The 57,671-nt window shown below is 42.1% G+C and carries 49 protein-coding genes, 3 pseudogenes and 1 other annotated feature (2 of these 53 only partly in view); of the genes and pseudogenes, 34 read left to right on the forward strand and 18 right to left on the reverse strand.

Annotated elements, in window-relative coordinates; genetic code table 11:
• Nucleotides 1–62, forward strand: partial view of a protein CreA gene (creA, locus tag PluTT01m_RS02865; protein ID WP_011144943.1) — the end only. The gene continues 424 nt to the left of window position 1, outside the view; 62 of the gene's 486 nt are visible here — the last part of the coding sequence; its start codon lies off the left edge, out of view; the stop codon is at nt 60–62.
• A 63-nt stretch (nt 63–125) separates the two neighbouring features.
• Here the strand turns inward: creA and arcA are convergent, their stop codons facing one another.
• Nucleotides 126–842, reverse strand: a complete 717-nt coding sequence (gene arcA / locus PluTT01m_RS02870) for a two-component system response regulator ArcA (RefSeq protein WP_011144944.1) — start codon at nt 840–842, stop codon at nt 126–128.
• A 658-nt stretch (nt 843–1,500) separates the two neighbouring features.
• Here arcA and thrL point away from each other — a divergent pair.
• The 4 genes from thrL (at nt 1,501) to thrC (ending at nt 6,346) form a co-directional block, all read left to right on the forward strand.
• Complete coding sequence (thrL, locus tag PluTT01m_RS28175; RefSeq protein WP_109791942.1) at nt 1,501–1,569, forward strand: thr operon leader peptide; 69 nt, start codon at nt 1,501–1,503, stop codon at nt 1,567–1,569.
• Nucleotides 1,508–1,627 (forward strand) — a sequence feature (Thr leader region). (Overlaps the previous gene by 62 nt.)
• A gap of 25 nt (nt 1,628–1,652) precedes the next feature.
• The gene (gene thrA / locus PluTT01m_RS02880; protein WP_011144945.1) at nt 1,653–4,112 is read left to right on the forward strand and encodes a bifunctional aspartate kinase/homoserine dehydrogenase I; all 2,460 of its coding nucleotides are present in this window, start codon (nt 1,653–1,655) and stop codon (nt 4,110–4,112) included.
• 2 nt (nt 4,113–4,114) lie between these two features.
• Nucleotides 4,115–5,044: a homoserine kinase gene (gene thrB, locus PluTT01m_RS02885; RefSeq protein WP_011144946.1), complete on the forward strand. Its 930-nt coding sequence runs from the start codon at nt 4,115–4,117 to the stop codon at nt 5,042–5,044.
• 3 nt (nt 5,045–5,047) lie between these two features.
• Complete coding sequence (thrC, locus tag PluTT01m_RS02890) at nt 5,048–6,346, forward strand: threonine synthase (protein ID WP_011144947.1); 1,299 nt, start codon at nt 5,048–5,050, stop codon at nt 6,344–6,346.
• A gap of 50 nt (nt 6,347–6,396) precedes the next feature.
• Here thrC and yaaA read toward each other — a convergent pair whose 3' ends face one another.
• Nucleotides 6,397–7,173 (reverse strand): peroxide stress protein YaaA, encoded by a 777-nt coding sequence (yaaA, locus tag PluTT01m_RS02895; protein WP_011144948.1) that lies wholly within the window; start codon nt 7,171–7,173, stop codon nt 6,397–6,399.
• Nucleotides 7,174–7,673: 500 nt separating this feature from the next.
• Between yaaA and PluTT01m_RS02900 the strand changes: the two genes are divergently transcribed.
• The 11 genes from PluTT01m_RS02900 (at nt 7,674) to galM (ending at nt 20,455) form a co-directional block, all read left to right on the forward strand.
• Nucleotides 7,674–8,885, forward strand: coding sequence for an MFS transporter (locus PluTT01m_RS02900; protein WP_011144949.1), 1,212 nt, complete (start codon nt 7,674–7,676; stop codon nt 8,883–8,885).
• Between the two features lie 723 nt (nt 8,886–9,608).
• Nucleotides 9,609–10,562 (forward strand): transaldolase, encoded by a 954-nt coding sequence (gene tal / locus PluTT01m_RS02905; protein ID WP_011144950.1) that lies wholly within the window; start codon nt 9,609–9,611, stop codon nt 10,560–10,562.
• 81 nt (nt 10,563–10,643) lie between these two features.
• Nucleotides 10,644–11,219 carry a molybdopterin adenylyltransferase gene (gene mog, locus PluTT01m_RS02910; RefSeq protein WP_011144951.1) on the forward strand — a complete coding sequence of 192 codons (576 nt, stop codon included), beginning with the start codon at nt 10,644–10,646 and terminating at the stop codon, nt 11,217–11,219.
• A gap of 137 nt (nt 11,220–11,356) precedes the next feature.
• A complete protein-coding gene (locus tag PluTT01m_RS02915; protein ID WP_011144952.1) occupies nt 11,357–11,917 on the forward strand; it encodes a chorismate mutase in 561 nt (186 codons plus the stop codon).
• 435 nt (nt 11,918–12,352) lie between these two features.
• Nucleotides 12,353–13,459 (forward strand): AAA family ATPase, encoded by a 1,107-nt coding sequence (locus PluTT01m_RS02920; RefSeq protein WP_011144953.1) that lies wholly within the window; start codon nt 12,353–12,355, stop codon nt 13,457–13,459.
• A 5-nt stretch (nt 13,460–13,464) separates the two neighbouring features.
• Nucleotides 13,465–14,406 carry a hypothetical protein gene (locus tag PluTT01m_RS02925; protein WP_041379904.1) on the forward strand — a complete coding sequence of 314 codons (942 nt, stop codon included), beginning with the start codon at nt 13,465–13,467 and terminating at the stop codon, nt 14,404–14,406.
• On the forward strand, nt 14,394–15,278 hold the full coding sequence (locus tag PluTT01m_RS02930) for an IS982-like element ISPlu6 family transposase (protein ID WP_011144786.1): 885 nt from the start codon (nt 14,394–14,396) through the stop codon (nt 15,276–15,278). Before PluTT01m_RS02925 ends, PluTT01m_RS02930 begins: the two co-directional genes overlap by 13 nt.
• Before the next feature lie 26 nt (nt 15,279–15,304).
• Nucleotides 15,305–16,696: a S8 family serine peptidase gene (locus PluTT01m_RS02935; RefSeq protein WP_192880128.1), complete on the forward strand. Its 1,392-nt coding sequence runs from the start codon at nt 15,305–15,307 to the stop codon at nt 16,694–16,696.
• 408 nt (nt 16,697–17,104) lie between these two features.
• A complete protein-coding gene (locus PluTT01m_RS02940) occupies nt 17,105–18,178 on the forward strand; it encodes a UDP-glucose--hexose-1-phosphate uridylyltransferase (RefSeq protein ID WP_011144954.1) in 1,074 nt (357 codons plus the stop codon).
• 22 nt (nt 18,179–18,200) lie between these two features.
• On the forward strand, nt 18,201–19,361 hold the full coding sequence (gene galK / locus PluTT01m_RS02945) for a galactokinase (RefSeq protein WP_041380563.1): 1,161 nt from the start codon (nt 18,201–18,203) through the stop codon (nt 19,359–19,361).
• Complete coding sequence (galM, locus tag PluTT01m_RS02950) at nt 19,355–20,455, forward strand: galactose-1-epimerase (protein ID WP_370445583.1); 1,101 nt, start codon at nt 19,355–19,357, stop codon at nt 20,453–20,455. The genes galK and galM overlap by 7 nt, the downstream gene beginning before the upstream one ends.
• A 77-nt stretch (nt 20,456–20,532) precedes the next feature.
• On the opposite strand, the gene satP is transcribed toward galM, so the two are convergent.
• A complete protein-coding gene (satP, locus tag PluTT01m_RS02955) occupies nt 20,533–21,102 on the reverse strand; it encodes an acetate uptake transporter (RefSeq protein WP_011144957.1) in 570 nt (189 codons plus the stop codon).
• A gap of 429 nt (nt 21,103–21,531) precedes the next feature.
• Between satP and dnaK the strand changes: the two genes are divergently transcribed.
• Complete coding sequence (gene dnaK, locus PluTT01m_RS02965; RefSeq protein WP_011144958.1) at nt 21,532–23,442, forward strand: molecular chaperone DnaK; 1,911 nt, start codon at nt 21,532–21,534, stop codon at nt 23,440–23,442.
• Nucleotides 23,443–23,555: 113 nt separating this feature from the next.
• Complete coding sequence (gene dnaJ / locus PluTT01m_RS02970) at nt 23,556–24,674, forward strand: molecular chaperone DnaJ (RefSeq protein ID WP_011144959.1); 1,119 nt, start codon at nt 23,556–23,558, stop codon at nt 24,672–24,674.
• A 96-nt stretch (nt 24,675–24,770) separates the two neighbouring features.
• Here dnaJ and PluTT01m_RS02975 read toward each other — a convergent pair whose 3' ends face one another.
• The 3 genes from PluTT01m_RS02975 to PluTT01m_RS02985 all read right to left on the reverse strand — a co-directional run bounded on the left by PluTT01m_RS02975 (nt 24,771) and on the right by PluTT01m_RS02985 (nt 28,998).
• The gene (locus PluTT01m_RS02975; protein ID WP_082302855.1) at nt 24,771–26,075 is read right to left on the reverse strand and encodes a carbohydrate porin; all 1,305 of its coding nucleotides are present in this window, start codon (nt 26,073–26,075) and stop codon (nt 24,771–24,773) included.
• A complete protein-coding gene (ascB, locus tag PluTT01m_RS02980) occupies nt 26,059–27,480 on the reverse strand; it encodes a 6-phospho-beta-glucosidase (RefSeq protein WP_011144961.1) in 1,422 nt (473 codons plus the stop codon). The genes PluTT01m_RS02975 and ascB overlap by 17 nt, the downstream gene beginning before the upstream one ends.
• A 75-nt stretch (nt 27,481–27,555) precedes the next feature.
• Entirely contained in the window at nt 27,556–28,998 is a 1,443-nt protein-coding gene (locus PluTT01m_RS02985; protein WP_011144962.1) for a PTS transporter subunit EIIC, read from the reverse strand.
• 527 nt (nt 28,999–29,525) lie between these two features.
• Here PluTT01m_RS02985 and PluTT01m_RS02990 point away from each other — a divergent pair.
• The 6 genes from PluTT01m_RS02990 (at nt 29,526) to nhaR (ending at nt 35,921) form a co-directional block, all read left to right on the forward strand.
• Nucleotides 29,526–30,425 carry a PRD domain-containing protein gene (locus PluTT01m_RS02990; RefSeq protein WP_228956730.1) on the forward strand — a complete coding sequence of 300 codons (900 nt, stop codon included), beginning with the start codon at nt 29,526–29,528 and terminating at the stop codon, nt 30,423–30,425.
• Nucleotides 30,426–30,654: 229 nt separating this feature from the next.
• Entirely contained in the window at nt 30,655–32,502 is a 1,848-nt protein-coding gene (locus PluTT01m_RS02995) for a beta-glucoside-specific PTS transporter subunit IIABC (RefSeq protein ID WP_011144964.1), read from the forward strand.
• A 357-nt stretch (nt 32,503–32,859) separates the two neighbouring features.
• Complete coding sequence (locus tag PluTT01m_RS27080; protein ID WP_011144965.1) at nt 32,860–33,021, forward strand: hypothetical protein; 162 nt, start codon at nt 32,860–32,862, stop codon at nt 33,019–33,021.
• Nucleotides 33,022–33,059: 38 nt separating this feature from the next.
• Nucleotides 33,060–33,368 (forward strand): hypothetical protein, encoded by a 309-nt coding sequence (locus PluTT01m_RS27205; protein WP_192880127.1) that lies wholly within the window; start codon nt 33,060–33,062, stop codon nt 33,366–33,368.
• Between the two features lie 248 nt (nt 33,369–33,616).
• Nucleotides 33,617–34,783: a Na+/H+ antiporter NhaA gene (gene nhaA / locus PluTT01m_RS03005; protein ID WP_011144966.1), complete on the forward strand. Its 1,167-nt coding sequence runs from the start codon at nt 33,617–33,619 to the stop codon at nt 34,781–34,783.
• Nucleotides 34,784–35,006: 223 nt separating this feature from the next.
• On the forward strand, nt 35,007–35,921 hold the full coding sequence (gene nhaR / locus PluTT01m_RS03010; protein WP_011144967.1) for a transcriptional activator NhaR: 915 nt from the start codon (nt 35,007–35,009) through the stop codon (nt 35,919–35,921).
• A gap of 70 nt (nt 35,922–35,991) precedes the next feature.
• On the opposite strand, the gene rpsT is transcribed toward nhaR, so the two are convergent.
• A complete protein-coding gene (gene rpsT / locus PluTT01m_RS03015; protein WP_011144968.1) occupies nt 35,992–36,255 on the reverse strand; it encodes a 30S ribosomal protein S20 in 264 nt (87 codons plus the stop codon).
• Between the two features lie 350 nt (nt 36,256–36,605).
• Between rpsT and ribF the strand changes: the two genes are divergently transcribed.
• From ribF to ispH, 5 genes are read left to right on the forward strand one after another with little or no spacing between them, the layout of a single operon-like run.
• The gene (ribF, locus tag PluTT01m_RS03020; protein WP_011144969.1) at nt 36,606–37,550 is read left to right on the forward strand and encodes a bifunctional riboflavin kinase/FAD synthetase; all 945 of its coding nucleotides are present in this window, start codon (nt 36,606–36,608) and stop codon (nt 37,548–37,550) included.
• A 24-nt stretch (nt 37,551–37,574) separates the two neighbouring features.
• Nucleotides 37,575–40,388 carry an isoleucine--tRNA ligase gene (ileS, locus tag PluTT01m_RS03025; protein ID WP_011144970.1) on the forward strand — a complete coding sequence of 938 codons (2,814 nt, stop codon included), beginning with the start codon at nt 37,575–37,577 and terminating at the stop codon, nt 40,386–40,388.
• Nucleotides 40,388–40,891, forward strand: a complete 504-nt coding sequence (gene lspA, locus PluTT01m_RS03030; protein ID WP_011144971.1) for a signal peptidase II — start codon at nt 40,388–40,390, stop codon at nt 40,889–40,891. Before ileS ends, lspA begins: the two co-directional genes overlap by 1 nt.
• A gap of 5 nt (nt 40,892–40,896) precedes the next feature.
• Nucleotides 40,897–41,367, forward strand: coding sequence for an FKBP-type peptidyl-prolyl cis-trans isomerase (gene fkpB / locus PluTT01m_RS03035; protein ID WP_011144972.1), 471 nt, complete (start codon nt 40,897–40,899; stop codon nt 41,365–41,367).
• The gene (gene ispH, locus PluTT01m_RS03040; protein ID WP_011144973.1) at nt 41,348–42,301 is read left to right on the forward strand and encodes a 4-hydroxy-3-methylbut-2-enyl diphosphate reductase; all 954 of its coding nucleotides are present in this window, start codon (nt 41,348–41,350) and stop codon (nt 42,299–42,301) included. Before fkpB ends, ispH begins: the two co-directional genes overlap by 20 nt.
• A gap of 12 nt (nt 42,302–42,313) precedes the next feature.
• Here ispH and PluTT01m_RS03045 read toward each other — a convergent pair.
• Nucleotides 42,314–42,487: pseudogene (locus PluTT01m_RS03045) on the reverse strand (IS982 family transposase); the annotation flags it as partial.
• A 118-nt stretch (nt 42,488–42,605) separates the two neighbouring features.
• On the opposite strand from PluTT01m_RS03045, the pseudogene PluTT01m_RS03050 reads away from it, so the two are divergent.
• Nucleotides 42,606–42,786 (forward strand): annotated as a pseudogene (locus PluTT01m_RS03050) (helix-turn-helix transcriptional regulator).
• A 128-nt stretch (nt 42,787–42,914) separates the two neighbouring features.
• Here the strand turns inward: PluTT01m_RS03050 and PluTT01m_RS03055 are convergent.
• From PluTT01m_RS03055 to PluTT01m_RS03075, 5 genes and pseudogenes are all read right to left on the reverse strand, one after another.
• Nucleotides 42,915–43,946, reverse strand: a complete 1,032-nt coding sequence (locus PluTT01m_RS03055; RefSeq protein WP_011144974.1) for a DEAD/DEAH box helicase — start codon at nt 43,944–43,946, stop codon at nt 42,915–42,917.
• On the reverse strand, nt 43,931–45,499 hold the full coding sequence (locus PluTT01m_RS03060) for an ATP-dependent nuclease (RefSeq protein WP_011144975.1): 1,569 nt from the start codon (nt 45,497–45,499) through the stop codon (nt 43,931–43,933). Before PluTT01m_RS03060 ends, PluTT01m_RS03055 begins: the two co-directional genes overlap by 16 nt.
• 54 nt (nt 45,500–45,553) lie before the next feature.
• Nucleotides 45,554–46,549 (reverse strand): DUF4928 family protein, encoded by a 996-nt coding sequence (locus PluTT01m_RS03065; RefSeq protein ID WP_011144976.1) that lies wholly within the window; start codon nt 46,547–46,549, stop codon nt 45,554–45,556.
• A complete protein-coding gene (locus PluTT01m_RS03070; RefSeq protein ID WP_011144977.1) occupies nt 46,542–47,681 on the reverse strand; it encodes a DNA cytosine methyltransferase in 1,140 nt (379 codons plus the stop codon). The genes PluTT01m_RS03065 and PluTT01m_RS03070 overlap by 8 nt, the downstream gene beginning before the upstream one ends.
• Nucleotides 47,682–47,895: 214 nt before the next feature.
• Nucleotides 47,896–48,133 (reverse strand): annotated as a pseudogene (locus PluTT01m_RS03075) (transposase); the annotation flags it as partial.
• Nucleotides 48,134–48,451: 318 nt separating this feature from the next.
• On the opposite strand from PluTT01m_RS03075, the gene dapB reads away from it, so the two are divergent.
• The 3 genes from dapB to carB all read left to right on the forward strand — a co-directional run bounded on the left by dapB (nt 48,452) and on the right by carB (nt 54,112).
• Complete coding sequence (dapB, locus tag PluTT01m_RS03080; protein WP_011144979.1) at nt 48,452–49,273, forward strand: 4-hydroxy-tetrahydrodipicolinate reductase; 822 nt, start codon at nt 48,452–48,454, stop codon at nt 49,271–49,273.
• A gap of 435 nt (nt 49,274–49,708) precedes the next feature.
• A complete protein-coding gene (gene carA / locus PluTT01m_RS03085) occupies nt 49,709–50,872 on the forward strand; it encodes a glutamine-hydrolyzing carbamoyl-phosphate synthase small subunit (RefSeq protein WP_011144980.1) in 1,164 nt (387 codons plus the stop codon).
• 15 nt (nt 50,873–50,887) lie between these two features.
• Nucleotides 50,888–54,112, forward strand: coding sequence for a carbamoyl-phosphate synthase large subunit (gene carB / locus PluTT01m_RS03090; RefSeq protein ID WP_011144981.1), 3,225 nt, complete (start codon nt 50,888–50,890; stop codon nt 54,110–54,112).
• Between the two features lie 96 nt (nt 54,113–54,208).
• Here carB and PluTT01m_RS03095 read toward each other — a convergent pair whose 3' ends face one another.
• Nucleotides 54,209–54,823, reverse strand: a complete 615-nt coding sequence (locus PluTT01m_RS03095) for a LysE family translocator (RefSeq protein WP_011144982.1) — start codon at nt 54,821–54,823, stop codon at nt 54,209–54,211.
• Between the two features lie 179 nt (nt 54,824–55,002).
• On the opposite strand from PluTT01m_RS03095, the gene folA reads away from it, so the two are divergent.
• Nucleotides 55,003–55,488 (forward strand): type 3 dihydrofolate reductase, encoded by a 486-nt coding sequence (folA, locus tag PluTT01m_RS03100; RefSeq protein WP_011144983.1) that lies wholly within the window; start codon nt 55,003–55,005, stop codon nt 55,486–55,488.
• Nucleotides 55,489–55,531: 43 nt separating this feature from the next.
• Here folA and apaH read toward each other — a convergent pair whose 3' ends face one another.
• The 4 genes in view from apaH to pdxA are tightly spaced (at most 12 nt apart) and all read right to left on the reverse strand, a layout consistent with a single transcriptional unit that may run on beyond the window.
• Nucleotides 55,532–56,359 (reverse strand): bis(5'-nucleosyl)-tetraphosphatase (symmetrical) ApaH, encoded by an 828-nt coding sequence (apaH, locus tag PluTT01m_RS03105; RefSeq protein WP_011144984.1) that lies wholly within the window; start codon nt 56,357–56,359, stop codon nt 55,532–55,534.
• Between the two features lie 2 nt (nt 56,360–56,361).
• Nucleotides 56,362–56,739 (reverse strand): Co2+/Mg2+ efflux protein ApaG, encoded by a 378-nt coding sequence (gene apaG, locus PluTT01m_RS03110; RefSeq protein ID WP_011144985.1) that lies wholly within the window; start codon nt 56,737–56,739, stop codon nt 56,362–56,364.
• Between the two features lie 12 nt (nt 56,740–56,751).
• A complete protein-coding gene (rsmA, locus tag PluTT01m_RS03115) occupies nt 56,752–57,570 on the reverse strand; it encodes a 16S rRNA (adenine(1518)-N(6)/adenine(1519)-N(6))-dimethyltransferase RsmA (RefSeq protein ID WP_011144986.1) in 819 nt (272 codons plus the stop codon).
• On the reverse strand, nt 57,563–57,671 hold the 3' portion of the coding sequence (gene pdxA / locus PluTT01m_RS03120) for a 4-hydroxythreonine-4-phosphate dehydrogenase PdxA (RefSeq protein ID WP_011144987.1). It continues 911 nt past the right edge of the window; only the last 109 of its 1,020 coding nucleotides appear in the window; its start codon lies beyond the right edge, outside the window; the stop codon is at nt 57,563–57,565. The genes rsmA and pdxA overlap by 8 nt, the downstream gene beginning before the upstream one ends.

Below are 57,671 nucleotides of genomic sequence, written 5' to 3' on the forward strand. Positions count from 1 at the left end.
GTTCACCGAAGAATGCGATCAGTGCTGTACCCATTATGCCGTGGAAGCCGGTGGAAAATTGAGGGGCAGGATGGGTTCCTACAGGGATATCCCATCCTGTCATTGTTAGAGACCGATAGTTCAGGTTATGCTTCCAAATCACCACAGAAACGATAGCCTTCACCGTGAATGGTGGCGATAATTTCCATCGTATCTGGCGTCGATTCAAAATGTTTACGGATACGACGAATCGTTACATCAACAGTACGGTCGTGAGGTTTCAATTCACGACCTGTCATCTTTTTCAGTAAATCTGCGCGTGTTTGGATTTTGCCTGGATTTTCACAGAAATGAAGCATGGCGCGGAACTCGCTGCGTGGCAATTTATACGGCTCACCAGCCGGGCTTATCAGAGAACGGCTATTGATATCTAATTCCCAACCGTTGAATTTATAACTCTCAACTTGGCGACGTTCCTCGCTGACATTACTCAGATTCATGGTACGAGAAAGCAGGTTGCGGGCGCGAATAGTCAATTCACGCGGATTAAATGGTTTGGTGATGTAATCATCTGCACCGATTTCCAAGCCAAGGATTTTGTCTACTTCGTTATCACGGCCAGTCAGGAACATCAAAGCAACATTTGCTTGCTCTCGCAGTTCGCGGGCAAGTAACAAGCCATTTTTGCCTGGAAGGTTAATATCCATAATCACCAGGTTAATGTCGTTGTTTGACAGAATATGGTGCATTTCTGAACCATCAGTGGCTTCATAAACTATGTACCCTTCAGCTTCGAAAATGCTTTTTAGGGTATTGCGAGTGACAATTTCGTCTTCAACAATCAAAATGTGCGGGGTTTGCATGGTTGCTACCTAGAATCGCTTAAAAATAAATCAGAATGATTCAAACTACTCTTATCTCAGGATATTTACTGGTTATTATTTGTCATCACTGAAATTATAGCCCAAATCAGTAATAACATTTTATTGATATGTTTTACACTGAAAGTAAAAGTTGCTTTTCCTTTGGTGGGTATATACCCAAAAAACTGGTTAAACAGTGTTATGTTAGTCCATTAACAGCAATATAACAGCTTGCAATGCATTTACCATCTAAAAAAACTACCTTTTATTGACGTACATCAAAATTGATTGTAGCACGTTAATATTATTTATATTGGTTATTTTATACCTTGTATTCTGTCATGCAAATGACAAATTTTTGTTAACGCATAGAGTGGTTTTGTACGAAAAATAATCCCCCATGAGCTGGGCGGTGAACAAAAATAACTGATTTTTACGAAAAGATAAAATATATTGTTAATTTTGTTAAAAATGGATTTAACAACTAAAAGATTGGGTTCAGTAAGAAATATTTGTTTGTCTTGATGACCATGAAATGAATTATTCCAATGTTAAAAATATCAAAAGCGTAAGGTTATTTAGAGAAAATGTTTGACTTTGCGCACAAATTCATTTAACCAATATAGGGTCGAACCCATTAAATAACAGACAGGAACCTATGCGAATTATCAGCCTGAAAACCACAATGATTACCACCACCGGGACCACAGGTTGCGGGGCGGGCTGACGCATATATAAAACAGAGAAAAAAGCCCGCATCCAAATCAGATGCGGGCTTTTTTTTGGCGCGGAATCAGGAGAAAAATGTTAATGCGAGTACTTAAATTTGGAGGAACTTCGGTCGCTAATTACCAGCGGGTGTTGAGCGTTGCCGACATTGCAGAGAAAAAATTTTCTCAAGGCGGGGTCGCGTTGGTGCTTTCTGCTCCGGCAAAAATTACCAATCATTTAGTGGCTATGATTGAAAAAACGGTCGCCGGGCAAGAGATCATTACCCATATGCACGATGCTGAGCAGATCTTTGTTGATTTATTACAGGGGATGGCACGGGCGCAACCCGGTTTTGCTTATGAACGGTTAAAAATGATGGTTGAGCAAGAATTTGCTCAATTGAAACAGGTTCTGCATGGTATTTCGTTACTGGGCCAATGCCCGGACAGCATTAACGCTTCCCTGATTTGTCGTGGGGAAAAACTCTCTATCGCTATCATGGAGTCTGTATTGCAGGCACGTGGTCACAAGGTCACGGTGATTGATCCGGTAGAAAATTTGTTGGCACAAGGTCATTACCTTGAATCTACGGTAGATATCAACGAGTCTACTAAGCGCATTGCTTCTCTGAATATTCCAGATGACCATATTGTCCTGATGGCTGGATTTACGGCTGGAAATGATAAAGGGGAGCTCGTTGTCTTGGGGCGTAATGGTTCTGACTATTCTGCTGCGGTTTTGGCGGCTTGCTTGCGGGCGACATGTTGTGAAATCTGGACTGATGTGGATGGTGTTTATACTTGTGATCCCAGAGTTGTGCCGGATGCACGGTTATTAAAAGGCATGTCCTATCAGGAAGCGATGGAGCTCTCTTATTTTGGTGCCAAGGTATTGCATCCACGGACCATTGCGCCAATTGCTCAATTTCAGATCCCTTGCTTGATTAAAAATACCGCCAATCCAGATGCGCCGGGAACACTGATCGGCGATGGGCAAAAAGATGAAAGTACGCCGGTAAAAGGGATAACCAACCTGAGCAATATGGCAATGATTAACGTATCAGGTCCAGGTATGAAAGGGATGGTGGGGATGGCGGCAAGGGTATTTGCTGTCATGTCCCGCAAAGGGATCTCTGTTGTGCTGATTACTCAGTCATCTTCAGAATACAGTATCAGCTTCTGTGTCCCTCAACGTGAATTGGAACGCGCGCGTCAGGCGCTGAGTGAAGAATTCTATCTTGAGCTGAAAGAGGGGGTGCTTGATCCTTTGGATGTGATGGAAAATCTTTCCATTATCTCGGTTGTTGGCGATGGTATGCGTACCCTGCGTGGCATCTCTGCCCGTTTCTTCTCTGCATTGGCGCGCGGTAATATCAATATTGTTGCCATCGCACAGGGATCTTCTGAACGTTCTATCTCTGCGGTTATCGATAATGAAGTGGCAACAACAGCCGTTCGTTTGTGCCATCAGATGTTATTTAATACCGATCAAGTGATCGAAGTTTTTGTTGTCGGCGTTGGTGGCGTAGGCAGTGTTTTGATTGAGCAGATCCGTCGTCAACAAACATGGTTGAAGCAAAAGCACATTGATTTACGGGTATGTGGTATTGCTAATTCACGGGCCATGTTGACGGACATGAGAGGTATTTGCCTTGATAATTGGCCGCAGTGTTTATCAGAGGCCAAAGAACCTTTTAGTTTGAGCCGCCTGATCCGTTTGGAGAAAGAGTACCATTTGCTGAACCCGGTGATAGTGGATTGTACCTCTAATCAGCAAATTGCTGATCAATACGCTAGTTTCCTGAGAGATGGTTTCAATGTGGTTACGCCGAATAAAAAAGCCAATACTTCGTCGATGGCTTATTATCATCAGATCCGTAAGGCGGCAGAGAAATCTAAACGTAAATTTCTGTATGACACTAACGTAGGCGCTGGTCTGCCTGTTATTGAGAACTTACAAAACTTGCTAAATGCGGGTGATGAATTGGTTCAGTTCAATGGCATTCTTTCCGGTTCTCTCTCCTTTATTTTCGGTATGCTGGATGAAGGAATGTCACTATCTCAGGCGACGTTACTGGCAAAAGAGAAGGGTTATACCGAACCCGATCCGCGTGATGATCTATCTGGTGTGGATGTTGCTCGTAAGCTGTTGATCCTCGCCCGAGAATCAGGTTATGAACTTGAATTGGATGATATTGATGTGGAGCCTGTACTGCCAGCTTCCTTTGATAACCGAGGGGATGTGGATGCTTTCCTTGAACGTTTACCCGCTCTTGATCAGGTTTTCAGCCAGCGTGTGGCAGAAGCGAAAGAACAAGAGAAAGTGTTGCGCTATATTGGCGTGATTGAAGATGGCTGTTGTAGAGTGAAAATCGCGGCAGTAGACAGCAATGATCCGCTTTATAAAGTCAAAAATGGCGAAAATGCATTGGCATTCTACACGCGTTACTATCAGCCGATACCGCTGGTACTGCGGGGATACGGAGCAGGTAATGATGTCACTGCCGCAGGTGTTTTCGCCGATATGCTGCGTACTTTGTCCTGGAAACAGGGAGTTTAATTGTGATTAAAGTCTATGCGCCTGCATCTATTGGTAATGTCAGTGTTGGGTTTGATGTACTGGGAGCGGCGGTCTCTCCAGTTAATGGTGCTTTATTAGGTGACTGCGTTACTGTTCGGGCAGCGAAGAGTTTCAGTTTGCGTAATGAAGGGCAGTTTGTGGGGAAGTTACCTGAGAAGCTGGAGCACAACATTGTTTATCAATGCTGGCAATTATTCTGCCAGCATTTGGGCAAACAATTACCAGTGGAAATGACGCTGGAAAAAAATATGCCAATTGGTTCTGGCCTTGGCTCCAGCGCTTGTTCTGTTGTTGCAGGTTTGATGGCACTGAACGAGTTTGCAGGTCTCCCATTTAATGAAAGCCAATTACTGGCAATGATGGGGGAACTGGAAGGACGTATTTCCGGCAGTATTCACTATGATAATGTCGCTCCATGCTATCTCGGCGGTTTGCAACTGATTATGGAACAAGGAGATATTATCTGTCAGCCAGTACCTTCGTTTGATGAGTGGTTATGGGTGATGGCCTATCCGGGCATCAAAGTTTCTACCGCAGAAGCCAGAGCAATTTTACCTGTAAAATATTCGAAGCAGGATGTTATCGATCATGGACGTTTTCTTGCCGGGTTTATTCATGCCTGTCATACACGGCAACCGGCGCTGGCCGCCAGATTGATGAAAGATGTGGTTGCTGAACCGTATCGTACCCAACTGTTACCGGGTTTTGCCAATGCGCGTGAAACAGCAAAACGGGTAGGGGCATTGGCGTGTGGTATTTCTGGTTCTGGCCCGACATTGTTTTCCATTTGTAATGATATAGCGACCGCAGAGGAAATAGCTGAGTGGCTGCAACAGCATTATGTTCAGAATGATGAAGGTTTTGTACACATTTGCCGTCTGGATCTCGCAGGCGCACGACAAATAGGGTAACTAATGAAACTGTATAACTTGAAAGACAACAGCGAGCAGGTGAGTTTTGCACAAGCAGTCAAACAGGGATTAGGCAAACAGCAAGGGCTTTTCTTTCCGCAAGATTTACCCGAATTCAGTCGTGAAGAAATTGACCACCTATTGAAACTGGATTTTGTCACCCGCAGCGGTTGCATTCTCTCCGCGTTTATTGGCGATGAAATTCCGCCAGAACAACTGGCAACACGAATTAAGAACGCTTTTACTTTTCCGGCACCTGTTACCAACGTGGAAAATGATGTTGCAACATTGGAATTATTCCACGGCCCGACTCTGGCATTTAAGGATTTTGGTGGCCGTTTTATGGCGCAAATATTGGCACAAGTTGCTGGTGAACAGCCAGTAACTATCCTGACTGCGACTTCCGGCGATACAGGAGCAGCAGTAGCGCACGCCTTTTATGGGCTAAATAATGTACAGGTGGTGATCCTCTATCCACAGGGCAAAATCAGCCCGTTACAGGAGAAATTGTTCTGTACATTGGGTGGTAATATTCACACGGTGGCGATTGATGGCGATTTCGATGATTGCCAGGCGTTGGTTAAACAGGCGTTTGATGATCAGGAGTTGAAACAGGCTCTGTATCTCAATTCAGCTAACTCAATTAACATCAGCCGCTTGTTGGCACAAATTTGCTATTACTTTGAAGCGGTTGCTCAGCTACCGGAAGATCAGCGTGAACAACTGGTTATTTCTGTACCGAGTGGGAATTTTGGTGATTTAACCGCGGGTTTATTGGCAAAATCGATGGGATTGCCGGTAAAACGCTTTATCGCTGCCACGAATGTTAACGATACAGTTCCTCGTTATCTAGAGGATGGAAAATGGTTGCCTCATCAGACCGTTGCCACGCTTTCCAACGCAATGGATGTGAGCCAGCCAAACAACTGGCCACGTATTGAAGAACTGTTCCACCGTAAATCCTGGCCATTGAGCGAATTGGGATATGGTGTAGTCAATGATGACGTGACTAAAGAAACGATTAAGGAACTGGCTAAACACGGTTATATCTCTGAACCTCATGCCGCGGTGGCTTATCGTGTCTTGCGTGATCAATTACAAGAAGGTGAATACGGATTATTTCTTGGTACGGCGCATCCAGCGAAATTTAAAGAGAGTGTGGAGCAGATTCTGGGTGAGGAATTACCCTTGCCCAAAGCTTTGGCTGAACGGGCTGATCTGGAGTTGCTATCCCATTACTTACCGGCAGATTTTGCTAAGTTGCGAGCTTTCTTGATGGAAAGAGCACCCAAGTCATTATGAAAGTGGGCGCCGCACAGATCATGCGGCGTTTATTAATTGGTAGTAAGGTCTTAATGTTGTTCAGGGCGCTTAAATACCAGCTCATTTCCTTTGGATAACGATTCATCAAAGGCGTAGCCATCCAAATTAAACTCCACCAGACGGTCAATTTGCGTTAACTGATTCTGAATAATAAACTGGCTCATTAGCCCACGGGCTTTTTTCGCGTAGAAGCTAATAATCTTATATTTACCGTTTTTCTCATCGAGAAATACCGGTTTAATAATTTTACCGGCTAACTTTTTCGTATTCACGGATTTGAAATATTCATCGGAAGCCAAATTAACCAACACATTATCACCTTGTTGTTCCAGCGCCTCATTGAGTTTTTCTGTGATCAGGTCTCCCCAAAAAGCGTAGAGATCTTTACCGCGTTTATTTTCCAGTTTGATCCCCATTTCCAACCGGTAAGGTTGCATCAGATCTAACGGACGGAGTACACCATAAAGGCCAGATAAGATACGCAGATGATTCTGAGCAAAATCAAAATCCTTATTGGAGAAAGATTCAGCCTGCATACCGGTATAAACATCACCTTTAAATGCCAGGATAGCCTGACGGGCATTTAAAGGTGTGAAATCAGCATGCCATTCGCCAAAACGGGCGGCATTCAAGCCGGCAAGTTTATCGCTGATACCCATCAAACTCGCAATTTGGGCAGGCGTCAGTTCGCGACAAATACGGATTAACCGCTTTGATTGGTCGAGTAATTCTGGTTGGCTATATTCCTCCGTGGCAAGCGGGCTTTCATAATCAAGAGTTTTTGCAGGTGAAATAGTAATAAGCATAATATCGTCCCGGTTGTTCAGATGAGGATACTTTAACAGAAGATAGGATAATAAAGAATTAATCACGACGATAGCGGAAACTGTGTGCGTGATATCTGTAGGGTAACAAGCTGATAATTTTGCACTCCATTTTATTGATCGATACTGCACTTAGCGTTAAAAATATTTAAATAATTTATACCCGTCATCTTTCAAGCTGCCTCTTTGTTGGCTGCACTCACTCACCCCGGTCACATAGTTATCTATGCTCCCGGGGATTCGCTCCCTTGCCGTCGCGATGCATCTTGAAATCCATAGGGTATATATAAATTAAAATAAAGTTTTTTGGCTTATTAAAATATTAATTTTTGTGAGTTTGATCGATTTTTCTTGGATTGTAATATAGTAATTATGCTAAAAGTGAGAAAGTGTACAATATTACCAGTTTCTTATTTGATTGAAGTCGGGGAAATACCATTAATGAAATCGATTGGATAAATAAAATATAAGTGAGATAAGGTATGGAGAATAAAAATAGGCTATTATCCTCTGATATAATATCTATCTTTGGTACAGGAATAAGTGAAATAGCGCTTCTTTCGCTTGTATATTCAATTACCAAGTCGGAGATAGATACGTCTTTAATGGTATCTGTAAGGTTAACAGCGAGTATATTAGTTTTTGTGGTTATTGGCGGGCTAACTGCTCGGTTTAGTATGCGGGCTATTTGTATTTCTTCGGATTTCTTCCGGGCAGTAACAATATTTCTTGCTGTATTTGTCAATAATATATATTTATTATTTTTCATATCTTTTCTTCTATCATTTTTTTCAGGTTTGAATATATCGATAAGGTCAGTGGCATACCAGGCATTTGTCAGCTCAGAAGAAAGAGTGGCTTTTATATCAAAGCAACAATTCTATTATGGGTTGCTCTCTATATCTTCTCCATTGATAGCAGGTTTTTTGATAAATATAACATCGATACGTTTTTTATTTATTATTGAATCAATGTGTTTTATTTTATCAATTATATTTCTCTTTTTTATTGGTGAATGGGGAAATAAAATAAAGAAAAATGATGCTGTTATGAAATATGGAGGATTAGAATATATCATCAATAATGATACTCAGAGAAATATATTATTGTTCAGGATAAGTATTTTAACTGCTATGGTGTCATATCAAGTGATTTCAACCTATATAATGACTTCTAGCTATACAACAATTATCTCTTTATTTAATGGATTATATTCATTTTCTTTTTCTGATTTAATTGCTTATTTTTCCTTTTTAGCTTCTGTTTCAATATTATTTGGATCTTATTTTTCTAGCTACTATTTTAATATAAGTAAATTAAAAAAATCTTTCTTTCTTGGCTCTCTATTGATTGCAATTGGGAGTATTCTTTGGGCTATGCCTTTGTCAAGAATTGTTTTGTTATTTTATACTTTGGGAACTATGCTTATTTTTATCGGACTTTCTTTTTTAAGGATATCTCTCTATACATCAGGGCAAGAGCTGACACCAGAAAAATACTTTGCGAGAATAATATCGTCTTCGGATGCAATTGCAAGGAGTTATCAATCAGTCTTTGGTATTATAATAATATGGTTAATCCCTTTGCTAGGAAGTAGTGTGTTGTTTGTCTTTTTTGCAATGTGTTCTTTGAGTTCAGTTTTTGTTGCAAAGAAAATAAGCGCTGATGTTGAGAATAAACTCACATTGAAGTAATTTATGTAGGGAGTAAAGAGGACCTAATTTAGCTATACCCGTCATCTTTCAAGCTGCCTCTTTGTTGGCTGCACTCACTCACCCCGGTCACATAGTTATCTATGCTCCCGGGGATTCGTTCCCTTGCCGTCGCGATGCAACTTGAAATCCATAGGGTATATTAAGAAAATAAGGTGGAAAATGAACATTTCTGCAATTAAGAATAATTTAACGAAGCAATATAGTACCTTAATTCTGTTTCCTGTTGAAGTTATAATTAACTTATTATCTTCTTTTTTTATTTTTATTATAAAAATTCCTTATTGTAATGTTGAAACCTATCTTGAGTGTGATTAATGATCTAAGTCTGTTTTTTATGACTAAAAATCAGGCTTATGTTCTATCAATAATATATAGATCATAATTTTGATCCCTATTTAGCAAACGATAGATTTTTATATTATCTTAACAACTCGGATTCAGATGTGATTATATTTGATGAGTTTGATTGCAGGAAATTAATAAATAGAATTGATAAAAATAAGAAAATAATCGTTGTCTCACACATGGAAACTATTGGTTCAATATTGAACATTAGAGAAGTGATATGAAAAGATTGGCTACAGAGTGAGTGACTGCGCGTGATCGTTTTACCGCCTTGCAGCAAGGTCTTACCGTGTTATTATCAGTGGATGGCTCAATAACAATGCCACAATTTCACGCATAACGATGAGATATGACAAAATGACCGATAAACTAACCTCCCTGCGTAAACTGACAACAGTAGTAGCAGATACCGGGGATATTGCGGCGATGAAGCTTTATCAGCCACAAGATGCGACAACTAACCCATCTCTGATCCTTAACGCTGCACAGATTCCTGAATACCGTAAACTAATTGATGAAGCAATTGCGTGGGCGCGCGAACAGAGCGATTCCCGCGAGCAGCAGATTGTGGATGCTAGTGATAAACTGGCGGTAAATATTGGCTTGGAAATTCTCAAACTGATCCCAGGCCGTATTTCGACAGAAGTTGATGCCCGTTTGTCTTATGACTCCGAACGCAGTGTTGCCAAAGCTAAGCGCTTGATTAAGCTATATAACGAGGCTGGTATCAGCAATGATCGGATTCTGATCAAATTGGCTTCAACTTGGCAGGGTATCCGTGCGGCTGAACAGCTAGAAAAAGAAGGGATTAACTGTAACCTGACACTACTGTTTTCCTTTGCTCAGGCGCGTGCTTGTGCGGAAGCCGGGGTTTATCTGATTTCGCCATTTGTTGGCCGTATCCTTGACTGGTATAAAGCGAACAGCGATCAGAAAGAGTTCGCTCCACACGAAGATCCGGGCGTTATTTCTGTAACTGAAATCTACCAATACTATAAACAACATGGCTATGACACCGTGGTTATGGGAGCAAGTTTCCGTAATTCCGGTGAGATCTTGGAATTGGCGGGTTGCGACCGTTTGACTATTGCGCCTGCGCTGTTGAAAGAGTTGTCTGAAGCTCAGGGTGAAGTTGAACGTAAACTGGGTTATGCCGGTGAAATTAAAGCGCGTCCAGAGCCATTGAATGAAGCTCAGTTCTATTGGGAACATCATCAGGATGCAATGGCAACAGAAAAACTGGCGGATGGTATCCGTAAATTTGCTATTGATCAGGGCAAACTTGAGAAGATGATCTCTGATCTGCTGTAATGATAGGCGATAAACTATTCTTTTAGCGTTAAAGGCGGCATAATTGGCCGCCTTTTTGCTATTTAGTTAATTGAGGTTTATATGAATGAATTGCGCATTGGCTTGGTATCCGTCTCTGATCGTGCATCAAGCGGTGTTTATCAGGACAAAGGGATTCCGGCATTAGAAGAGTGGCTGAAAAGTGCGATTACCACCCCTTTTCAGATAGAGGCTCGTCTGATCCCGGATGAGCAGATCATCATTGAACAAACCTTGTGTGAGCTAGTGGATGAAATCGGCTGTCATCTGGTTTTGACCACTGGTGGAACCGGCCCCGCACGCCGAGATGTGACGCCTGATGCTACATTAGCGGTTGCAGACCGTGAAATGCCGGGTTATGGCGAACAGATGCGTCAGATTAGTTTGCAATTTGTTCCAACGGCAATTTTATCCCGTCAGGTTGGTGTTATCCGCAAGCAGGCGCTGATTTTGAATTTGCCGGGGCAACCAAAAGCAATCGCAGAAACGTTGGAAGGCTTGAAAGACGAAAATGGCAAAGTTCTGGTATCCGGCATTTTTGCCAGTGTGCCGTATTGTATCCAATTGCTAGATGGCCCGTATGTGGAAACCGATGATAAGGTAGTCGCGGCTTTTAGACCGAAAAGTGCTCGTCGTTGAATAATGAGTTGATTGTAGAAAGAATCAAAAAATCGAACTTTTATCTGCCACCTATCGAAAGGTAATTTCAACATTTTAAGCTTATAATTAATTTGGTATGTTGATTAGTTTGTTTGGAATAAATTTCGGGGTGAAAAATGGAACGGCTAAAAAAAGTAAAGATTGGTTTTATTGCTGGTTTGGCATTGGTTATGAGCGCAATGGCACCAACGGTGGCGTTAGCAATGGAGTCAAAGACCACGGTAGCTCAGTTGATTAATCAGCGTCTCTCTTACATGAAAGATGTGGCAGGATACAAGTCTGAAAATCATTTACCTGTTGAAGTTTTGGCTCAAGAAGAGAAGGTTCTTGCTAAATCAATAAGTGAGGCTGAATCTTTCGGGTTAAATGGGGAATCAGTTAGACCATTCGTTATAATCCAAATGAATGCGGCAAAGGCGATTCAATATCGCTATCGAGCTGATTGGTTGTCAGTTCCTGAAAATGGTTGGCAACTGAAGCCGCTAGATGATGTTCGGATTAAAATTAGCGGGTTGAGTACGGAAATCCTCCAACAAATTGCAACCTTGCTCAAAGCCGGAGAAAAAATAAGCGCTTCTGACAAAGAAATGTTTATGAAGAATATTCAACAACACAATTTAAAGGATTCGGATAAACAGCAAATTTTCGCGGCGCTTGAAAAGGTGAAATTAAAATAAATCACAATCCCTCGCTCTTTAGCAAGAAAAGCCGGTCTTTTTGAAGTGAGCCTTTGGAAATGGATTTGCTTTACGGTTTTTCAAGCTACCAGCGGCACATACAGCAACAATCTATTTCGGCATACAGATAACTCTGCCCGATATCACGAGACACTGATAATGTTGTACAGGGCTTGATACCTCTCAGATTAAAGTGGCCTTATAGTTTTTCACTGAACGTCATATGTTAAAAATCCCCTACGGGCGGGCGAACTTGCGCCTTATATCTTATTGATGGTAACTCCTCGAAAGTTAAATTTGACGTATACAGCGTAAAAGCTAGTGTGGTGATAATTTGTTTTTTAGGTTGACAAAATCGACATTATTCATGACATTCATGCATATTGGCATGACAAAAAATCATTTTTGATTGTCATTGTATTTAAGGGGTTGGTTATGAATATCGTTGCTGAGGACATTGTTGCCCTCATAGAAGCGTCTTTGGATGCTAATTATACAGAAGTTAGAAGTGTCAGTAATAGAATAGCTAAATCCATCAGTGCTGATGATATGGATGTTGCCAAAAAAATTAAATCCATAGTAAGACGTAAGGGAGTTCCACTTCGTAGTTCGGGATATAGTGATAGTTTACCTGTTGACCCTAAATCAAGAATGCCTTTAATTGAGGAACACCAGTGGTCAGTGACCCCTATTTTTTTGGGCGAGTCTGAAAATATTACTTTTAATGCTTTTATTGAAAGTGTTAAACATCAAAAAAAGCTAATTGAAAATGGGTTATCAGGAAGATTGGGATTACTATTATCGGGTCCACCGGGTACCGGTAAGACATTGATTGCTGGTCATATTGCTTCTCAACTAAATAGGCCGTTATTCGTTGTCAGATTAGATTCAGTAATATCATCATTATTGGGTGATACAGCTAAGAATTTAAGGCAAATTTTTGATTATGTACCTTCTAGAAACGGCATATTGTTATTAGATGAGGTTGATGCGGTTGCTAAGATACGTGATGATCGGTACGAAATAGGTGAGCTTAAACGTGTTGTGAATACTTTGATACAAGGTTTAGATTCACTGGATGATAGCGCAGTAGTCATTGCGGCAACTAACCACGCAGATCTTTTAGACCCCGCGATTTGGCGACGTTTTCCATATAAAATTCGCTTTGGTATGCCAAACCTTGAAGTTAGGGAGTCTCTTTGGAATCATTTCCTTTTCCAAGACAAGGGTATATCAAAGGAGTTAAAAGCACTATCTATAATATCAGACGGATTAAGTGGAGCAGATATTGAAACTATAGCAATAGCAGCGAGAAGACAGGCAATTTTGACTAATTCGAATATTGATATTGTAGCGGTCATTCAAGCAATAATTGAGGGTGACTCACATAACTCGATTATACCTTACAGAGAAGGGTTAAGTTCGGATAATAAAAAAAGCATCGTTAATTTGCTTTCTGAAACTAAATTGTTTACTCAGGCTGAAATAGGTAGTTTTTTGAAACTAAGTAGACAGACAATTTCAAGCTATCTCAAGGAATAGGAATTATGGCTGAGGGTGTTAGAAGTCCTTTATTAAATCCTGTACTATCTTTTTTAGATAAGCCAGTTCCCAATACAGTGAGTGGTGGTGGGAAAAATTCTAAAGGTATAATTTGGGCGCGATTAGATACTCAAAAAGAGAAGCTATCGAAAGAGCTTAGATGTATTAGCGAAGATGATGGTATTGTTTCCCATTCAGGTAAAATTCATCTATTAGCTAAAATGTTTGATGATTCTCTTGCACCATCTTGGACTCCTGATGATTTATTTGAACCAGATGATTTAACAAGAATAGTTGCTCCGGCTTTTGATGGATACCTAGTCGAAATTTCAGGTTCTAGAATCTCTAGTTTGATTGAGAAAATAGAAAGAGCGAAAAATGGTCGAATTAAAGTCGATATTTCTCGTCTTGAAAGCATTATTGGTTTTGATAAAAACCAAGTATTACGAGGAAGAAAGGAAAAAGCTGTTTTTGAAGCGTTCGATGATGTAGAAAAACAGTTCAACGTTTGGGTTTTACCATTCCATGATAAAAAAGCAAGAGTATCTGTTAAGAAAGAACTTGAAGAGTTTGCTAATCAGAAGATTATTGGTTTTGGTCATTCTAAATTTGATAATGTTTTTAAAAATGAAGAAATACAAAAAAATGGAAATAGATATTTTCCAAGAAAATTGGATGAATATTTAATCGACGGAATATTATCATTTACCACAGTAATAAATAATTTAGAGAATTTTAATAAGTTAATTAGCTCTGGTATTGTTTATAGAATTGAGCCGGTACATCATGTTTCAGCAAAATCAGTGCCACCAGGTAGCGGTAAAGAACCAATACCTAATTTAACCCGAATTCTGGATAAGAAATTGACGAGAAGCCTGTTCCAGGAGCAAAGTTTTGGTGTGCACCAAAAACAGCTCCGAGGGGGGAACAGGCTATGGACAACTTAGTTGAAATTTTCTGTGATGTCGATGATTTTTGCCGTTTTTTCATCCCTCAATGGGAACAATTTTGTCTCGATAGCGGGCATCGTTTACGCCGCCGACAAGGTCATATGTATCCCAGTGAAATCATGACCATTTTGATCCTTTTTCATATGTCGCATTACCGTGATTTTAAACATTTTTATCTAGAACATATTTGGAAATATCACCATAAGGATTTTCCAACCTTGCTTAGCTATCCTCGTTTTGTCAGTGTGGCTCCTTCCGTTTTGGTGCCATTATGCAGCTATCTGACTCAATTAAAAGGGAAACCCACAGGCATTGCTTTTATTGATTCCACCCGTTTGAGTGTCTGCCATAACATTCGCATCCCTCGACATAAGGTCTTTGCGGGGATAGCAAAGCGCGGAAAAAATTCAATGGGCTGGTTTTACGGTTTCAAATTACACCTGGTTGTCAATCATCAGGGTGAAATTCTCGCGCTTAAAGTGACTCCGGGTAATGTGGATGATCGGGAACCTGTTCGTGAATTATCAAAAGAATTAACGGGTTCTCTTTACGGTGACAAAGGTTACCTCAGCCAGGAATTGGCGGACGATTTAGCTAAAACCGATGTCACTTTCATCACGAAAAAACGGCGTAACATGAAAGCGAGTATGCAAGCTGAGTGGGATAAGATAATGTTAAAAAAGCGTTTTATCATTGAAACGATTAATGGGCAATTAAAAACTCTTTCTCAAATAGAGCATTCCCGCCACCGAAGTATAAAAGGCTTTCTGTTGTGCGTTTTAGGTGGATTGATTGCTTACTGCCTTAAATTGAAGAAGCCATCACTGAAAGTTTTCTACTCAGAAGACGATTTTTCAATGACGGATTAAGCAGAATTCGGGTTAATTTATCTAACTTGAAAAATATCCCAACAGTAGTAATTGTTGATGGCGGTTGCTCTGCTGTTTCTTATTTACCTTTTAACGTAATGAGTATTACTCCATTAGTAGATCAACATGATGCAGATTTAAGGCATGGTAATAAGGTTACTTCAGTAATTTGCCAAGGATCTGCGTGGAATAATAATCTCGCTTTACCTGAGTTGGAGTGCAAGTTTATTAGCGTTCAAGCAATTAATAAAAAAGGAGTCTCTATTCAACCAACGACCGAACAATTTATTAACTATCTTAGAGATGTTGCTAATGAGACAAAAGGGGTATCTCAGGTATGGAATCTTTCATTTAATGAGAGTGAGCCATATTATTCGAATGAGGAAATTAGTTATTTAGGGCATGAAGTTAATCGAATTTCCCGTGAATTTAACATATTACCAATTATTTCAATCGGTAATGTAAGCAGATCAAATAATATAAGATTGTGTCCTCCTGCCGACTGTGAATCTGCTTTAACTATAGCGGGACGATGTGCGGATGAAAATGGCATGGCAACTACACCTTGCTCGATGAGCTTGCGAGGGCCTGCTCCGGCAGGGATGAAAAAGCCGGAACTATCTTGGTTTTCAACGTTACGAATGATTGGTGGGGTAATAGATACTGGAACTAGTTATAGTACACCTCTTATTTCATCAATAGCAGCACATGCGTTTAAAAGTCTAAAAGAACCTACTCCTGATTTAGTTAGAGCGTTGTTAATAAATAAAGCTGAGAGGTGTGCACATGATTTGCGTCTAGGTTGGGGATCACCTTGGAAAGAAGGTAATAACCTTCCTTGGTATTGTGATGAAGGGACAGTGACTCTCGCTTGGAATAGTAAAATTCGTGCAGGGTTTGCATATTATTGGAATGATATTCCTCTACCTACTGAAATGTTGGAAGATGGAAAAATTAAAGGAGAAATAATATTAACAGCAATATTAAAACCCTTGGTTTCTGAACTGGGCGGCGAAAATTATTTTGCTACTAGACTACAGTGTTCTTTGCAGAGCATTAGTAACGACGGTAAAGTAAAAAATCTTCTTGGTACTATGAAGGAATCTAAAGAAAAAGAACTTCAGTCTCGCCAAGAGTTAGCTAAATGGAGTCCGATAAGACATCATGGAAAATCTTTTTCAGGAGTGTCCGTTGATAATACGAAGTTAAGACTCTATGCTCGAATTTTTACCCGTGATTTATATCAGTTTGATATGTCATCACACCATGAACTCTCTGAACAAGAGGTATCATTTGTCTTAACTTTTAAAAGTCACGATAAAGATTCTGGTATTTATAACTCAATGAAACAACGTTTAGGACCAAAAGTTGAAGTTGGGATAATTGAGAAAAATATTGATATTGATAATACAATATAAACACATAGTATCCCCTGTATTAGCTGCTTGATACAGGGGCGAATTAGATATTTTTTATCTATCTATTATATCTATGTAAATTAACTGTTATTGACGTGTCAATCCTCGCAGATGAGAGGCTTTTTCGTTTCTATACCCGTCATCTTTCAAGTTGCCTCTTTGTTGGCTGCACTCACTCACCCCGGTCACATAGTTACCTATGCTCCCGGGGATTCGTTCCCTTGCCGTCGCGATCCATCTTGAAATCTTTAGGGTATATATTTAAATTTTTTGTGTAATCGTTGATATTTGCGTGATTGGTATCTCAGATTAGTGTTAATGCCGGTTGTTAAACTGTGTCCAGCCTGAGTGTTAATAAAGATTTCCACAGCCGGTGTTGAAAAGTATAGATTAAGGTAAGAGACTGCCATGCCCCAAATTGCATTCAATCCTATTGAACATCCCCATCGTCGTTATAATCCGTTAACCGGGCAATGGGTTTTGGTCTCTCCTCATCGGGTGAAACGGCCGTGGCATGGGCAGGATGAGCAGCCATTGATAGACAATATTCCGAACTATGATGAGCAATGTTTTCTTTGCCCATCAAATACACGTATTTCCGGTGATAAAAATCCTGCTTATCAAGGAGCCTTTGTTTTTAATAATGATTTTTCGGCTTTAATGCTCGATTCACCTGATTTACCACCATCATGTCATCCACTATTTAAAGCGCAGGGGGTTAGAGGATTAAGTCGCGTGATCTGTTTTTCTCCCGATCACAGTAAGACATTGCCGGAATTGCCGGTTAAACACATTCGTCAATTGATTGATACCTGGAATGAGCACATTGAAATACTGGGTAAGGAATATCTTTGGGTTCAAGTTTTTGAAAATAAGGGTGAAGCAATGGGATGTTCTCAGCCTCATCCACATGGGCAAATCTGGGCGAATAGTTTTCTGCCAAACGAAATTGAACGTAAAGATAAACAACTGCGTGCTTATTACCAAGAACAGAGTTCTAATTTATTGATGGATTATATTCAGGCTGAATTAGCTGATGGTGAGCGGGTTGTGGTCGATACAACCCATTGGTTGGCGGTTGTGCCTTATTGGGCAGCATGGCCCTATGAAACCATGTTGTTACCTAAAGTTCATGTGCGTCGAATGAATGAATTAACGGATCAGCAACGCGATGATTTGGCGGTCGCGCTTAAAAAGCTTACCAGCCGTTATGATAATTTATTTCATAGCGCTTTTCCCTATTCGATGGGTTGGCATTTTGCACCGTTTTTTGAACAAGGCGCTGATATTGAACATTGGCAACTACATGCACTTTTCTATCCGCCATTATTGCGATCGGCTACTGTGCGAAAATTTATGGTGGGTTATGAAATGTTTGCTGAAAAACAACGTGATTTAACGGCAGAGCAAGCCGCTCAGCTTTTGCGTGCTGTGAGCGATATACATTATAAAGAGCAACAATGTTCATTATCGAGTGGCTGATACTATATTTGAGAGTAATGTGATGAAGACTTTAATTAATCGCGTTGAAAATGTTTTTGATTTAGTATTTCATTATATGCCGACACATATTATTCAAGCGCCGGGTCGGGTTAATTTGATTGGAGAGCATACGGATTACAATGATGGCTTTGTATTGCCCTGTGCTATTAATTACCAAATTGTGGTTGCGGCGGCGAAACGAGAGGGTAATATTATCCGCGTTGTTTCGGTTGACTACGGCAATCAATTAGATGAATTTGATATTAGCCAACCTATTACATTTCACGAAAGTAAAATGTGGGCCAATTATATTCGCGGTGTTGTAAAGTGTCTGCTCAGTCGTGGCTATATATTTAACGGGGCAGATATTGTGGTAGCGGGTAATGTGCCACAAGGGGCGGGATTAAGTTCATCGGCGGCACTGGAAACAGTTATTGGTCAAACAATTAAAAACCTTTACCACCTAGTCATTAGCCAAACAGAAATTGCCTTAAATGGGCAGCAAGCTGAAAATGAATTTGTCGGTTGTCATTGTGGCATTATGGATCAATTAATTTCCGCGCAAGGTAAGAAAGAGCATGCATTATTAATTGATTGTCGTCATTTAACCGCGCAAGCTGTATCTATGCCGAAAGATATTGCAGTCATGATTATTAATTCAAATAAAAAACGGGAATTGGTTGGCAGTGAATATAATATCCGTCGGGCTCAATGCGAACAAGCAGCGGCATTATTTGGGGTTAAGGCTTTGCGAGATGTGGCATTAGATGAATTTGAAAAACGTAATGTTGAGCTTGATAGCATAGTGGCTAGACGTGCACGTCATGTAATCACAGAAAATGAACGTACACTTCTGGCAGCAAAAGCGTTGGCAGAGAGTGATATGCCATTAATCGCGGAACTTATGGCGCAATCACATCAGTCAATGCGCGATGATTTTGAAATTACCGTGCCTGAAATCGATACCTTGGTTGATATTGTGCAGCAAGCCATTGGTAAACAAGGAGGAGTGAGAATGACCGGCGGTGGGTTTGGTGGTTGTGTGGTGGCTTTAGTGCCACAAACTTTGGTTGATGTGGTTAAGGCAGCGGTAGAGCAACACTATTTTGCGTTGACAGGTCTGAAAGAGACTATTTATGTATGTCAGGCTTCGGAAGGTGCAGATTTGGTTGAAACATGGTAGGCAATAAAATGATAGATGCTTACTTTGAATTATTGAACGCTTCAATGACACAAGATATTGCTAGGGATGGAAAAAAAGCAAATCTTGTCTGCCTTTCCAATGCCTCGGGTTTTTCTATTGTGTTGATGGACATTGGTGCATCTTGGTTAAGTTGCCGTGTGCCCTTAAGTGGAGAGAAAAGAGAGGTTTTACTGGGTATTGCCACCTTAAAAGATTTTTATAAACAGACCAGTTACTTAGGTGCTACCGTAGGACGATACGCCAATCGGATTGCAAATGGATGTTTTAATCTTGATGGTAAAACTTATCAATTACAGGTAAATCAGGCAGGAAATTGTTTGCACGGTGGGATTGAGGGTTTTGATAAGCGGCGTTGGACAATCACTGCAAGAGATGCTTATTCAGTGAGTTTTACATTACAGTCACCGGATGGTGATCAAGGTTTTCCTGGTAATGTCGTTGTGACCGTTCGTTACGTATTAACCAATGATAATCACGTAATCGTGGATTATTTAGCCCATACAGATGCTGCGACGCCCATTAATTTGACTAATCACGCTTATTTTAATTTATTGGGGGCGGATGCTGGGAAAACATGTTTATCGCATCATCTAGAAGTGAAAAGTGACGGCTATTTACCGATTGATGAAAATGGTATTCCATTGGGCCAACTGGCTTTGGTTGATAATACGGGTTTTGATTTTCGAACACCTAAAGCAATTAACAGTCACTTTATGCTGGATAAACAGCAGCAAATTGTAAATGGATATGATCATTCATTCTGGTTGCAAGCAACCCGTTTGGACACGGATTATGCAATCTCAGTCACCTCCCCTGATGAAGCAATCACAATGAAAATATTCACCACAAAACCGGCTGTGCAGTTTTACTCGGGAAATTGGCTAGGTGGAACGCCTAACCGTGATGGTGGGCGATATGAGAACTATGCGGGAATGGCATTTGAGCCACAATTTTTGCCGGATTCTCCCAACCATCCTGAATGGGAGCAAGAGAGCTGTATACTTCGTCCTAACCAACGCTATAAGCACCGTACTTGCTATCAATTCGAAATCCATAATGCTTATACACATTGAAAAAAATAGGATAGCAATACACTCATAACGGACTGGAAGAGGGGAAAAATTTTTACCTTCTTCCAACCCACGGTTTATTACGGTTTTATCTCGCCAATGGGCAGAATAGTGCGGCCATACTGCTCATTCAGCACTTCCGCCATTGCCAGATAAAATGCGCTGGCACCACAAATTATCCCTTCATAGCCGGCAATCGTCAGAAGAGTGGTATTGCCAGTAAAGTTGCCAATCGCTAACAGAGCGAACAACAGTGTCAGGCCACCAAAGATAAACTGTAGTACGCGGTTAGCCTTGAAGGTGCCAAAGAACATAAACAGAGTAAACACCCCCCACAGGCCAAGATATACCGCTAAATATTGGCTGCTGGTGGCTTCTGCCAGTCCCATTTTGGGCAGAAATAATAACCCAACCAGACTGAGCCAAAACAACCCATAAGAGGTGAAAGCCGTTGCGGCAAAGGTATTGCCTTTCTTATATTCAAAAAGCCCTGCCAATACTTGAGCCAGGCCGCCGTAGAAAATGCCCATACTCAGGATAACGGATGCTAGTGGAAAGAAACCTGCGTTATGCAGATTCAGAAGAATGGTTGTCATGCCGAAGCCCATTAAACCTAAGGGGCCGGGGTTAGCCAATTGATTCGCGTTCATAAGTCCTCTGAAAGAAAGTCATATACCCGTCATCTTTCAAGTTGCCTCTTTGTTGGCTGCACTCACTCACCCCGGTCACATAGTTTTCTATGCTCCCGGGGATTCGCTCCCTTGCCGTCGCGATGCATCTTGAAATCCATAGGGTATAAATAGCAAAGGGGGCGAATCATAATGATCTGTCAGCAAGGAAACAATGACCTTTGAAATAATAAAAAGGTTTTTTTTCGCATCCCCCCTTGATGATAGTTTTAACGACCCCATCTTATAATCAACCGCAGTTGCTAATCGCTGCCCTAATACAGTCAGTGTATATAAGCAAGGGTGAGGAATCGCGTAGAGGCATAAAAATAGGTGCCATTGAAAAGCAGAGAGTTATCCTCATATTGGTTAGCAACTTGATTGATTACGAATTTCTTTGGAGGCGTTTAGATGGGTAAAATTATTGGTATCGACCTGGGAACTACCAACTCTTGTGTAGCTATTATGGATGGCACGACAGCTCGTGTGCTGGAAAACAGCGAAGGTGATCGCACAACGCCTTCCATCATTGCTTATACCCAGGATGGAGAGACTCTGGTTGGTCAACCGGCTAAACGTCAGGCTGTTACTAACCCGCAAAATACATTGTTTGCTATTAAGCGTCTGATCGGCCGTCGTTTCCAAGACGAAGAAGCGCAACGCGATGTCGCTATCATGCCATACAAAATTATTGCGGCAGATAATGGCGACGCATGGCTGGAAGTGAAAGACCAGAAGATGGCTCCTCCTCAGGTTTCTGCTGAAGTTTTGAAGAAGATGAAGAAAACGGCAGAAGATTATCTGGGTGAGCCAGTGACTGAAGCGGTAATCACCGTACCTGCCTATTTTAACGATGCTCAGCGTCAAGCAACCAAAGATGCTGGCCGTATCGCAGGTCTGGAAGTAAAACGTATTATCAACGAGCCAACCGCTGCTGCACTGGCTTATGGCTTGGACAGAGAAGTAGGTAACCGTACTATCGCGGTTTATGACCTTGGTGGTGGTACTTTCGATATTTCTATTATCGAAATTGATGAAGTTGACGGCGAAAAAACCTATGAAGTGCTGGCAACCAACGGTGATACTCACTTGGGCGGTGAAGACTTCGACAGCCGTATGATCAACTATCTGGTTGACGAATTTAAGAAAGATCAGGGCATTGATCTGCGTAATGACCCACTGGCAATGCAACGTCTGAAAGAAGCCGCGGAAAAAGCAAAAATTGAGCTCTCTTCTGCACAACAGACCGATGTTAACCTGCCATATATCACCGCAGATGCAACTGGTCCTAAGCACATGAACATCAAAGTGACCCGTGCGAAACTGGAATCACTGGTAGAAGATCTGGTTAAACGTTCTATGGAGCCTGTACGAGTCGCATTGCAAGATGCCGGCCTGTCAGTTTCTGATGTGAACGATGTCATTCTGGTGGGCGGTCAGACCCGTATGCCAATGGTACAGAAAGTGGTTGCTGACTTCTTCGGTAAAGAGCCACGTAAAGATGTGAACCCTGACGAAGCGGTAGCAATGGGTGCTGCGGTACAGGGCGGTGTTCTGGCCGGTGATGTGAAAGATGTCTTGTTGCTGGATGTTACACCACTGTCTCTGGGTATCGAAACAATGGGTGGCGTTATGACTTCCCTCATTGTGAAAAACACCACGATCCCAACCAAACACAGCCAGGTGTTCTCTACGGCGGAAGACAATCAGTCTGCGGTAACTATCCATGTGTTGCAGGGTGAGCGTAAACGTGCCGGTGATAACAAATCTTTGGGCCAGTTCAATTTGGATGGTATTCAGGCAGCACCTCGTGGTATGCCTCAGATTGACGTGACTTTTGACATCGATGCTGACGGTATTCTGCATGTGTCCGCTAAAGACAAAAATAGTGGCCGCGAACAGCAGATCACTATCAAGGCTTCTTCCGGTCTGAATGAGGAAGAAATTCAACGGATGGTTCGTGATGCAGAAGCGAACGCGGAATCTGATCGTAAGTTTGAAGAGTTGGTACAAGTTCGTAACCAGGCAGATCAACTGGTTCACGGCACGCGTAAGCAAGTGGAAGAAGCGGGTGACAAGCTGCCAGCAGAAGATAAAACCGCGATTGAAAGCGCTGTAGCTGAGTTGGAAAAAGTTGCTAAAGGCGAAGATAAAGCGGATATCGAAGCGAAAATTCAGGCTTTGGTTCAGGCTTCCGCTAAGCTGTTGGAAATTGCTCAGCAGCAGGCTCAGGCTGGTGCAACCGCAGATGCTGGTGACAGTGCGAAGAAAGATGACGATGTTGTAGACGCTGAATTCGAAGAAGTTAAAGATAAAAAATAATAGCCCTTAGCGGGCGCGGTGACAGTTAGATGATGATAACTGTTGCTGATTAACCGGCACGGGCGTTGAGGGAACTCTGCGCCCGTGCGCGCATGTTAAGGGTAAAATAAGAGATGGCGAAAAGAGATTATTACGAGGTTTTGGGGGTTTCCAAAACAGCGAGCGAAAAAGAGATTAAAAAAGCCTATAAGCGGCTGGCGATGAAATATCATCCTGATCGTAATCAGGGCGATAAAGAGGCAGAAAGCCAATTCAAAGAAGTTAAAGAAGCTTATGAAATTCTGACGGATGACCAGAAACGGGCTGCTTATGATCAATATGGTCATGCTGCTTTTGAACAAGGCGGCATGGGCGGCGGCGGAGCTGATTTTAGCGATATCTTTGGTGACGTTTTCGGTGATATTTTCGGTGGTGGTCGTCGTCAACAGCGTCCAAGCCGCGGTGCTGATTTGCGTTACAGCATGGAGTTGACGCTGGAAGAAGCGGTTCGTGGTGTGACCAAAGAGATCCGTATCCCGACACTGGAAACTTGTGATATCTGTCATGGTAGCGGCGCTAAAGCAGGAACCAGCCCTGTAACCTGTTCAACCTGTCAAGGTGCTGGTCAGGTTCATATGCGTCAGGGATTTTTCACCGTTCAGCAACCTTGCCCACACTGTCATGGCCGTGGTCAGATTATCAAAGATTCTTGCCATAAATGTCATGGTCATGGGCGAGTTGAAAGATACAAAACCCTGTCTGTCAAAATCCCGGCGGGTGTGGATACCGGTGACCGTGTTCGTTTGAGTGGTGAGGGTGAAGCGGGGGCTAAAGGCGCACCCGCAGGTGATTTGTATGTTCAGGTACAGGTGAAATCACACCATATTTTTGAGCGTCAAGAAAGTAATCTCTATTGTGAAGTGCCGGTTAACTTTGCAATGGCGGCACTGGGTGGAGAAATCGAAGTTCCAACTCTCGATGGCCGTGTGAAACTGAAAATACCTGCGGAAACCCAGACAGGTAAAATGTTCCGCATGAAAGGCAAAGGTGTTAAATCTGTCCGCGGTGGTGTTCAGGGTGATTTATTGTGCCGGGTAGTGGTAGAAACGCCGGTTAAATTAAATGAAAGACAGAAAGAATTACTGCGCGAATTGGGTGAATCTTTCGGTGGGGCCGGCGAAGAAACGAATAGCCCACGTTCTAAAAGTTTCTTCGATGGCGTAAAGAAATTTTTTGATGATTTGACCAAGTAAATATCTTCACATAATAGAGCTGGATTGTTAAATAAAGCTCGAATTATGGGTAAAAAGTCCTCGTTTTGGATGAGGACTTTTTGTTTTGGTTAAGAATTATAAACTAAACGTAATTTGTGTGAGCAAATTATAGGCATCATCCTCTTTTGGTGTCACTGATGGGTGATGAGTATACGATAAGCTATTAGTCCAATAGATGCCGTTGTAAACACGATAGCTATACGCTACAGAAGCGGTTGCACTATAACTTTCAGCAAGTTGACCATTGCGAGCAAAATAATTTTTTGCATCGTCGCTGAACTTATTATAGGCCAGACCAAAAGTAACCATATCGTTTGGACGCGAATCAAATGGACCAATGCTGAACAGTGATAATGAAATGTCGGCATTAAACAGGTTACGATCCTTTGGCGCATAGTTGGCTTTACCGTCAATATACCAGCCACGGAAAGGCATTGACGTATCCGGCTTGGTTATTTGGTGGGTAGCGGCGATATAATGAGAGTAAGTGTAATTTTCATACTCTGAATTGTTATAGTTAAAATAAGGGGTTTTATTGAACACCGATCCACCCCGAAGCCAGATCATATTTTCCGTTTCATTGGCATTAACACGATAACCTAATTCGTTGATGACTAAGGTTCCTGCACTGGGAAGTTTCCAGCGCAGACCATAGGTATTATATTTTGAATCGGTTTTTAAACCTTCTGAGCTTTGACTTCTGGCAACGCCAATGTGGTCATACCAACGTTTATTTTCCGATAAAAACCGAATATCTATTGATGGGCTTGGTTTGCTAATGGTTAGTCCAGCTTGGGACAACATCACACTGGTTGGCCCTAGCGCTGATGATGCTGTACTGCTACCCAAAAATAAGCCATAAAAATGGGAGAGTAGTGTCGTATAGCCATAATTTAATATGACTCGATCATTCAATAAGGGTTGATTAATGGAAAAGGCTGAGACAAAAGGATGTCCATCTTGACCATTATTTTTGAAGTTATTATAAGCATAGGTTAAACCTAAACGCAGTTGTGCTTTATCAGTGAAACCAATCCGTGATAAATCATAAGTGAGTTCTGTCGCGGCGATATTACCGGTAGTTAAGTGCTGTCCCATATAATTGGGACTAGGCGTATTTTTCCAGCTTCTTGATATATCGTAGGTTAGATTAGTAAGTAGTTGAAAATTTGCATAAAAGCCACGATCTGCCATCTCTTTTCTAAGGCCGCCCCATTCAGGAAATACCGTATCGCATGCAGATGAAACCGAAGGTGTTTCTGGTCCTCTTGGTAAAAGGGTATCATACGAGTGGCAGTTATTTTCCGCTGCTACAGTGACATTGTTATAAAGCAAAATAAGTGGAATCGTGAGTAAAAGAAATTTATTGGTTATTTTCATTTTCTACCTCCGGGGCTTGAAGGGTATTACCGTGACTGCTGATCACCGCTTTATACCAATTAAAACTTTTTTTACGCCGCCGTTCTAATGTTCCATTGCCTTGGTCATCACGATCAACATAAATAAACCCATACCGTTTTGACATTTCTGCGGTAGAAGCGCTGACCAAATCTATTGGCCCCCATGAGGTATATCCTAATAACTGAACTCCATCTTCAATGGCTTCCCGTATCTGAAATAAATGATCGTTAAGATATTTAATACGATAATCATCAATAATAGAGCCATCGTTTTGAATAACATCTCTGGCGCCCAAACCGTTTTCTACAATAAACAGGGGTTTTTGGTAACGGTCATATAGCATATTGAGAAGATAGCGAATGCCTTTAGGATCGATTTGCCATCCCCATTCTGAGCTGGACAGATAAGGATTTTTCACCGGATTAATGATATTCCCCGAGGTCTTGATAATCTCAAGGTTTGTTGTTGCGCAGCTACTCATGTAGTAACTGAAAGAGAGGAAATCAACCGTTTCTTTGAGTGCTATTTTATCTTCATCTGTGATATCAAGTGTGATATTTTTTTCTTTAAATAGACGGGGCATATAAGATGGATAATATCCACGAGCTTGTACATCAAAGAAGAATAGCCATTCACGATTCTTTTTCAATGATTCTAATATATCATCGGGATGACAAGTTAATGGGTAATAAGGGGCCGCTGCCACCATATTACCTATTTTTGCATCAGGAATAATTTCATGGCAGGCTTTAACTGCGTTGGCACTGGCAACTAATTGATAATGTAGTGCCTGATAAATATCTTGAATTTTACTGTTTTCTGGTAATCCTGCACCTGTAAAACAGGAGAATAAAGACATATTAATTTCATTGAATGTCAGCCAATATTTTACTTTATGCTGGTAACGTTCAAAAACAGTTCTGGCATAATGGTCAAAAAATGCAATTGTTTTCCGATTTCCCCAACCACCATATTTTTTTACTAAGCCATAAGGCATTTCAAAATGAGAAAGCGTAATGAGTGGTTGAATATTATATTTTATCATTTCGTCAAACAGGCGATCATAAAAAGCCAGGCCGTTTTCGTTCGGTATTTCTTCATCTCCCTCAGGGAATATACGTGTCCAGGCGATGGAGGTTCTCAGGCATTTAAATCCCATTTCAGCAAATAGCGCAATATCCTCAGGATAACGATGATAAAAATCGATACCAATATCCTTAATATGAAAATCACCTAAATTGCGTTCTATGCTGTGACCAATGACGCCGTGGGGTTGCATATCTGAGGTTGATAACCCTTTTCCATCTATTTGATGGGCTCCTTCAACCTGATTTGCCGCCAGCGCTCCTCCCCAAAGGAAGTTATTTGGAAATTGTTTTTTCATGATTTTCCTCTTGTTAATTGCTCGTTAAACTTGGAAGATATCCTCTTAATATGATTCTTCCTCTCAGAGTTTAAATTAATTTTTTGTACCGGATGTTATTGGTGAAACTTTTACTTCTGATGGTAAACCGAATAAATAGGTTGCGATACAAGAAAAGATAAATGAACCTAACGAACCTAATATGACACTCCAGAAAGCACTATCTATGCCGGTGGGAGAAATAAATGAGGTGAACGCAAAGATACCCATGCCGCCAACGTTATATGCTGTTCCTGAATAGAAGCCGACAATTGCTCCGCCAAGCGCCCCACCAATACAACCGATAATAAATGGGCGTTTTAGTGGTAATGTCACACCGTAAATAGCAGGTTCAGTGATGCCAAAGAGACTTGATATCAGTGCAGTACCTGATAATGTTTTCATATTCTTATCACGTGTACGTAAAAATACCCCCAGAGTTGCACCTGCTTGACCAAATATTGCTGGCTGGAGCAGTGGGGAGAGCATATCTTTTTTCTGGGTCATCATGTTATTGATCATTATTGGGATAAGTCCCCAATGCAGACCGAAAATAACACAAACTTGCCACAATGCGCCCATCAGGAGTCCGGCAATGACCGGGTTTAATTGATAGAAGAAGAGATATCCGGCAGCCAGGCCATTACTAAGCTCTGTTGCTACAGGGCCAATAACTAGAAAAGTTAAAGGAACGGTAATTAACAGGCACAGGAAAGGTGTGGCAAACAGTTTGACGGAGGAATGAAACCAGCTATTAAACTTCTTTTCCAGCAAGCAGCTAAACCATGCTGATAAGATAATGGGAATAACGGTTGAGCTATAATTAATGAAAGAGATAGGAATGCCAAGGAAATTGAGGTGAACAGCAGGAGTCGTTTGCGAAAGTTTAAATGCCTCGGTCATGGTGGGATAGGTTAAGGCGGCTCCGATCACCATAGTAATAAAAGGGTTGCCTCCGAACCGTTTACCTGCGGTATATCCTAATAAAATAGGCATGAAATAGAGCATGGCATCGCCGGTAGCGTATAAAATTTTATAGGTCCCGCTGTCTATGCTCATCCAATTGAACACGTCGGATAAAGCGAGAATACCTTTAATTAATCCGGCGGCGACCAATACACCTAATAGCGGGGTAAAAATACTGGAAATGATATCAATGGTGACATCAAGAATACGTTTTAAACCTTTTGCATTATCTTGTTTTATCCCTTGCGGTGACGTTACACTTTGTTTAACTTCGGTTTTTTCTGTATTATCTTGTAAGTATCTATTAATATCGTCGTAAACATCCCCTACGTGACTACCGATGACGACCTGATATTGCCCACCACTCTCTACTACGGTAATAATTCCCTTAGTCTGTTTGAGTAATTCGCTATTGGCCAGACTGCTATCTTTAAGTTTAAATCGTAAACGAGTAGCGCAATGGACCAGGCTAGATATATTCTCTTTCCCACCTATTGCGCTGACTATTTTCTTTGCCAGACTTTCGTATCTCATTAGACTTCCCCTTCATTTAATACGCTGAAAACAGCGAAAGACCGAATTTAAGGCAAAAAAAAACCTAACCCATCATCTATAATCGCCCTGGAATAAGGGGATCGTGACGTGATGGATTAGGTTTTGCCCGACGCCAGTCGCAACTAAGTCGGTAACAAGCCTATATCAGTTGGTTAAAAGCTAGTTATTCCTTGTGATACTTGCAAGTCATTAAATATAATTTTGGTAAAAATGTGATACTTATCATAAATACCTTGGGTAAGTTGGGTATGTTGCTGTGCCGTTGACTTTGTAAAAATAATGCCTTAGCCTGAAAGATAACATAATGAATATAGTGTACAGGAGTGTTACTGATAAGATCAGGCACAACCAGGTCACAAATATATTTCACCTATTTTATAGGCTTAGGTTGGAGCATATATACCCTAAAGATTTCAAGATGCATCGCGACGGCAAGGGAGTGAATCCCCGGGAGCATAGATAACTATGTGACCGGGGTGAGCGAGTGCAGCCAACAAAGAGGCAACTTGAAAGATGACGGATATAATAGTTTATCCTGTAAGGTATCTCTTTTGTTAACGATAGTAAAACTCATAAATAATAATGTTGTTCTTGCCATTGATGAGAATAATAATGAAGTTATTCTAATGGATAAGGGCATAGGTTTTAATAGAAAAAAAGGCGATAGGCTGAATGTTCAAGATGTTGCGAAAGTTTTCACTGTTGAAAAGAACGATAGAATTAATCAAATTATTGCGACTATTCCAGTCTCAGTTATAGAGCTAACCGAGAAAATTATCGCATTAGGGAAAGATCTTCTTGGCAAATCTCTCAACGATTCATTACTCATTACTTTGTCAGAGCATTTAAACTTTGCATTTGAGCGTGTGAGTAAAGGATATCAGATTGGTAATGTCTTACAATGGGAGATCCCTCATCTTTACCCGTTGGAATATGAAGTCGGTAAACAGGCACTTATCTATATTAATGGCCAGATTGAAAAACCATTACCGCCGATAGAAGCCTCATTGATTGCCTTGCATTTTGTCAATGCTCAATATGAAGGGCAAACGATGGGAGATACATTAAAATTAACGAATTTGATTAATAAAACGGTTAAGCTCATTCACTACTATTTTCATGTTAACCTTGATACAACCTCGGTAAATTACTCTCGTTTTATTACCCATTTGCGCTATTTCCTGATTAGACAAAATAAAAATGAGCATTCTTCTGCGATTGAGATGGATTTTTCTCTGCAAGAGTTGATAGAAGAAAAGTATTTCAAAAGCTACAACTGTGCAGTTAAGCTAATTAAATATCTGAGGGAGAAATATCAATGGAAAGTGCCCGATGATGAATTGATTTATTTAGTCATTCATATAGAACGGGTGGTTAATGATAGTTATAAGAGCAGGGAATTATAAGTAAGTGGAGCGTCAAAATAAGTGTCAATTGCTAATGGTATTAGGTGAGTATATTTATACCCGTTATCTTTCAAGTTGTCTCTTTGTTGGCTGCACTCACTCACCCCGGTCACATAGTTATCTATGCTCCCGGGGATTCGCTCACTTGCCGTCGCGATGCATCTTGAAATCCATAGGGTATATGTGATTTAGGCTTTTTTCAGGTAATAGATTAGAGGTGGAGGATAAAATGAGAGATGAAGATTTTGCAAAAGAGATCATTATATTTACTGGCGGACAAGAAAATATAAATAAAAGTTGGCATTGTGTTACCAGATTGCGTTTTAATATTATAGATGATAGTAAAGTAGATATTGTTGCGATCAGAAAAATGCAGGGGGTTATTGGGGCACATTTTCACAGCGGGCAATTACAAATAATTATTGGTAATAGAGTTGTTGAAATATTTAGTGAAATAATTAAGCAGTTAAAAGAAAATGAAGGAAATCATTATGGTCTAAAAAAGGGTTTCATTAGTCATATTCTTGACGTCATTTCAGGCATATTTGTTCCCGTATTGCCGGCAATTGTAGGGGCGGGTTTACTTAAAGGCGGGTTAATTTTTTTCTATATGATGGATTGGGTTTCAGAGCAGAGTAATGAGTATAAGTTATTATATATTCTTTCTGATACACCTCTCTATTTTTTGCCTGTTCTTTTGGCTTTTTCAGCAGCAAGAAAATTTAAAACAAATGAATTTATTGCAGCCACATTAGCGTGTATTTTAATTTATCCAACATTATCTCATCTTGTGAGCAGTTCTGGTGGCGGATATTTTAGTGTATTTGGTATTACTATTCCCGCTAATCATTATAGTTATACTGCCATTCCAATTATTTTAGGGGTTTGGTTGCTCAGTTATATTCATCGATGGGTAGATAGGTTTATTCCAACGGTATTGAAAATAATACTTACACCATTATTGGTCTTATTAATTTCCGCACCTATTTTATTGATTATTGCTGCACCGTTGGGAAATACAATTGGTTTGTATCTTGAAAAGTGGCTTTTAATATTATTTTCCGTGGCTGGACCGTTTGCGGGATTATTGTTAGGTGGATTGATACCTATTTTAGTTATTACTGGGATGCATTATGCCTTTTTGCCAAGTGTTTTTGCTAACTTTAAGTCTCTTGGATACGATTTTATGTTATTACCTATCAGTTTTGCGAGTAATATTGCACAAGCTGGTGCGACATTAGCCGTCGCAATTAAAATTAAAGATAGGCAAATGAAATCATTAGCTTATTCATCTTCATTCTCTGCTTTTTTAGGTGTAACTGAACCTGCAATGTATGGCGTTACGCTTAAATTAAGAAAACCTTTTTATGCTGCATTAATGAGTGGAGCCGTTGGTGGCGCTATTATAGGTATTTTCTCTGTGAAAATATTTGCTTTTAGTGTACCGGGCTTGGTGTCATTACCTTTTTATATACAAAAAGATAGCAATAACTTTATTTTTATTTTGCTTGGCATTTTTAGTAGTTTCTTAGTGGCATTTATATCCACTTTATTAATGAAATTAGAATCTAATGTTGATTCTATAGTATTAATAAAGCCACGCTTTTCAAAAAAGAAGAAAATCATATTACGTTCTCCGATGACCGGCACAACAGAATCTCTCTCAAGAGTACCTGATGATACTTTTTCTGAAAAAATTATTGGTGATGGTATTGCTATTATTCCTACCGAAGGTGTGGTTAAATCGCCTTTTAATGGCAAGGTTTCAATGATTACTCCGACTGGACATGCTATTGGTTTAATTTCCGATCAAGGAGTAGAGTTATTAATTCATATTGGTATTGAAACGGTAGGTTTGCAAGGTGCAGGATTTAATTTACAAATTATAGAAGGGCAGAGAGTGGTTGCCGGTGAGGTATTAGTTAATTTTGATCTGGAATTTCTTCAAGAGAATAAAATTCAGATTATATCGCCAATTATCGTCACTAATAGTGAGGAATATCACTCAATAATGCCGACTAAAAGAAGAAGAGTTATTGGATGTAAAGATGATTTGTTGGTTATTAATCGATGTTGATTTGTTTTCCAAGTAATTAGTGTATGTTGATAATATTCTTAATGCTTTTTTTATTTAAAGATTGCGATATGACCAGTTTTAATACCTGTTAATTATTCATGCTGTTTTCTCGTTATTATTGTCTTATTTTATCTTTTCTGTCGAATTCTTAGAAATTATCTAGCTATATAAATTCTGAAAAAATATATTTTTCATAATATTAAGTCATATTGAATACTAATATTTGAGGTGAAAAATTAAACGATCTACATTGCAATTAACCCTAAAAGGGCTACTTTTTATTGTGTAATAATATAAGGTAGCGGAATGGCCGCAGCCTGACATCCCTAAAAAGGAAGAACGACGAGCACTACTAAAATGACTACTGCTGAATTCGAAAAAATCCACGCTGAAATAGCAAAATTAATGGCAGAAACGACAAAGATAAATCGTGAAGCGATATGGTATCCGATTGTTGTTGCTTCTACTCTTATTGGTGCAGTAGCGACTATCACAACTCTATTGCTCAAATTCATTTAATTAATTGGCCCCGTAAGGGGCTTTGTTCTGGAATACTTATGCGACTGATCGGCAATTATTCTCCTCCTACTACAGAAGATCTCATTAAACTCAAAGAAGAATTAGGTTTCACGGGAGAACAAATGGCCGATTTAGCGGGAGTTTCCGGTAACAATCAATGGAGAAAATACACGGGTGGGAAAATACCACGTGTTATTTCTCTGCACATTCTATTCTATACCCTATGGATTTCAAGATGCATCGCGACGGCAAGGGAGCGAATCCCCGGGAGCATAGGTAACTATGTGACCGGGGTGAGTGAGCGCAGCCAACAAAGAGGCAACTTGAAAGATAACAGGTATATATAGCAACACAGTTAACACTATCATAAGATGATTTAAACCGCATTTTGGCTAAGATGCGGGAAATTGGTGCTAATGTAAGATAAATAGGCACGCTCCACTTAACGATTTCCTCTGATTGATAATCTATTTTATTGAGATGTAGATCATCAATAGATCGGTTATAGCGAATTATTCTGGTCATAAAATCGATTTTTTTCGAAACCATAGCTAGAGTACCATTTAAGTCCGATCAGTTTCAGAGGTTAATCATCGTGACAGCAATTATTCGTCAATTCCTGAAATTAGAAGCGGCTGGAGGGCTTCTTCTTATCATCACTGCCATTATTGCGTTGATAATGGCAAACTCGCCATTACAGGGTATTTATCAGCAATTTCTTAATATTTCGGTGGCAGTACAATTCGCTGCACTGGAGATCAATAAGCCTTTGTTGTTGTGGATTAATGACGGCTTGATGGCGGTCTTCTTTTTGATTGTTGGTTTGGAAGTAAAACGGGAACTGTTGGAAGGCTCTTTGGCAGGGCGTGATAAGGCACTATTTCCGGTGATAGCGGCGATAGGTGGTATGGTCGCTCCGGCACTAATATATCTACTCTTTAATGGCAATGATGAGTTTACCCGTCAGGGTTGGGCTATTCCTGCGGCAACCGATATTGCTTTTGCCTTGGGTGTGATGGCGCTATTGTCTAAGCGAGTACCAACAGAACTCAAGGTTTTCTTGTTGGCACTTGCGATTATTGATGATCTGGGCGTTATCGTGATTATCGCTCTGTTTTATACCAAAACGGTTTCTCTTGTGGCGCTTGGATTGTCAGCGGCAATGATTGCTTTGCTGGTTTGGATGAATTGGCGCGGTGTCGAAAAAACATCGGCTTATTTGGCTGTTGGCGCTATCCTTTGGGTTTGCATCTTGAAATCGGGTGTTCATGCAACACTCGCCGGCGTCATTGTTGGTTTTCTGATTCCTCTGCGTGGCCAGAATGGTCATTCACCATCTGAATTACTTGAGCACGGTTTGCATCCTTGGGTGGCGTATCTTATTTTGCCATTATTTGCATTTGCCAATGCAGGTGTAGCCCTGAATGGCGTTACGTTAAATGGTTTGACCGATATATTGCCGTTAGGTATTGCTGTGGCTCTGTTTCTTGGTAAACCATTGGGCATTTTTCTTTTTAGCTATATTTCTATTCAGATCGGATTTGCTAAATTGCCACAGCAGATTAATCTTAAACAGATATTTGCGGTTTCTGTTCTTTGTGGAATTGGCTTTACTATGTCTATCTTTATTTCAGGATTGGCTTTTGAAGGGGTGGATGAATCTTTCAGTGTCTATTCCCGTCTTGGCATTCTGATGGGTTCAACCATCGCTGCGTTTATGGGGTATGGCTTGTTACGAATGGTCTTACCAAAGAAAAAGTGATGGCAGAGTGGTGATAAATTCATTAATTTAGCCAAATGAAGTTCTACATTTTAGAGAAAATTTCTGGACTGACTCATCATTTTTGTATTTGCGGTACAACAACTAGAATTGTATCGCGGATGCTTTATGTAGTGGAAAAACAGAAAATCACCGGGAGACGGTGGATTAGTAATGTATGGCTGGCGTTGTCTACCAGACGAAGGCGATACATAAGGAAAAAAGTATGCGGGTGTCACATCTGAATTTTAATCATCTCTATTATTTCTGGCATGTTTGCAAGGAAGGATCTGTGGTTGGGGCGGCAGAAGCGCTTTATCTAACACCTCAAACGATCACAGGACAGATAAAAGCGCTGGAGGAGCGTCTGGGAGGGAAACTGTTCAAACGTCAGGGCAGGGGATTAGTGCCATCAGAGCTAGGGCAGCTTATTTTCCGCTATGCGGATAAGATGTTTATGCTGAGCCAGGAGATGTTGGATATTGTTAACTACAGCCGTGAATCTAATCTTTTATTTGATGTTGGTGTTGCTGATGCACTGTCCAAACGTCTGGTTAGCCAGGTATTGAAAACGGCGGTTGTGGAACATGAACAGATTCATCTACGTTGTTTTGAATCAACCCATGAATTGTTGCTGGAACAACTCAGCCAGCACAAACTCGATATGATATTGTCTGATTGCCCGGTGGATTCTTCCCAACAGGAAGGGCTGTTCTCGGTAAAACTGGGTGAATGTGATGTGAGTTTCTTCTGCCGACAACCTATCCCGGAAAAACCTTTCCCGGAGTGTTTGGAGGAACGTCGCTTATTGGTTCCAGGGCGTCGCTCTATGTTGGGGCGTAAGTTGTTGACTTGGATACGTAATAAAAATCTTCAGGTTGAAGTACTAGGTGAGTTTGATGATGCTGCGTTAATGAAAGCGTTTGGTATGTATCATAATGCGATTTTCGTGGCGCCATCTTTGTATACCAATGATATTTTTATAGATAATGATATTGCCGAGATTGGTCGGTTAGATGCTGTGCAGGAAGAGTATTATGTGATTTTTGCTGAACGAATGATTCAACACCCGGCTGTTCAAAGGGTATGTAATAAAGATTTTTCTGCGTTGTTTAATGTGCTATCTAAGAAGCGTACTTAAAAATAATTGATAGTCACTGTTAACACAAAAAAACCGGCGCAGGCCGGTTTTTCAGTAACCCAACCGCAAATTATTGCATTGCGTTGATTTGCGCCGTCAGATTAGATTTATGACGTGCTGCTTTGTTTTTGTGGATCAGACCCTTACAGGCGTGACGATCAACAATAGGTTGCATGTCATGAAATGCTTTCTGCGCAGCTTCTTTATCGCCGGTAGCGATAGCAGCATATACCTTCTTGATAAAGGTACGCACCATAGAACGACGACTAGCGTTATGCTTACGACGTTTTTCAGACTGTATGGCGCGTTTCTTAGCTGATTTGATATTAGCCAAGGTCCAACTCCCAAATATATTCTATCAAGGACAATTCAAAGGCCGAGGAATATGCCTGTTCAACCTTCTTTTGTCAATGGATTTGTGCAAATAAGCGCCGTTGTACCGCGGCAACTTGTTTCGTTGTGATGGCGCAGGATTTTATCAGCTTACTTAGTGGGAATACAGTCTTTCACAATAAAAATCTCATTGAATAGTCCAGATAGAAATAAAATGAATATTTTTCGGGATTCCTGCTCGTTTTTGTTGTATGAATCAGGGCTATTGATTTAAATCATCTTATGATGGTGGGTTAACCTTGAGCTTTGTACAAGGTATAATTTGGCAATTTCCAGGGTATTGAGCCAGCTATGGAGCTAATTCGCGGTATACGTAATATCCGGACATGTCACCGCGGTTGCGTGTTGACGATTGGTAATTTTGATGGTGTCCACAGAGGTCATCAGGCACTACTGAAACACTTAAAACACGAAGGGCAGCGTCTGGGATTACCAGTAATGGTCATGATTTTTGAGCCACAACCTTTGGAGTTTTTTGCTAAGGGTCATGCGCCTGCGCGTCTGACGAGATTGAGGGATAAAGCCAAATATCTCGCCCAATGTGGAGTGGATTATTTATTATGTGTGAAATTTGATAGAAATTTTGCGGCAAATACGCCAGAAGCCTTTGTTTCACGGTTGCTGGTGGAAAAATTGGGTGTTAAGTTTCTCGCTGTAGGAGACGACTTTCGTTTTGGTCAATCTCGCAGTGGTGATTTTGCCTTTTTGCAGCGAGCCGGTGAGTCATACGGCTTTGATGTGACCAGCAGTGAAAGTTTTTGTGATGATGGTTTACGGATTAGCAGTACAGCTATCCGTCAAGCACTGCAAAATGATGATTTGGTATTAGCCGAAACATTATTGGGACATCCATACAGCATTTGTGGTCGGGTCGTTCATGGTAAGCGACTAGGGAGCACTATTGGTTTTCCAACAGCAAATTTGCCGTTAAAACGATTAGTGGTTCCGGTACACGGCGTTTATGTTGTTGAAGTTTATGGTTTAGGAGACCAGCCTTTACCGGGTGTTGCCAATATTGGTACACGTCCAACAGTCTCTGGTCAGGGTCAACAACTTGAAGTACATCTAATTGATACCCAAATGGATCTCTATGGGCGTTATATTGATGTGGTGTTACGTAAAAAATTGCGTAATGAACAGCGGTTTGCTTCCCTTGATGCACTCAAGCAGCAAATTGCGAATGATTTGGTTGCTGCGAAGGAATTTTTTAAGCAGCTACCTGTGTCATGTATCTAGCGGAAAATTGGAATTGAGAATCGAATGAGTGACTATAAAAACACCCTGAATCTGCCAGAAACAGGGTTTCCAATGCGCGGAGATTTAGCAAAGCGCGAACCAAATATGTTAAAACGTTGGTACAAAGATGAGTTGTATCAGGTAATTCGTAAAGCAAAAGCCGGTAAAAAAACATTTATTCTGCATGACGGCCCTCCTTACGCGAATGGCAGTATTCATATTGGTCACTCAGTCAATAAGATTCTCAAAGATATTATTATTAAATCCAAAGGAATGGCGGGATATGATTCGCCGTATATTCCTGGTTGGGATTGCCACGGTTTGCCTATTGAGCTTAAGGTTGAGCAGATTATTGGTAAACCGGGGGAAAAATTTTCCGCCGCTGAATTTCGTGCCGAGTGCCGCAAATATGCCAAAGAGCAAATTGAAGGTCAGAAGAAAGACTTTATCCGTTTGGGCATATTAGGTGACTGGGAACGGCCATATTTGACGATGGACTTTAAGACAGAAGCCGACATTATTCGTGCATTGAGCCGTATTATCGCTAATGGTCATTTGTTGAAAGGTGCCAAGCCTGTTCATTGGTGTACTGATTGTCGTTCATCACTGGCCGAAGCAGAAGTTGAGTATTACGACAAAACTTCGCCATCAATTGACGTGCGTTTTAATGCGGTTGATGCAGTTGCCGTTTGTGAGAAATTTGGTGTGCAGGCACCAGAACAACCGGTCTCTCTGGTTATCTGGACAACCACGCCGTGGACGTTGCCGGCTAACCGGGCGATCGCTTTGCATGCTGAATTTAACTATCAATTAGTACAGATTGAGGGTGAATGCCTGATCCTGGCTGCTGATTTGGTAGAAAGTGTGATGCAGCGTGCAGGTATAACTTCGTGGACAGTGCTAGGGCATTGTGCGGGTTCCGCGTTGGAGCTATTGCGCTTTAAACATCCATTTATGGGTTTTGATTCACCGGTAGTACTGGGTGATCACGTGACTTTGGATGCGGGTACCGGTGCTGTGCATACGGCCCCAGGTCACGGCCCGGACGACTTTGTTCTCGGTCAGAAATATGGTTTGGAAGTTGCAAATCCGGTTGGCCCTAATGGTTGTTATCTACCCGGAACTTATCCTTCTCTGGATGGCATGTTTGTCTTTAAGGCGAATGATGTTGTGCTGAATATCCTGAGTGAAAACAATGCATTGTTGCATTTGGAAAAATTACAGCATAGTTATCCCTGCTGCTGGCGTCACAAGACGCCTATCATTTTCCGCGCCACGCCGCAGTGGTTTGTCAGCATGGATCAAAATGGTCTGCGTAAACAATCGTTGCAAGAGATCAAAGGGGTTCAGTGGATACCGGGTTGGGGTCAGGCCCGTATTGAGGCAATGGTTGAAAACCGTCCTGACTGGTGTATTTCACGTCAACGCACTTGGGGCACGCCGATGTCTCTTTTTGTCCATAAAGAGACGGAAGAGCTTCATCCACGTACTATCGAATTGATGGAAGAAGTTGCAAAACGTGTTGAAGTTGACGGTATTCAGGCGTGGTGGGATCTGGAGCCAGCCGAACTGTTAGGTGATGATGCGGCTAACTATGTCAAAATTTTTGATACGTTGGATGTTTGGTTCGATTCGGGATCAACTCACGCATCGGTGGTTGATGCCCGCCCTGAATTCCAGGGTAATGCTGCGGATATCTATCTTGAAGGTTCAGATCAGCACCGTGGCTGGTTTATGTCTTCCCTGATGATCTCAACGGCAATAAAAGGTAAAGCACCTTATCGTCAGGTGTTAACGCATGGTTTCACTGTCGATGGTCAGGGCCGTAAGATGTCTAAATCTATCGGTAATACCATCAGTCCGCAGGATGTCATGGATAAATTAGGGGCAGATATTCTGCGTCTATGGGTTGCTTCTACCGATTATACCGGCGAAATTGCGGTATCCGATGAGATCTTGAAACGCTCTGCTGATGCATATCGTCGTATCCGTAACACGGCGCGTTTCTTGTTGGCAAACCTGAATGGTTTCGATCCTGAACAACATAGCGTTAAACCAGAAGAGATGGCGGTGCTGGATCGTTGGGCTGTGGGGTGTGCTCAAGCGGCACAGGCGGACATTGCCAAATGTTACGATAAATATGATTTCCACACTGTTGTTCAACGTATGATGCAATTCTGTTCCGTGGAGATGGGATCGTTCTATCTCGATATCATTAAAGACCGTCAATACACTGCTAAGAGCGATAGTTTGGCTCGTCGCAGTTGTCAGACTGCGCTGTATCATATTGCGGAAGCATTGGTTCGCTGGATGGCACCTATCCTCTCCTTTACTGCTGATGAAGTTTGGAATGAGTTGCCTGGCAAACGTGCTCAATATGTATTTACCGAAGAGTGGTACGGCGGTTTGTTTGGTCTGGCGGCAGGCGAACTAATGAACGATGCTTTCTGGGCTGATTTGTTGGCTGTGCGTGGTGAGGTTAACAAAGTGCTGGAGCAGGCACGCGCAGACAAACATATCCGTAGTTCACTGGAAGCCGCGGTGACGCTGTACGCCGATAATGAATTGGCGGACAAACTGAATAGCCTCGGAGATGAATTGCGTTTTGTTCTGCTAACATCTCAGGTTGTTGTTGCAGATTATGAGCAGGCTGGTGAAGATGCGCAACAAAGCGAAATCGGTAGTCTGAAAATTGCTTTCCGCAAGGCGGATGGCGAAAAATGTCCTCGTTGCTGGCATTACGCTAAAGATGTGGGATTGGTGGCGGAACATGCAGAACTTTGTGGCCGCTGTGTAACTAATGTTGCCGGTAACGGCGAAGAGCGTAAGTTTGCCTGATGAATAAACCCATTTGCTCCACCGGCCTTCGCTGGCTTTGGTTAGTTGTTGTGGTATTGATTTTGGATCTGGGGAGTAAGCAGTTAGTGTTGCAACACTTTCATCTGTATGAATCCGTTCCATTGATACCTTATTTTAATCTGACTTATGCCCAGAATTTTGGGGCGGCTTTCAGTTTCCTTGCAGAGAAAGATGGTTGGCAGCGTTGGTTCTTTGCATTCATTGCCGTTGCTATTTCAGTTGTCCTGATGGTGATGATGTATCGTGCCAGCGCAAAGAAGAAACTGAGTAATATCGCTTATGCCCTGATTATTGGTGGAGCACTGGGTAATCTGTTTGACCGGTTGGTTCATGGCTTTGTCATCGATTTTATTGATTTTTATGTCGGTGATTGGCACTTTCCAACTTTTAATATCGCCGATATGGCGATATGTATCGGGGCGGGATTGGTTATCATTGATAGCTTTCTAAGCCCGGATGAAAAGACCATCAAAGTGGGATAAGTAATATGTCAAACCAGGTGCAGGCGGATAGTGCAGTTTTACTGCACTTCATTTTAAAACTGCAAGATGGCTCTATTGCCGACTCCACTTACACTCAGGGCAAACCTGCATTATTTCGTTTAGGTGATGGAACCCTTTCTTCACCTTTGGAACAGCAGCTCACTGGGCTAAAAGACGGAGATAAACATACCTTTACTCTGGCGGGTGAGAATGTATTTGGTAAACCAAATCCTGATCTGATCCAATATTTTACTCCGCGTGATTTTGCCGCAACGGGTATTCCTGAAATTGGCACTATAATGTTATTTACGGCAATGAATGGCAGTGAAATGCCGGGCATAGTCAAAGCGGTAACAGAGGAATCTGTGACTGTTGATTTCAATCACCCGTTAGCTGATCAGAACGTCACGTTTGAAATTGAAGTGGTGGAAATTGATCCACAATTGGAGGAAAACCATGCAGATATTGCTGGCTAACCCCCGCGGTTTTTGTGCTGGTGTTGACCGTGCTATCAGTATTGTAGAACGCGCACTGGAATTATATGGTGCGCCGATCTACGTTCGTCATGAAGTGGTGCATAACCGTTATGTTGTAGATAACCTGCGCAAGCGGGGGGCTATCTTTATTGAAGAAATTTCAGAAGTACCGGATGATGCGATTCTGATTTTTTCGGCGCACGGTGTTTCACAGGCTATTCGTGCTGAAGCGCGTTCTCGCAATTTGACAATGTTGTTCGATGCGACTTGCCCTCTAGTGACTAAAGTCCATATGGAGGTAGCAAGAGCTAGCCGCAAGGGCAAAGAAGCTATTCTGATTGGTCACGCTGGACATCCCGAAGTTGAAGGTACAATGGGTCAGTACAACAATGCGGAAGGTGGAATGTATCTGGTTGAATCTCCGGCAGATGTATGGAACTTGAAAGTCAAAGATGAAGACAATTTGTGTTTTATGACTCAAACCACATTATCTGTTGATGATACTTCAGAAGTGATTGATGCACTTAATGCACGATTCCCAAACATCGTTGGTCCCCGTAAAGATGATATCTGCTATGCGACGACTAACCGCCAGGAAGCGGTACGGGATCTGGCGTCTGACGCCGATGTTGTCTTGGTTGTAGGTTCGAAGAATTCATCTAACTCTAATCGCCTTGCTGAGTTAGCTCAGCGGGTTGGTAAACCTGCTTACCTGATAGATTCTGCTGAGGATATTAAAGAAGAGTGGATTACTGGCATCTCTTTGGTTGGCGTAACCGCGGGCGCTTCGGCACCGGATATTTTAGTTCAGCAAGTTATTGAACGCCTGAAATCTCTTGGTGCTGATTCCGTCCAAGAATTACATGGTAGAGAAGAAAATATTGTATTTGAAGTGCCAAAAGAGTTACGTGTTGAAGTTAAAGAAATTAGCTAACCCGAATTCCGTTTAAGCCGTCACTGGGAAATCTTCTTCTGAGTAGAAAACTTTCAGTGATGGCTTCTTCCATTTGAGGCAGTATGCAATCACCCCATCTAACACGGTCAACAGAAATCCTTTTATACTTCGGTGACGCGAATGCTCTATCTGAGGAAGGGTTTTTAATTGCCCATTAATCGGTTGAGCAGACCGTAGGAACTGCTCCCACAGTCTCTCGCAGAACGGTACGTGAGTCTCTCGACTCATACCGCTCCCATCAAGTAAATCGTCCAAAGCAAGCCAGATAAAAGGAGCTCCAACTATGTCATCACCTACCGTAAAAATCCTGCGTATGCCTGACAGTTGTCAACAAACTAGGTATCGCTCGCTCGACCATTTACGATTGGATCAACCCGAAGTCACTGCGTTATGACAATACATTCCCTAAGCAGCGCCAGCTAGGAAAGTAATCCGTCGGTTGGCTCGAATCAGAACTGGATTAGTGGCTTCTCCAACGTGAAACACTAGCCCCTTGAGTCATTCATCTACAACGTGCCGGAGGTTTTATCTCCGGCAAAAAACATTTATCACTGACCTTTCTTATAATTATCCGAGTTGATACCAGAGCAAATCAAGATTGCTTGTAAGCTTTGAGCAAAGATTCCGGAATAAACGTCAGATTGCCTCTTGCCCTTGAGCAGGCCACATATAGTTTATTGCGTGTCTCCGCATTGATATCCCGAAAACTTCCCTTTTTCCAAGCTCTTACATTAGCGGGATTAAGGACTACACATACATCATGATAGTGGTCTACTCCCTTCGATGCTCCCCAATTTTGGGAGTGGCAGGAATACTTGTGGTGTTCCCTGTAAAACAGCTTCACCGTTTCCGGATCCCGGTAGAGAGCAAGTACAGCTTCCGGGTTATCCTCGTATCTAATGACACTTTCCCGGCGATCATAAGCTTCGATTTCGATACCAATCTTTTCCGTAATAAAATCGCAAACACTTTTGCTACATCTGCGGCTCTTTTTGAGACTGTCGGTATCGACGAGCAATTTAGCCTTTTTAAATTTAGCCTCGTAGACCGTGTAATCTTTGTGAAGACTAGCGTTCACATTACCATCTCGGCTTGTGTCGAATGTGTGTTGGAAAAAATCGCCAACAAAGGAGACATTTAACTCAGCGGCACTTATGGCTAGCAGAAGGTTAAAATCATGCCCAGCAAAGTCCTGAACCTCATCCACGAAGAAAGCATCAAAATACTTCTCCATACGCGCTATGATCGCACCAACCAGATGAGATTGCTCGATGAATTTGGCAAGACGGTTGGCGTAAACCTGACGATTGGTTGACACGTAACGCCGGTCGTCAGTCAATGCATACCGTGGGTATGCCAAGGGAAGTTTGAATGTGATACCTATGGTATTCTTATCCGATCGTAGAAATGGCCGGTAGCAAAAACCGTGTAAAAATTTGAAATACGTGTAGAGAGTAATATTTGCTGGAAAGTAACCGAATCGATTTATAATTTTTCCACGCAAATTGCTGTAGTTAGACTCTGTATAAGTAACGATAAGAAAGCGCTTCTCCTCATCAAGGCTGGCAACAAGACGGGATGTCTTACCCGATCCGGCAACGGCAAATACTACTCTCTTATCCATGTGATTGCCTGCTGAATGTAATTTGGCGCGACAAGTTCGGTTCCCTTTTGTTCGAGCAATTCGAATGCAGCTTCCGTCTTGTTTTTTAACATATATTCTTCTACGGTAAGCTTTTTTCGACCTGCTGCGAACTGACCTTCACAAATGGTCGTATTATCTTGGTATATGCAAACCTCGAAAGTGTACCGAGCATCGTCAGCGTCTGCGAAAATCTGCACAGAATCTGAAATGAGGTCAGCATAGTTAGTAACACAATTGCTTTTGTAGTCCCCGTCATTGTCACGGATAGCCGCAACCTTGATGCCAAGCAACTTGGCTAGCTCAAGATAACGCTTGAAACTTGTTCCATCGACAGAGATTACATAGATACCATCGGTATCAGTACTTGCACCTCCAGTGCAGTTTTTATAGAGGGCATCCATGAGGATAAACTCAGCATCTCCCTCCACAAGGATAGCCTTCTTACACAACGCAAGTTCCAGCACATTGTTGTCGGGAGCCTTCATGAAGAAATTGGCTGTGCTCTGACTGAGATCTTTGAGAGAAGTTGGTTGGGACAAGTTTTCTTCGCTCAATATTAGTACTTTCTTGAGGTTCAACCGAGTTGCAATCAAACTACTATGAGTAGCGATGAAAAGCTGCTTTTTGACCGAACCCCGGATGCGATCAATAAGCTTATGCATATGGACATGGCTAAGATGATTCTCCGGCTCTTCGAGAAGGAGGATATCAAGTACGTGTTCGCGATTGCGCAAGGCAAATTCCGTCTTGATAAAGCATTGGCGACCTTTCCCCTTACTATCGATCGGGATATCGCCTTCAGTAATAATAATATCCGTTTCGACACTCGCTTTTGGGCTTGTCCGAACATCGAATTTGTAGATGTCCAATGCATCATTCATCGTTTTGAAAACTACTCTCTTAAACTCAGACTTAGCTTTACGGTACTCAAAACTGTGATGATTACGCTCTACAACAGACGCATGAGTGGTATACATGGTGCGGGTATACTCACGAGTGGCATACTCGCTATTGATCTGAGAACTATCTATGAGTAAGTGCTGGAGCGGCTTTTTATATGGAAGGATAGTCTCGTCCGTGAAGGTTAGAAAACGGATGCTATAGTACTCAAAAGGAAAGTTATCGTGCCTCTCAGCTAAAATCGTCTGAATTTCTTGTGTGTATTTATCAACAGGCTTGCATACCAACTTGATGCCTAAGTGATCTATGCTCTTGCTGTTATTACGGCCATCTAGTTCGTGGTGACCTTCAATCCCATCTAGGTATACCTCTATCAGCAGCTCAGGTAGTTCGACGATTTTTCTCTCACCTTTCAGGAATTCCGAGATACATTCCATATTGAAAAGGGTTTCAAGACCGAGCGATTCTACCTTACTTCGACTGGCGTTGAGCGCGATATCAATTGCCTGGAGCACCGAACTTTTGCCAGCTTCATTGCCGCCAACCAGAATATTTAATTCAGGATCGAATTCTAATTCAAGATTTTTAAATCGTTTGAAGTTTTTCAGAACCAATCTGCGTATTATTGCCACCAGATTTCCTTCCTATGCGAAATTTTGATTTACCCTAAATAAGAGATATCCCCATCAATCTCTTGAAAGAAGTTTCACAATCCACTTTGGCTCATCGATCATAAGGGATTTATCGATCTCAATATTTGAGATACGTTCGTTATATGTACGTATCAAATGAGCAACTCCCTTGCGTATTCTATCACTTTCATAGATAGCAATTTCTTCAATATTAGTACCAATGAAAATTTCTGCTGCTTGAACGGAGATTTGGTCAGACATGCCAACGTTTTCAGCCATTTGACGAGCAGCCAATACCTTACTTTCCAGCGTCAGTATTACAGGTCGGTAACCAGCTCTCTTGTTTTCAACGCAGCGAGAAACAAGCTTTTCCATAGGGGCTGTAGTGACATGAAATGCTGTCGTTCCAACTTGAAAATCACCTTCCCGATCGGTTTGCATATCTGCTGCATTAGCTCGGTCGAGGCCGATCTTAATTTCTGGAAAACGCAATTGTAATTTCGCACCAATTAGATGTTGGAGAACAACCCCGGTAGGCTTATCAGAACGTTCAGCCGCTGCATCCAGAATATCAGAAATGATCGATGATACTGGTTTGGTGGTTTCAATATCGACCGTAATTCTTTGTTTATCGAAATAATCAATGCGAACACAGTTTGTGAAGAAATCTTCAAGCAACAAAGAGAGATGATTAGTGTTCAACGTAGCTCCAGAAGAGCGATTGATGCCATTCATAGCGTCGCGAAATGAAACCGCTAAGTGGATCGTTCCTCTCGATGTTCTCCCACCCTCTCGTGTAAATAGGCGGGTCTCGCCATGCTGTTCAAGAATCTTGGCGATAGTGTTGCCACTCAAACCACGAACCTGGCTCCTACCCTCGCTGTAAAGTCGGCCATCATCGATGGGAAAACCATCAGCGATCATGCGTGAAACCACAAGCCCCACGTTCATGACATTGGTATTTATGGAGCCATTTTGTGCCCGCTGGCTTTCATACCACGCTTTAGCTGCATTCAAATACTGCTCAATAAGAGTATCTTTCTCACCCATTTATTATTTTTCCATCGAACATCTGAATACTAACCAGGTGTGGAATGAGCATGTGCTTGGCGATCCATCCGACAACAGGTACAGCAACGGCATCACCAAACCCATAATGAACTTGTGAATCGCGCATATTATCAAGAGAATACCAACCGGCCCCCATCAGACGTGCATATTCTAGTCCAGTCATCCACCTGATTTTCACACTGCCGCCGCCCATAATTACTACCGCTTGCTTTGATGAACCACCACGCGCGGTACGTAAACAACCAGAGACATCTTCGGCTCGCATTTCCCATACAGGAATTCCGTTCCGGGTACGACGATAAGCTGTTCGGGCAGTCATGTTTGGTAATTCGATAAATGCTTCCAACCGTTCTCGTTGGACTGGAGCCATTGAGTCTACAAATCGTTTAACCCGATCGCCTCCCCACCATCTGGGGTCATTATGCGGCATTTGTTCTATTTCACGGGTTAAACCTTCGCTGAGTAAATCTGGCGCTTTTGGTAGCGGCATCATGAAAGTACGAATTTCAGCGTCTTCATGAAGCCAGGCAAGCCAATCAGGGCGTAAGCAAGTATCTTGCTCCCCGCCGTCAATAGGATACTGAGCGCCAATTAGGAATAAACGTGGGCGTGATTGCGGGATAAAGCGGCGAGCATCTAGAGTAATGGCATCTACAGCATAACCTAGTGAATTGAACTCCTTGGCTGCCGCACGCAAATCTTCACGATTATGAGATGAAGCAAGGCCAGTCACATTCTCCAGGGCTATAACTTTAGGTTTTCGCTCTTTCATCTCTGCTATCAGACGAGTAAACCCAAAAAAAGCAGATGATTCACGTCCACCACGTAAACCAGCCCTTTTTCCTGCAAGGCTGAGATCTGTACACGGTGAAGAGGACCATGCAACATCTACAGTTGGTAGATCATCGCCACAAAGCGAATGCACATCAGCCAGCAAAAGCTCGTTGCCTCCCCACTGGCCTTCGTACATAGCCTTTTTATTAATGTCGTAGTCATTAGCCCAAAGAGTTTTTATACCAGCGAGTTCCAAACCTGCCCTTGCCAGGCCGATACCAGCAAAAAACTCTAAAGCTGTCCAATCGTGTTGACGGCGAAGCGGCACTACATTCACTTGGTTCCTCCTTCAATTCGTCCCGTATCATCCCATAAACAGGTTCATTAGTCACATACAGGACAAAGGTTGCTTCAGCTTTTGATTAAACGCTTCCTCCCGCGCTTCTGCTTCCCTTACTTCATTCATTCAACAGTTCAGTAGAGCTGTCAGTTTATTGATAAAGTGCTGGTTTTTTTATCCGGCCCGTTGTTTTAATTAACCTGAATACTGGTTAAGCCGTCACTAACATATTCATTTCTGAGCGGGAAATATTCAGTGACGGTTTGTTCTCTTTGAGACAATAAGCGATGAGTCCACCCAACACATTCAACATTAATACCTGTACACTATGATGCCGTGAATGCTCTATCTGAGAAATATTCTTTAACTGATCATTTGATGGTTTATATGATGAAACGCTTTGATAACATCACCGTATCCCACACTGAGAGCGCTTTTGCCTTCATGTGCGCTGACGATTTCCTTCCCCAATACCCTGTTGTTTCTAGGATGGAATGAACACACGGCAAAAATCATCGACACCGCAGAAGAGTTCAACTAATTTATTCATGCTTGTTCCTCATGCGTTCTTTTTTTTCTTGGTCGAAAATTTTGATCTTGGAACAGGCATTTAGTTCCATTTTTTATCTAGAGTTCAGGTTAGTTAAATAATCTGAAATGTTGTGCCAGATAAAAGTAAAGTAGTATATCCGCTCTTTATTTAAGGCATTCATCTGACTGATCATCGTGTTAAATCAGGAAAGGGACTAACTTCATAGTGAGGGCTTATGGCTGATACAGATATTCGTGTTGCTATTGTTGGCGCTGGTGGGCGTATGGGACGTCAGTTGATTCAGGCCATATATCAATTAGATGGTGTTGCTCTTGGTGCAGCTTTGGAGCGCTCCGGTTCTTCTCTGATTGGCGCAGATGCCGGAGAGTTGGCGGGTATTGGTCATAACGGTGTGACTGTTTGTGATGACCTGACAAGTATCGTTGATGATTTTGATATCCTTATTGATTTTACCCGTCCAGAAGGAACGTTGACTCATCTTGAAATTTGTCGCCAGAACGGTAAAGCGATAGTGATCGGTACAACTGGCTTTGATGAGGCGGGTAAACAGGCAATTAAACAGGCTTCTGCTGATATCCCGATTGTATTTGCCGCGAATTTCAGTGTTGGTGTGAATCTGGTGCTTAAATTATTGGAAAAAGCAGCGAAAGTGATGGGCGAGTATAGTGATATTGAAATTATCGAAGCGCATCACCGCCATAAAGTAGATGCACCATCAGGAACAGCTTTAGCAATGGGGGAATCTATTGCTCATGCTTTGGGGCGGGATCTTAAAGCGTGTGCTGTCTATGCCCGTGAAGGTTATACCGGTGAACGTGATCCGAAAAGTATTGGTTTTGCGACTATCCGTGCCGGGGATATCGTGGGTGAGCATACCGCTATGTTTGCCGATATTGGGGAGAGAGTAGAGATAACTCATAAGGCTTCCAGTCGGATGACGTTTGCAAATGGCGCGGTAAAGGCTGCTCTATGGTTAAGTGGTAAAAATAGTGGTCTTTTTGATATGAAAGATGTGCTAAATCTCGATTTACTTTAAAAATTTATTTTTTTTAACTTATTGATATCGCATAATTAAATGTTTTATTATGCGATTTTTAATTTATTTGTTTAATTCTATTGTTTTTTGGTTTATTTTTTCTATTTTTGTCTTGTTTATAACCTTAATTTTCTGCTTTCTTCTCCTTTTTGTGATTATTTTCAACTTTTCATCTGAAAATCAAATCTTCTATGCTCATTACCGTTTTATCAATTAACTTTATTGCTATTTTCAGTCTTATTTCATTGGTTTGTCTGGCGAAGTGTGCAAAAAAATAAGAAAAGTAACATTTTTTGTAGACAACTCTCCCTCTCATCATTAGAATGCGCGCAATTTGCCAAAATTTTGCCTAAAAAGCAGCTTTTGCATTGATTTTGAGGAACAAATCTGAATTAATATGCACTAATTGCGAGTAATTATTCTTTGGAGGGTGTTTTGATTAAGTCAGCTATATTGGTTCTGGAAGATGGAACCCAATTCCACGGTCGTGCCATAGGTGCGGAAGGGGCGGCAGTTGGGGAAGTGGTTTTCAATACCTCGATGACCGGATATCAAGAAATTCTCACAGACCCTTCCTATTCCCGCCAAATTGTCACTCTTACTTATCCCCATATCGGTAATGTCGGTGTTAACTCAGTCGATAAAGAATCACTAAAAGTACAGGCCCAAGGGCTAGTGATTCGTGATCTACCACTGTTGACCAGTAATTTCCGCTGCGAAGAAACGCTTTCTGATTACCTTAAACGTCATAATATTGTTGCGATAGCAGATATCGATACCCGTAAGCTGACGCGTTTGTTAAGAGAAAAGGGTTCACAGAATGGTTGTATTATAGCAGGTAAACAGATTGACGCTCAGGTTGCACTGGAAAAAGCGCAAGCGTTTCCGGGGCTGGAGGGGATGGATTTAGCAAAAGAGGTGACAACTAAACAGATTTATCCGTGGTTACAGGGGAGCTGGAAGCTGGCGGGGGGATTACCGGAAGATAAGCAAGAGCAGGATTTGCCTTATCATGTTGTTGCTTATGACTTTGGTGCAAAACGTAATATCTTGCGAATGCTGGTGGATCGTGGCTGCCGCCTGACAGTTGTTCCTGCTCAGACATCGGCGGAAGATGTACTGAAACTGAATCCGGATGGTATTTTCTTGTCCAATGGTCCGGGAGATCCGGCACCTTGTGGTTATGCAATCGATGCAGTCAAAACCCTGCTTGAGACAGAGATTCCGATCTTTGGTATCTGCCTTGGACACCAATTGTTGGCATTAGCCAGTGGCGCTGAAACTATGAAAATGAAATTCGGCCATCATGGTGGTAACCATCCGGTGAAAGATCTTGAATGTAATGTTGTCATGATTACTGCACAAAACCACGGCTTTGCTGTGGATGAAAAATCACTGCCGTCAAATTTGCGCGTTACTCATAAATCTCTGTTTGACGGCACGTTGCAAGGGATTCATCGTACCGATAAACCTGCATTCAGTTTCCAGGGGCACCCAGAAGCTAGCCCCGGTCCACATGAGACTGCATCGTTATTTGATCACTTTATTGAACTCATTGAGCAGTATTGTCAGAAAAATAATCGTCATAACACCAAGTAATCAGGAGAAAATAAAATGGCAAAACGTACTGATATTAAAAGTATCCTGATCCTGGGAGCGGGTCCAATTGTTATTGGTCAGGCTTGTGAATTCGACTACTCAGGAGCACAAGCTTGTAAAGCGTTACGGGAAGAAGGTTATCGTGTCGTTCTGGTGAACTCGAACCCTGCTACCATTATGACTGATCCAGAAATGGCCGATGCCACTTATATTGAGCCGATCCATTGGGAAGTGGTACGTAAAATCATTGAAAAAGAGCGTCCCGATGCGATTCTGCCAACCATGGGCGGACAAACTGCACTCAACTGTGCGCTAGAACTGGAGCGTCAGGGAGTACTGGAAGAGTTTGGTGTTACCATGATTGGTGCTACCGCAGATGCGATTGATAAAGCGGAAGATCGTTGTCGTTTCGATATAGCAATGAAAAAGATCGGTTTGGAAACTCCGCGTTCTGGTATCGCCCATTCAATGGAAGAAGCGTTGGCAGTTGCTGATCAAGTCGGTTTTCCTTGTATTATCCGCCCTTCCTTTACTATGGGAGGAAGCGGTGGTGGCATCGCCTATAACCGTGAAGAATTCGAGGAAATTTGTGAGCGTGGCCTGGATCTTTCACCAACCAACGAACTTTTGATTGATGAATCGCTGATTGGTTGGAAAGAGTATGAAATGGAAGTTGTGCGGGATAAAAACGATAACTGCATTATTGTCTGCTCTATTGAAAACTTTGATGCGATGGGGATTCACACCGGTGATTCCATCACGGTCGCTCCGGCGCAAACGCTGACGGATAAAGAGTATCAAATCATGCGTAACGCTTCGATGGCGGTATTGCGTGAAATCGGTGTAGAAACTGGGGGATCTAACGTACAGTTTGCGGTGAACCCAAAAAATGGCCGTTTAGTTATCATCGAAATGAATCCACGCGTTTCTCGCTCTTCTGCGCTGGCTTCGAAAGCGACAGGTTTCCCGATCGCTAAGATTGCCGCTAAATTGGCTGTGGGCTATACCCTTGATGAATTGATGAATGATATCACGGGTGGTCGCACGCCAGCGTCCTTTGAACCTTCTATCGATTACGTAGTGACTAAAATTCCTCGTTTTAATTTCGAGAAATTTGCTGGAGCCAATGATCGTCTGACAACCCAGATGAAATCTGTTGGTGAGGTGATGGCGATTGGCCGCACTCAGCAAGAATCTCTGCAAAAAGCATTGCGTGGTTTGGAAGTGGGGGCAACCGGTTTTGACCCGAAAGTCAGTTTAGATGATCCAGAAGCATTGACTAAAATTCGTCGCGAATTAAAAGATGCAGGTGCTGAGCGTATCTGGTATATCGCGGATGCTTTCCGTGCGGGTATGTCTGTTGATGGTGTTTTTAACCTGACTGATATTGATCGCTGGTTCTTAGTGCAAATTGAAGAACTCGTGCGATTGGAAGAGCAAGTAGCAGAGCAGGGCATTAACAGCTTGACGGCTGACTTCCTGCGCTATTTGAAGCGTAAAGGTTTTGCTGATGCACGTCTGGCGAAACTGGTCGGTGTGGCCGAAAAAGAGATCCGCAAACTACGCCACAAATATAATCTGTATCCGGTTTACAAGCGCGTTGATACCTGTGCGGCAGAATTTGCGACTGATACTGCATACATGTATTCCACTTATGAAGATGAGTGTGAGGCTAATCCGAATAGTGACAAGCCAAAAATCATGGTATTGGGTGGTGGCCCTAATCGTATTGGTCAGGGGATTGAATTCGACTATTGTTGTGTTCATGCGGCCTTGGCACTGCGTGAAGATGGGTATGAAACCATCATGGTGAACTGTAACCCGGAAACCGTTTCAACAGATTACGATACTTCGGACCGTCTCTATTTCGAACCGGTGACTTTGGAAGATGTTCTTGAGATTGTGCGTGTTGAGCAGCCAAAAGGGGTGATTGTTCAATATGGTGGGCAGACTCCGCTGAAATTAGCTCGTGAACTGGAAATCGCCGGTGTTCCCATTATTGGTACCAGCCCGGATGCGATTGATCGTGCGGAAGACCGTGAACGTTTTAAACAGGCGGTAAATCGCCTTGGTCTGAAACAACCCGAAAATGCCACCGTGACCACGATAGAACGGGCAGTTGAGAAGGCAAATATTCTGGGTTATCCGCTAGTGGTTCGTCCATCTTATGTTTTGGGTGGCCGTGCGATGGAAATCGTATACGACGAAGTTGACCTACGTCGTTACTTCCAGACGGCAGTCAATGTCTCTAATGATGCCCCAGTATTGCTTGATTGTTTCCTTGATGATGCCGTGGAAGTGGACGTTGACGCTATCTGTGACGGTGAGCGTGTATTGATCGGCGGCATTATGGAACATATTGAACAGGCCGGTGTGCATTCCGGCGACTCAGCTTGTTCACTGCCTGCTTACACCCTAAGCCAGGAAATCCAAGATGTCATGCGCCAGCAGGTAGAAAAGCTGGCATTTGAATTGGGTGTACGGGGCTTGATGAATGTCCAGTTTGCCGTCAAGGATGACGAAGTTTATCTGATTGAAGTCAACCCGCGTGCGGCTCGTACTGTGCCATTTGTTTCTAAAGCGACCGGTTTACCACTGGCAAAAGTTGCGGCTCGTGTGATGGTTGGTCAATCTCTGGTTGAGCAAGATGCAACTCAGGAGATCATTCCACCATACTATTCGGTGAAAGAAGTTGTATTACCTTTCAACAAATTTCCAGGTGTAGATCCGATTCTTGGGCCTGAAATGCGGTCAACCGGAGAAGTGATGGGGGTTGGGCGTACATTCGCCGAAGCTTTCTCAAAGGCACTATTGGGATGTAACGCCAGAATGCCGCAAAATGGTAGAGCACTTTTGTCCGTGCGTGAAGGTGATAAAGGCCGGGTTGTGGATTTGGCCGCTAAATTGCTGAAACAGGGCTTTGAACTGGATGCGACTCACGGTACTGCGGTTGTGCTAGGTGAAGCGGGGATTAACCCTCGTCTGGTGAATAAAGTTCACGAAGGGCGTCCGCATATTCAGGATAGAACCAAAAATGGTGAATATAGCTATATTGTAAACACGACTGCGGGTCGTCAGGCGATTGAGGATTCCAAACTTATTCGCCGTAGTGCACTGCAATATAAAGTGCATTATGACACCACATTAAATGGTGGATTTGCTACCACAATGGCACTGAGTGCCGATCCAACTGAGCAGGTGATTTCTGTACAGGAAATGCATGCGATGATTAATAGTTAGTCTCTATTCTGATTAATTGAAGTAATAAAAAGTGCGCTCTGTTTAGCGCACTTTTTTATGTTTACTGAAAAATTAAAGAGAAAGAATCACTGTCTGTTATCCCAGTGCTACTTTGACACCTAATCCAATCAAAACAATGCCTAGTAATTTATCGATAATCTTCTGAGCCTTAGCTAATCCGCGGCGTACCGGTGCACTTTGAATCAATATGACTAATATTGGCCAATAGATGACTGACAATCCCCAGATAATAGAGGCATACCATAATTTTTCACCAACACCAGAATTGACATTTAGCAACTGAGTAAATATTGCCAGGAAGAACAACGTTGCTTTGGGGTTGAGCAAATTACATAAGAACCCCTGCATAAACGCTTTTTTGAAAGTGATAATCTGTCGTGGCTGATTGTCTGGGAGAATGCTGTTGCCTCCGCGAGAAAGCAAGCTATTGATCCCGATCCAAATAAGATAAGCCGCTCCGGCATATTTCATCAGATTAAATAGCCACGGCGTTGTGGTGATAACAATAGCTAACCCGGCGACACAGTAAGCCATATGACAAGTGATAGCGGCGATTAAGCCCGCAACTGTCATCATGGCAGCAGAACGCTGATAACGTATGGCATTTTTGACTACCAGAAAGAAATCGGGGCCGGGAGAGAGCATACCCAACGTTGAGATAATGATGACGACTAGTGATGTTTCCAGCATAATGTACCCTATGGTTAATATTAGCTTTGTTATTATTTTGATCAATAAATGTCTTAAGTAATAAACCAAGTATAAATTAATCTTTTGTACTTAAGAAAGCGTTGAGCCTATCGACTGGGTACATCCCTTTCCGTATAGTGTCATCAATTTTTATACTATTTGCCTAATAAGGTGGCTTAATGAATATCAGCTTGATCGCTGCTTTAGCTATGGATCGGGTTATCGGCATGGAGAATAAAATGCCGTGGAATCTACCGGGGGATCTAGCCTGGTTTAAACGTAATACATTGAATAAACCCGTTATTATGGGGAGAGTGACTTATGAATCTATAGGTCACCCGTTGCCGGGAAGACTCAATATTGTATTGAGTAATCAGCCGGGTAATGACGAGCGTGTAACTTGGGTCAGTTCAGTTGATGAAGCACTGGCTGTAGCAGGTGATGCAGAAGAGGTTATGGTCATGGGTGGTGGTAAAGTTTATGACCAATTTATTTCACGAGCGAGTCGTATGTACCTGACTCACATCGATGCAGAAGTGATAGGTGATACGCATTTTCCTGACTATGAACCGGATGAATGGGATTCTGAATTTACTGAGTACCATGATGCCGATGAATTAAATTCTCACAGCTACTGTTTTGAGATTTTACAACGTCGTCTCTAACTGATAGAACACGCCGATGAGCTTTTTTCACGGCGTGTCTGGCTTAATGCTGTTTTACTGCCGGTAACGATGATTGTGTAAAATATTGCTTATCTTCCCAACGCAACATCGTCAGTTGTCCTCCCCAACAACAGCCTGTATCCAATGCATAAAAGCTATCGGGTGTTCCCTGGCCTTCCAATGATGCCCAGTGACCAAAAACGATGGCATACTCTGGTGGGATTTGCCGTTCTAGTTCAAACCAAGGTTTTAACGGTGCAGGCGCATTTTCGGGTTTATCTTTGCACAACATGTCTAACTGACCATTTGGAAAACAGTAACGCATACGTGTCAATGCATTAGTACTGAAACGTAAACGTGCCAGCCCAGAGAGTTCTGGTGACCAGTTGTTTGGCATATCCCCATACATGGAATTGAGAAACAGAGGGTAACAGCTACTGTTGAACATAGTTTCAACTTCGCTGGCGCACATTTTGGCTGTTTCCAAATCCCATTGAGGCGTAATACCGGCATGTGTCATGAGCAGTTTTAAATCATCATCGAACTGTAGTAACGGTTGTTTGCGTAGCCAATTAATTAGTTCATCGGCATCTGGTGCAGACAGTAACGTATCAATTTTATCTTTAGGTTTATTACGGCTGATCCCGGCATAAACGCCCAATAAATGGAGATCGTGATTGCCTAATACCATTCTTGCGGCTGAACCTAACTGTTTAACATATCGGAGAACTTTAAGAGAGTCTGGGCCTCGGGCAACTAAATCCCCCGTTAACCATAATGTATCCTTTGTAGGATCAAAATTAGCCTTAGTTAATAAAGCACGCAATTCACGGTAGCAGCCATGAATATCACCAATGAGATATGTAGACATAATCAATTAATCAGCGTTGGGATAGCCAGACGGAAAACCGGAATAGCAACGCGAAATGGTTCACCATTGTGATCAATCATTTCATAATGGCCTTCCATAGTACCCAAGGGCGTTTCCAATATCGCCCCGCTGGTGTAACGGTATTCGGTACCTGGCTGGATTATGGGTTGCTCACCAACAACACCTTCCCCTTGAACTTCCGTTTGATGGCTGTCGCTGTTGGTAATCAGCCAGTAACGATTAATTAATTGGACCCGTTCGCGCCCAAGATTTCGAATAGTAATTGTATAGGCAAAAACGAAACGCCGTTGATCGGGACACGATTGGCTTTCTACATAAACACTTTGTACCTGAATAGAAACCCTGGGCGTATTAATCATAATTGACTCCTGTTATGACTGCATTTCAGGTTGTTCTGATAGCCAGTTTGCCATTTTACAGTACTGTTCAACAGAAATATTCTCTGCACGAGTACTTGGATCGATACCAAGTTCTGTGAGCTGTTCTACAGTAAAAAGATCACCGAGGCTGTTACGGATAGTTTTACGCCGTTGGTTGAAAGCTTGAGTCGTGATCCGGCTCAGCATACGAATATTCTTGACGGGATGCGGTATGCTTTTGTGCGGTACCAGACGTACAACGGCTGAATCGACTTTAGGTGCAGGAGTAAACGCGGTTGGCGGTACTTCCAGCACAGGGATAACCTGACAATAATATTGGGCCATGACACTTAAACGCCCGAAAGTTTTACTTCCGGGGCCAGCTACCAGACGGTTCACCACCTCTTTTTGTAACATAAAATGCATATCAGCAATAGCATCAGTATAGCTGAAAAGGTGGAACATTAACGGCGTGGAAATATTATAAGGTAAATTACCAAAGACGCGTAGCGGCTTCCCTCTTTGCTGAGACAATTCGCCAAAATTAACCGTCATGGCGTCTTGCTGGATGATGGTAAGTTTATCTTTTAATTGTGGATGAACTTGTAGACGTGCGGCTAAATCGCGGTCGAGTTCAACCACGGTCATTTTATCCATACGTTCGCCGACCGGTTCTGTCAATGCACCAAGACCGGGGCCAATTTCCAACACTGCTTGGCCGGGTTGTGGATTGATAGCGGCAGCAATACTATCAATGACAAATTGATCGGTTAAGAAGTTCTGACCGAAACGTTTACGGGCAAAGTGCCCTTGGTGGACTCTATTATTCATTACTGTTTTGTATCATTTTAATTGCTAAATTCAATGCGGTGATAAAGCTTCCCACATCAGCTTGACCTGTCCCTGCTAGTTCCAATGCTGTGCCATGATCG

It is taken from the genome of Photorhabdus laumondii subsp. laumondii, assembly GCF_003343245.1.
In the GTDB taxonomy this organism is placed as follows: Bacteria; Pseudomonadota; Gammaproteobacteria; order Enterobacterales; family Enterobacteriaceae; genus Photorhabdus; species Photorhabdus laumondii.

Excerpts from the sequence above, each read along its gene's own strand:
- mog (WP_011144951.1), top strand. The coding sequence starts at position 10,644 with ATGAATGAATTGCGCATTGGCTTGGTATCCGTCTCTGATCGTGCATCA.
- PluTT01m_RS02940 (WP_011144954.1), top strand. The coding sequence starts at position 17,105 with ATGCCCCAAATTGCATTCAATCCTATTGAACATCCCCATCGTCGTTAT.
- galK (WP_041380563.1), top strand. The coding sequence starts at position 18,201 with ATGAAGACTTTAATTAATCGCGTTGAAAATGTTTTTGATTTAGTATTT.
- PluTT01m_RS02900 (WP_011144949.1), top strand. The coding sequence starts at position 7,674 with ATGGAGAATAAAAATAGGCTATTATCCTCTGATATAATATCTATCTTT.
- folA (WP_011144983.1), top strand. The coding sequence starts at position 55,003 with ATGAATATCAGCTTGATCGCTGCTTTAGCTATGGATCGGGTTATCGGC.
- PluTT01m_RS03055 (WP_011144974.1), bottom strand. The coding sequence starts at position 43,946 with ATGGATAAGAGAGTAGTATTTGCCGTTGCCGGATCGGGTAAGACATCC.
- PluTT01m_RS03065 (WP_011144976.1), bottom strand. The coding sequence starts at position 46,549 with ATGGGTGAGAAAGATACTCTTATTGAGCAGTATTTGAATGCAGCTAAA.
- PluTT01m_RS27205 (WP_192880127.1), top strand. The coding sequence starts at position 33,060 with ATGCGACTGATCGGCAATTATTCTCCTCCTACTACAGAAGATCTCATT.
- tal (WP_011144950.1), top strand. The coding sequence starts at position 9,609 with ATGACCGATAAACTAACCTCCCTGCGTAAACTGACAACAGTAGTAGCA.
- lspA (WP_011144971.1), top strand. The coding sequence starts at position 40,388 with ATGAATAAACCCATTTGCTCCACCGGCCTTCGCTGGCTTTGGTTAGTT.
- arcA (WP_011144944.1), bottom strand. The coding sequence starts at position 842 with ATGCAAACCCCGCACATTTTGATTGTTGAAGACGAAATTGTCACTCGC.
- dnaK (WP_011144958.1), top strand. The coding sequence starts at position 21,532 with ATGGGTAAAATTATTGGTATCGACCTGGGAACTACCAACTCTTGTGTA.
- PluTT01m_RS02975 (WP_082302855.1), bottom strand. The coding sequence starts at position 26,075 with ATGAAAATAACCAATAAATTTCTTTTACTCACGATTCCACTTATTTTG.
- ispH (WP_011144973.1), top strand. The coding sequence starts at position 41,348 with ATGCAGATATTGCTGGCTAACCCCCGCGGTTTTTGTGCTGGTGTTGAC.
- carB (WP_011144981.1), top strand. The coding sequence starts at position 50,888 with ATGGCAAAACGTACTGATATTAAAAGTATCCTGATCCTGGGAGCGGGT.
- thrA (WP_011144945.1), top strand. The coding sequence starts at position 1,653 with ATGCGAGTACTTAAATTTGGAGGAACTTCGGTCGCTAATTACCAGCGG.
- fkpB (WP_011144972.1), top strand. The coding sequence starts at position 40,897 with ATGTCAAACCAGGTGCAGGCGGATAGTGCAGTTTTACTGCACTTCATT.
- PluTT01m_RS02995 (WP_011144964.1), top strand. The coding sequence starts at position 30,655 with ATGAGAGATGAAGATTTTGCAAAAGAGATCATTATATTTACTGGCGGA.
- apaG (WP_011144985.1), bottom strand. The coding sequence starts at position 56,739 with ATGATTAATACGCCCAGGGTTTCTATTCAGGTACAAAGTGTTTATGTA.
- ascB (WP_011144961.1), bottom strand. The coding sequence starts at position 27,480 with ATGAAAAAACAATTTCCAAATAACTTCCTTTGGGGAGGAGCGCTGGCG.
- PluTT01m_RS02915 (WP_011144952.1), top strand. The coding sequence starts at position 11,357 with ATGGAACGGCTAAAAAAAGTAAAGATTGGTTTTATTGCTGGTTTGGCA.
- dnaJ (WP_011144959.1), top strand. The coding sequence starts at position 23,556 with ATGGCGAAAAGAGATTATTACGAGGTTTTGGGGGTTTCCAAAACAGCG.
- thrC (WP_011144947.1), top strand. The coding sequence starts at position 5,048 with ATGAAACTGTATAACTTGAAAGACAACAGCGAGCAGGTGAGTTTTGCA.
- PluTT01m_RS02985 (WP_011144962.1), bottom strand. The coding sequence starts at position 28,998 with ATGAGATACGAAAGTCTGGCAAAGAAAATAGTCAGCGCAATAGGTGGG.
- dapB (WP_011144979.1), top strand. The coding sequence starts at position 48,452 with ATGGCTGATACAGATATTCGTGTTGCTATTGTTGGCGCTGGTGGGCGT.
- rsmA (WP_011144986.1), bottom strand. The coding sequence starts at position 57,570 with ATGAATAATAGAGTCCACCAAGGGCACTTTGCCCGTAAACGTTTCGGT.
- galM (WP_370445583.1), top strand. The coding sequence starts at position 19,355 with ATGGTAGGCAATAAAATGATAGATGCTTACTTTGAATTATTGAACGCT.
- PluTT01m_RS02920 (WP_011144953.1), top strand. The coding sequence starts at position 12,353 with ATGAATATCGTTGCTGAGGACATTGTTGCCCTCATAGAAGCGTCTTTG.
- ribF (WP_011144969.1), top strand. The coding sequence starts at position 36,606 with ATGGAGCTAATTCGCGGTATACGTAATATCCGGACATGTCACCGCGGT.
- ileS (WP_011144970.1), top strand. The coding sequence starts at position 37,575 with ATGAGTGACTATAAAAACACCCTGAATCTGCCAGAAACAGGGTTTCCA.
- nhaR (WP_011144967.1), top strand. The coding sequence starts at position 35,007 with ATGCGGGTGTCACATCTGAATTTTAATCATCTCTATTATTTCTGGCAT.
- satP (WP_011144957.1), bottom strand. The coding sequence starts at position 21,102 with ATGAACGCGAATCAATTGGCTAACCCCGGCCCCTTAGGTTTAATGGGC.
- yaaA (WP_011144948.1), bottom strand. The coding sequence starts at position 7,173 with ATGCTTATTACTATTTCACCTGCAAAAACTCTTGATTATGAAAGCCCG.
- PluTT01m_RS02925 (WP_041379904.1), top strand. The coding sequence starts at position 13,465 with ATGGCTGAGGGTGTTAGAAGTCCTTTATTAAATCCTGTACTATCTTTT.
- PluTT01m_RS02930 (WP_011144786.1), top strand. The coding sequence starts at position 14,394 with ATGGACAACTTAGTTGAAATTTTCTGTGATGTCGATGATTTTTGCCGT.
- PluTT01m_RS03095 (WP_011144982.1), bottom strand. The coding sequence starts at position 54,823 with ATGCTGGAAACATCACTAGTCGTCATCATTATCTCAACGTTGGGTATG.
- PluTT01m_RS27080 (WP_011144965.1), top strand. The coding sequence starts at position 32,860 with ATGACTACTGCTGAATTCGAAAAAATCCACGCTGAAATAGCAAAATTA.
- apaH (WP_011144984.1), bottom strand. The coding sequence starts at position 56,359 with ATGTCTACATATCTCATTGGTGATATTCATGGCTGCTACCGTGAATTG.